This window comes from Kitasatospora sp. NPDC087271 (assembly GCF_044744605.1).
GTDB lineage: Bacteria > Actinomycetota > Actinomycetes > Streptomycetales > Streptomycetaceae > Kitasatospora.
The window spans coordinates 1-57,671 of the sequence record NZ_JBIUYQ010000027.1; the positions used below are offsets into that span (position 1 = coordinate 1).

General features: G+C 73.9%; 44 protein-coding genes (1 of these 44 running past the window's edge). 10 read left to right on the forward strand and 34 right to left on the reverse strand.

All coding sequences use genetic code 11. The annotated features are described in order from the left end of the window. Positions 1-139: 139 nt before the first annotated feature. The 6 genes from ACIO9K_RS31895 to ACIO9K_RS31920 form a co-directional block, all read right to left on the reverse strand. Positions 140-1,777, reverse strand: coding sequence for an RNA polymerase sigma factor (locus tag ACIO9K_RS31895; RefSeq protein ID WP_363623236.1), 1,638 nt, complete (start codon positions 1,775-1,777; stop codon positions 140-142). 454 nt (positions 1,778-2,231) lie between these two features. Continuing rightward, on the reverse strand, positions 2,232-3,164 hold the full coding sequence (locus tag ACIO9K_RS31900) for a FadR/GntR family transcriptional regulator (RefSeq protein ID WP_363584519.1): 933 nt from the start codon (positions 3,162-3,164) through the stop codon (positions 2,232-2,234). A 118-nt stretch (positions 3,165-3,282) separates the two neighbouring features. Next, on the reverse strand, positions 3,283-4,206 hold the full coding sequence (locus ACIO9K_RS31905; protein ID WP_400335056.1) for a hypothetical protein: 924 nt from the start codon (positions 4,204-4,206) through the stop codon (positions 3,283-3,285). 3 nt (positions 4,207-4,209) lie between these two features. Next, positions 4,210-5,691 carry an ATP-binding cassette domain-containing protein gene (locus ACIO9K_RS31910; protein ID WP_400335058.1) on the reverse strand — a complete coding sequence of 494 codons (1,482 nt, stop codon included), beginning with the start codon at positions 5,689-5,691 and terminating at the stop codon, positions 4,210-4,212. Positions 5,692-5,921: 230 nt separating this feature from the next. Continuing rightward, the gene (locus ACIO9K_RS31915) at positions 5,922-6,680 is read right to left on the reverse strand and encodes an NUDIX domain-containing protein (RefSeq protein ID WP_350880113.1); all 759 of its coding nucleotides are present in this window, start codon (positions 6,678-6,680) and stop codon (positions 5,922-5,924) included. Between the two features lie 106 nt (positions 6,681-6,786). Next, entirely contained in the window at positions 6,787-8,910 is a 2,124-nt protein-coding gene (locus ACIO9K_RS31920) for a glycogen debranching N-terminal domain-containing protein (RefSeq protein WP_400335124.1), read from the reverse strand. Between the two features lie 765 nt (positions 8,911-9,675). On the opposite strand from ACIO9K_RS31920, the gene ACIO9K_RS31925 reads away from it, so the two are divergent. Further along, on the forward strand, positions 9,676-10,989 hold the full coding sequence (locus ACIO9K_RS31925; RefSeq protein ID WP_400335060.1) for an alpha/beta fold hydrolase: 1,314 nt from the start codon (positions 9,676-9,678) through the stop codon (positions 10,987-10,989). Positions 10,990-11,050: 61 nt separating this feature from the next. Here ACIO9K_RS31925 and ACIO9K_RS31930 read toward each other — a convergent pair whose 3' ends face one another. Next, entirely contained in the window at positions 11,051-12,631 is a 1,581-nt protein-coding gene (locus tag ACIO9K_RS31930; protein WP_400335062.1) for a DUF4192 family protein, read from the reverse strand. Positions 12,632-12,859: 228 nt separating this feature from the next. Here ACIO9K_RS31930 and ACIO9K_RS31935 point away from each other — a divergent pair, with 228 nt between their 5' ends. Then, positions 12,860-15,055, forward strand: a complete 2,196-nt coding sequence (locus ACIO9K_RS31935; RefSeq protein ID WP_400335064.1) for a RecQ family ATP-dependent DNA helicase — start codon at positions 12,860-12,862, stop codon at positions 15,053-15,055. Positions 15,056-15,414: 359 nt separating this feature from the next. Beyond that, positions 15,415-16,113 (forward strand): hypothetical protein, encoded by a 699-nt coding sequence (locus ACIO9K_RS31940; RefSeq protein ID WP_363584530.1) that lies wholly within the window; start codon positions 15,415-15,417, stop codon positions 16,111-16,113. 237 nt (positions 16,114-16,350) lie between these two features. Here ACIO9K_RS31940 and ACIO9K_RS31945 read toward each other — a convergent pair whose 3' ends face one another. The 3 genes from ACIO9K_RS31945 to ACIO9K_RS31955 form a co-directional block, all read right to left on the reverse strand. Then, entirely contained in the window at positions 16,351-16,878 is a 528-nt protein-coding gene (locus ACIO9K_RS31945) for a hypothetical protein (RefSeq protein WP_363623226.1), read from the reverse strand. A 249-nt stretch (positions 16,879-17,127) separates the two neighbouring features. Then, positions 17,128-17,826, reverse strand: coding sequence for a ribonuclease HII (locus ACIO9K_RS31950; protein ID WP_363623224.1), 699 nt, complete (start codon positions 17,824-17,826; stop codon positions 17,128-17,130). A gap of 125 nt (positions 17,827-17,951) precedes the next feature. Beyond that, the gene (locus ACIO9K_RS31955) at positions 17,952-18,572 is read right to left on the reverse strand and encodes a TetR/AcrR family transcriptional regulator (RefSeq protein WP_400335067.1); all 621 of its coding nucleotides are present in this window, start codon (positions 18,570-18,572) and stop codon (positions 17,952-17,954) included. Positions 18,573-18,869: 297 nt separating this feature from the next. On the opposite strand from ACIO9K_RS31955, the gene ACIO9K_RS31960 reads away from it, so the two are divergent. After that, positions 18,870-20,417 (forward strand): MFS transporter, encoded by a 1,548-nt coding sequence (locus tag ACIO9K_RS31960; RefSeq protein WP_400335069.1) that lies wholly within the window; start codon positions 18,870-18,872, stop codon positions 20,415-20,417. 146 nt (positions 20,418-20,563) lie between these two features. Here ACIO9K_RS31960 and ACIO9K_RS31965 read toward each other — a convergent pair whose 3' ends face one another. The 10 genes from ACIO9K_RS31965 to nrdR form a co-directional block, all read right to left on the reverse strand. Further along, a complete protein-coding gene (locus ACIO9K_RS31965; RefSeq protein ID WP_400335071.1) occupies positions 20,564-22,168 on the reverse strand; it encodes a DUF4153 domain-containing protein in 1,605 nt (534 codons plus the stop codon). A gap of 256 nt (positions 22,169-22,424) precedes the next feature. Continuing rightward, entirely contained in the window at positions 22,425-23,372 is a 948-nt protein-coding gene (locus ACIO9K_RS31970; protein ID WP_350880131.1) for a carbohydrate ABC transporter permease, read from the reverse strand. After that, the gene (locus ACIO9K_RS31975; protein ID WP_363623218.1) at positions 23,369-24,391 is read right to left on the reverse strand and encodes a sugar ABC transporter permease; all 1,023 of its coding nucleotides are present in this window, start codon (positions 24,389-24,391) and stop codon (positions 23,369-23,371) included. Before ACIO9K_RS31975 ends, ACIO9K_RS31970 begins: the two co-directional genes overlap by 4 nt. Before the next feature lie 209 nt (positions 24,392-24,600). Further along, complete coding sequence (locus ACIO9K_RS31980; protein WP_400335074.1) at positions 24,601-26,004, reverse strand: ABC transporter substrate-binding protein; 1,404 nt, start codon at positions 26,002-26,004, stop codon at positions 24,601-24,603. A 253-nt stretch (positions 26,005-26,257) separates the two neighbouring features. After that, complete coding sequence (locus ACIO9K_RS31985) at positions 26,258-26,407, reverse strand: hypothetical protein (RefSeq protein WP_400335075.1); 150 nt, start codon at positions 26,405-26,407, stop codon at positions 26,258-26,260. A 16-nt stretch (positions 26,408-26,423) separates the two neighbouring features. Continuing rightward, positions 26,424-26,987, reverse strand: coding sequence for a Clp protease N-terminal domain-containing protein (locus ACIO9K_RS31990; protein WP_363584546.1), 564 nt, complete (start codon positions 26,985-26,987; stop codon positions 26,424-26,426). A gap of 3 nt (positions 26,988-26,990) precedes the next feature. Continuing rightward, a complete protein-coding gene (locus tag ACIO9K_RS31995; RefSeq protein ID WP_363584548.1) occupies positions 26,991-27,227 on the reverse strand; it encodes an RNA polymerase subunit sigma-70 in 237 nt (78 codons plus the stop codon). 48 nt (positions 27,228-27,275) lie between these two features. Then, on the reverse strand, positions 27,276-28,040 hold the full coding sequence (locus ACIO9K_RS32000) for an NAD(P)H-binding protein (protein WP_363623212.1): 765 nt from the start codon (positions 28,038-28,040) through the stop codon (positions 27,276-27,278). A 172-nt stretch (positions 28,041-28,212) separates the two neighbouring features. Then, positions 28,213-31,098, reverse strand: coding sequence for a vitamin B12-dependent ribonucleotide reductase (locus ACIO9K_RS32005; protein WP_400335077.1), 2,886 nt, complete (start codon positions 31,096-31,098; stop codon positions 28,213-28,215). Between the two features lie 203 nt (positions 31,099-31,301). Next, the gene (gene nrdR / locus ACIO9K_RS32010) at positions 31,302-31,799 is read right to left on the reverse strand and encodes a transcriptional regulator NrdR (protein ID WP_063349343.1); all 498 of its coding nucleotides are present in this window, start codon (positions 31,797-31,799) and stop codon (positions 31,302-31,304) included. Positions 31,800-32,155: 356 nt separating this feature from the next. On the opposite strand from nrdR, the gene lexA reads away from it, so the two are divergent. After that, entirely contained in the window at positions 32,156-33,037 is an 882-nt protein-coding gene (gene lexA, locus ACIO9K_RS32015; protein ID WP_380336391.1) for a transcriptional repressor LexA, read from the forward strand. A 133-nt stretch (positions 33,038-33,170) separates the two neighbouring features. Here lexA and ACIO9K_RS32020 read toward each other — a convergent pair whose 3' ends face one another. The 5 genes from ACIO9K_RS32020 to ACIO9K_RS32040 are packed head-to-tail and all read right to left on the reverse strand — an operon-like array spanning position 33,171 to position 40,964. After that, positions 33,171-35,342, reverse strand: coding sequence for an ATP-dependent DNA helicase (locus ACIO9K_RS32020; RefSeq protein ID WP_400335079.1), 2,172 nt, complete (start codon positions 35,340-35,342; stop codon positions 33,171-33,173). 12 nt (positions 35,343-35,354) lie between these two features. Then, positions 35,355-37,178 (reverse strand): IucA/IucC family protein, encoded by a 1,824-nt coding sequence (locus ACIO9K_RS32025; protein WP_400335081.1) that lies wholly within the window; start codon positions 37,176-37,178, stop codon positions 35,355-35,357. Continuing rightward, complete coding sequence (locus ACIO9K_RS32030) at positions 37,156-38,592, reverse strand: lysine N(6)-hydroxylase/L-ornithine N(5)-oxygenase family protein (protein ID WP_400335083.1); 1,437 nt, start codon at positions 38,590-38,592, stop codon at positions 37,156-37,158. Before ACIO9K_RS32030 ends, ACIO9K_RS32025 begins: the two co-directional genes overlap by 23 nt. A gap of 9 nt (positions 38,593-38,601) precedes the next feature. Beyond that, on the reverse strand, positions 38,602-39,171 hold the full coding sequence (locus tag ACIO9K_RS32035; protein ID WP_400335085.1) for a GNAT family N-acetyltransferase: 570 nt from the start codon (positions 39,169-39,171) through the stop codon (positions 38,602-38,604). Next, positions 39,168-40,964: an IucA/IucC family protein gene (locus ACIO9K_RS32040; protein WP_400335087.1), complete on the reverse strand. Its 1,797-nt coding sequence runs from the start codon at positions 40,962-40,964 to the stop codon at positions 39,168-39,170. Before ACIO9K_RS32040 ends, ACIO9K_RS32035 begins: the two co-directional genes overlap by 4 nt. Before the next feature lie 334 nt (positions 40,965-41,298). Between ACIO9K_RS32040 and ACIO9K_RS32045 the strand changes: the two genes are divergently transcribed. Together ACIO9K_RS32045 and ACIO9K_RS32050 are read left to right on the forward strand one after the other, a co-directional pair. Then, entirely contained in the window at positions 41,299-42,471 is a 1,173-nt protein-coding gene (locus ACIO9K_RS32045) for a hypothetical protein (protein WP_363630352.1), read from the forward strand. Positions 42,472-42,538: 67 nt separating this feature from the next. Beyond that, a complete protein-coding gene (locus ACIO9K_RS32050) occupies positions 42,539-43,663 on the forward strand; it encodes a trypsin-like serine peptidase (protein ID WP_400335089.1) in 1,125 nt (374 codons plus the stop codon). Between the two features lie 152 nt (positions 43,664-43,815). On the opposite strand, the gene hflX is transcribed toward ACIO9K_RS32050, so the two are convergent. The 5 genes from hflX to miaA all read right to left on the reverse strand — a co-directional run bounded on the left by hflX (position 43,816) and on the right by miaA (position 50,661). Continuing rightward, on the reverse strand, positions 43,816-45,318 hold the full coding sequence (hflX, locus tag ACIO9K_RS32055; protein ID WP_363623196.1) for a GTPase HflX: 1,503 nt from the start codon (positions 45,316-45,318) through the stop codon (positions 43,816-43,818). A gap of 104 nt (positions 45,319-45,422) precedes the next feature. Further along, entirely contained in the window at positions 45,423-47,762 is a 2,340-nt protein-coding gene (locus ACIO9K_RS32060) for an HD domain-containing protein (protein ID WP_363623194.1), read from the reverse strand. A 197-nt stretch (positions 47,763-47,959) separates the two neighbouring features. Next, the gene (gene dapF, locus ACIO9K_RS32065; RefSeq protein ID WP_363584569.1) at positions 47,960-48,871 is read right to left on the reverse strand and encodes a diaminopimelate epimerase; all 912 of its coding nucleotides are present in this window, start codon (positions 48,869-48,871) and stop codon (positions 47,960-47,962) included. 97 nt (positions 48,872-48,968) lie between these two features. Continuing rightward, a complete protein-coding gene (locus tag ACIO9K_RS32070) occupies positions 48,969-49,469 on the reverse strand; it encodes a hypothetical protein (RefSeq protein ID WP_363623192.1) in 501 nt (166 codons plus the stop codon). Between the two features lie 226 nt (positions 49,470-49,695). Next, positions 49,696-50,661: a tRNA (adenosine(37)-N6)-dimethylallyltransferase MiaA gene (gene miaA / locus ACIO9K_RS32075; RefSeq protein ID WP_400335092.1), complete on the reverse strand. Its 966-nt coding sequence runs from the start codon at positions 50,659-50,661 to the stop codon at positions 49,696-49,698. A gap of 188 nt (positions 50,662-50,849) precedes the next feature. On the opposite strand from miaA, the gene ACIO9K_RS32080 reads away from it, so the two are divergent. Beyond that, a complete protein-coding gene (locus ACIO9K_RS32080) occupies positions 50,850-51,113 on the forward strand; it encodes an antitoxin (RefSeq protein WP_363584573.1) in 264 nt (87 codons plus the stop codon). A 15-nt stretch (positions 51,114-51,128) separates the two neighbouring features. Here the strand turns inward: ACIO9K_RS32080 and ACIO9K_RS32085 are convergent, their stop codons facing one another. Both ACIO9K_RS32085 and miaB read right to left on the reverse strand, forming a co-directional pair. Beyond that, the gene (locus tag ACIO9K_RS32085) at positions 51,129-51,827 is read right to left on the reverse strand and encodes a class III extradiol dioxygenase subunit B-like domain-containing protein (RefSeq protein ID WP_063349332.1); all 699 of its coding nucleotides are present in this window, start codon (positions 51,825-51,827) and stop codon (positions 51,129-51,131) included. A 117-nt stretch (positions 51,828-51,944) separates the two neighbouring features. Then, a complete protein-coding gene (gene miaB / locus ACIO9K_RS32090; RefSeq protein ID WP_363584577.1) occupies positions 51,945-53,447 on the reverse strand; it encodes a tRNA (N6-isopentenyl adenosine(37)-C2)-methylthiotransferase MiaB in 1,503 nt (500 codons plus the stop codon). A gap of 85 nt (positions 53,448-53,532) precedes the next feature. On the opposite strand from miaB, the gene ACIO9K_RS32095 reads away from it, so the two are divergent. Next, positions 53,533-54,552 (forward strand): TAXI family TRAP transporter solute-binding subunit, encoded by a 1,020-nt coding sequence (locus ACIO9K_RS32095; protein ID WP_400335095.1) that lies wholly within the window; start codon positions 53,533-53,535, stop codon positions 54,550-54,552. Positions 54,553-54,640: 88 nt separating this feature from the next. Here the strand turns inward: ACIO9K_RS32095 and ACIO9K_RS32100 are convergent, their stop codons facing one another. Together ACIO9K_RS32100 and ACIO9K_RS32105 are read right to left on the reverse strand one after the other, a co-directional pair. After that, complete coding sequence (locus tag ACIO9K_RS32100; protein WP_363623186.1) at positions 54,641-56,074, reverse strand: HAMP domain-containing sensor histidine kinase; 1,434 nt, start codon at positions 56,072-56,074, stop codon at positions 54,641-54,643. Positions 56,075-56,080: 6 nt separating this feature from the next. After that, the gene (locus tag ACIO9K_RS32105; protein WP_350880177.1) at positions 56,081-56,836 is read right to left on the reverse strand and encodes a response regulator transcription factor; all 756 of its coding nucleotides are present in this window, start codon (positions 56,834-56,836) and stop codon (positions 56,081-56,083) included. Positions 56,837-57,207: 371 nt separating this feature from the next. Here ACIO9K_RS32105 and ACIO9K_RS32110 point away from each other — a divergent pair, with 371 nt between their 5' ends. Then, positions 57,208-57,671, forward strand: partial view of an amino acid ABC transporter ATP-binding protein gene (locus ACIO9K_RS32110; protein WP_363584583.1) — the 5' portion only. 310 nt of this gene lie beyond the right edge of the window; the window shows 464 of its 774 coding nt (coding positions 1-464); the start codon lies at positions 57,208-57,210; its stop codon lies beyond the right edge, outside the window.

Here is a 57,671-nt window from a genome sequence, read left to right on the forward strand (position 1 = left end):
GCAAGACGCTCGGCTGGGATACCCCAGCCGAGCGTCTACGTGATCTACTCACCGTCTGAAACCAAGCGGTGTTGCGACGACCCCTTGAACCTAAGGTGGGGCTCCGGGCCTTCGTCACACGCTCGCCGTACCGGCCTGATCAGTCCAGGTAGTCGCGCAGCACCTGGGAACGCGACGGGTGGCGCAGCTTCGACATGGTCTTCGACTCGATCTGGCGGATGCGCTCACGGGTGACCCCGTACACCTTGCCGATCTCGTCGAGCGTCTTCGGCTGACCGTCCGTCAGGCCGAAGCGCATCGAGACCACGCCGGCCTCGCGCTCGGAGAGGGTGTCCAGCACCGAGTGCAGCTGCTCCTGGAGCAGGGTGAAGGAGACCGCGTCGGCAGGGACGACCGCCTCGGAGTCCTCGATCAGGTCACCGAACTCGCTGTCGCCGTCCTCGCCGAGCGGGGTGTGCAGCGAGATCGGCTCACGGCCGTACTTCTGGACCTCGATGACCTTCTCGGGGGTCATGTCGAGTTCCTTGGCCAGCTCCTCCGGGGTGGGCTCGCGGCCCAGGTCCTGGAGCATCTGGCGCTGGACGCGGGCCAGCTTGTTGATGACCTCGACCATGTGCACCGGGATGCGGATGGTGCGGGCCTGGTCGGCCATGGCGCGGGTGATCGCCTGGCGGATCCACCAGGTGGCGTAGGTGGAGAACTTGTAGCCCTTGGTGTAGTCGAACTTCTCGACCGCACGGATCAGACCGAGGTTGCCCTCCTGGATCAGGTCCAGGAAGAGCATGCCGCGGCCGGTGTAGCGCTTGGCCAGCGAGACCACCAGGCGGAGGTTGGCCTCCAGCAGGTGGTTCTTGGCTCGGCGGCCGTCCTCGGCGATGATCTCCAGCTCGCGCTTGAGCTTGGGAGCGAGCTTGTCGGCGGCCGAGAGCTTGTCCTCGGCGAACAGACCGGCCTCGATGCGCTTGGCGAGCTCGACCTCCTGCTCGGCGTTGAGCAGCGGGACCTTGCCGATCTGCTTCAGGTAGTCCTTGACCGGGTCGGCGGTGGCACCGGCGACGGCGACCTGCTGGGCCGGCGCGTCGTCCTCGTCGTCGTCGGAGAGCACGAAGCCCTGCGACTCCTCCTCGGGCTCCGCCTCCTCGCCCGCCTTGTCGCCGGGCAGCGCGACGTCCTCGAGCAGCTCCTCCTCGCCGATGAGCTCCTCGTCGCCCTTGCCCGCCTTGGCGGCGGTCTTCTTGGCGGCGGTCTTCTTGGCCGGCGCGGCGGTCTTCTTGGCCGCGGCCTTCTTCGCCGGGGCGGCCTTCTTCGCCGCGACCGCCTTCAGCTCGGAGGCGACCCCGGTCGTCTCCGAGGTGATCTCGGCGGACACCGTGGGGGCGGACGCCGTGGCGGCCGCCACGGCCGGGGCCGCGACGGGCGCACCGGGCGCGATCCGCACGGGCGGCTTGGTCGGGGCCGTGGGGGCGGCCGGGCTCCGGGTGGTGACAGCCTTGGTGGCGGTGCGCTTGGTGGGGCTCTTGGCAGCAACGCTCTTGCGCTTGGCGCCGGCCGGTTCGGCCGCGCTGACCATGAGGTCCACCCCCTCCTCAATCAGCACCTGGTTGAGGCTGCGCATGACGTTCTTCCACTTGGTGACCGGGATCTGGTCCGCCTCGAACGCCTGGCGCACGTCGTCACCGGCGATCTGCCCCTGGGCCTTGCCCCGCTCGATGAGCGCCAGCAGAGCTGCGGACTCGGCGATCTCGGGGGGAAGCGAACGGGATGTGCTGGCCGACACGAACAACCTCTCGGACGATGAGTGGACTCGAACCCGTACCGGCCGCCCGAGCGGGCGGGGAAGGAAATCGCGCGTCGGGCGCGCGGTGTCGATTCCGACCGACTCGGGCTTGAGGACTGGGTTTGCAGGACGGCAGCAGCGCCGCGGACCAACACAGCATTGTGACATGTTGAAGTATTCCGGAGCTGCTCCCGCTCAGGAGACATCGCTGCTACTCGTCAAGTGTTACGCATGGCCTTCGTGTCGCGGGTCACACCACTCGGCGCCCGCGGCCACGGGGCCGGAATCCATCATCGCGCACTCGCGCCGAAACCCGTTGTCATGGACGGGGCATCAAACGTTCGGGTCGGACCGCCGGCATGCAGAAGCCCTCCGGCTGCGCCGCGCGGGTGCGGCCGGAGGGCCCTGGAGGAACGGAGGACGGACGGGGCGCCCGCTCACCGGAACGGCCCGCTCAGTGCTCCCGAGGGGCGGGGACGGACGGCTCGATCTCGGGGTGGACGGTGAGCAGCGCCCGCATCGCGGCCTCCCCCGCGGTGCCGTCGCCGGTGCCCAGCGCATCCACCAGCCGGGCGTGCAGGCTGACCGAGGACTCGGAGGCGCGCTCGCAGGAGATGGCCGGCCCGCCCGACACCTGCAGCGCGCCGGCGACGATCCCGGACAGGTGCTCCAGCATCCGGTTGCCGGCCATCTGGAGGATCAGGCCGTGCAGCTCGGCGTCGGCCCGGGCGTAGGTGGAGAGGTCGGCCTGGGCGGCGGCGTGGCCCATGATCTCGACCAGCTCGACCAGCCGCTGCTGGACGTCCTCCCGGCCGTGGCCGGCGGCGAGCCGGGCGGCCAGCGGCTCGATCGCCCAGCGGAGCTCGAACAGCTCCCGGCGCTGCTCGTCCCGCTGCGGGCCGAAGGCGCGCCACTCGATGATGTCCGGGTCCAGCAGGTTCCAGTCGGCGACCGGACGGACCCGGGTGCCGACGTTCGGCCGGGCGCTGACCAGGCCCTTGGCCTCCAGGACGCGCAGCGACTCGCGGACGACTGTGCGGGACACCTCGAACCGCTGGCCGATCTCCTCGGGCACGAGCGGACGGTCGGCGCCCAGGTCGCCGGAGACGATCATCTGGCCGAGCTGCTGGACCAGCTGGCCGTGCAGACCGCGGCCGCGACTGCTGGTGGTCTTGCGGCCGACCCGGGCGAGATCGGACTCGGCGCCCTCCCAACGGGGCGCCGGCGGAGTCGGCCGGTCGGCGTACGAGAAGCGGTCCAGATCGCCGGGGCCGTGGATGGGTCCGTCGGCGGAACGGGCGGGGGTCATGGTGGGGTGCGCAAGGGTACTCACAGCTCCTTTGTCGGCGATCGGCGGGCGCAGCTTGAGAATTCTCGTGAAAAGCACACGAAAGGGTGATCGACCGCGACTGGATAATTGACTTCTTATCAGGAAGAACCGCGCATTACGGTCACTGCTGGTCGATCTTGATGCTTCGGCGCGGCCGCCCCCTCGGCGCCCGGCGTCAGAGCGCGCGCCGCCGGACCTGCACCAGGAGCGCCGCGAGCAGCAGGACGGCCGCGGGCGCCACCACCGCCGCGAGCAGAGCCGGATCCGTCAGCGCCGCGCTCCCAGCCACCGCCTCGTGCCCCCCGCGGTAAACCCAGCCGTAGGCCCATTCGACGCCGGACTGGAACGGCAGCAGCTCGGCCGCACGGGTCGGCCACGGCCTGCCGGTCTCCCGCAGCAGCAGCGCCACACCGGACTCCAGCAGCGGCGGCAACGCGCACAACAGCAGCACCCCGACCGAGGCGCTGCGGGTCAGCGACGCCGTCAGCACCCCGGTCCAGCCCGCCACGACGGTCAGCAGGACGAAGGCCAGCAGGGCCGCCGGCGCCCCGTGGCCGGCCGCCAGCGCCACCGGGGCGAACACGCCCGGCAGGTCGGTCAGGCCCGGCAGGTCGGCCAGGCCGGACAGCCCGGTGGCGGCCAGCGCCTGCGACACCTGGTCCGACAAGGCCGAGGGCTCCGCCCAGGCGGCCACCGTCACCCCGCCCGGCAGCGCCAGCTGCACCGCCACCGCGTCGAGGAGCAGGGTCGCCAGCGCCAGCAGCCCCGCGACGGGACCGACCACCAGCAGCTTGGCCAGCAGCAGTCGCACCCGCCGCGGGTACGACACCTGGGAGGCCGGCAGCCCCGGGTGTCGCACCTCGTGCCCGTACGAGAGCGCGCCCAGCACGCCGGCCCCGAACGCGGCGAACGGCAGCGGGATCAGCGGTACGGCGGCGGTCAGCAGCCGCACCCCGGCCGGGACGGCCAGCGGGCCGGCCGGGGCCTGGCTCGCCAGGACGGCGGCCGTGACGGCGTCGCACAGCAGCACGGCGGCGAGCAGCAGCCAGGTGGAACGCAGGCCGCGCAGGCGGCGCAGCTCGTAGGCCAGGACACGCACGGTTCACTCGCTCCGGTGGTCGTCGGGGGTGGCGGGGCTGACGGGACCGCCGGGGGCCGGGGTCGCGGCCGGGACCTGGGCCCCGGCCGGGCGGCCGAGCCGGACGGTGTCGTCGGTCAGCAGGTCGGCGGCGCTCTCGCGGCGGCCCCTGGTCGGGTCGGGCGCGGGCCTCCCGTCGCCGACAACGGGGACCGGGTCGGGGTCGGGGTCGGGAGCCGGGGCGAGGGCCGACGCGGATCTGGCCAGGGCGCCGGGGCCGTCACGGAACAGCCGCTCCACGACCACGGTCGGGGTGGGCTCGGCGGGCTCGGCCTGGCGGGGGGTGGCGCCGAGAGCGGAGAGGGCGGTCGCGGCCGAGGCGGCCGGCAGGGCGCGGGTGGGCAGCGCCGCCTCGTCCCGGTGGTGGGCGGCCGCCGGACGGGCCTCCGGGCGGCGGGCGCCCCGGTGGCGCGGGACGGTGACGGCCTGGACGTCGGAGGCCGGTTCCTGAGCGGGCTCAGGGCCGGGTTCGGGGCCGGGTTCGGGGCCCGGCTCGGCAGCCGTGGGGCCCGGCTGGACACGGAGGTGGCCGGAGCGGCCCGACGCGACCGGCAGGGCGACCCGGGGCGCCGGCTGCTCGACCACCCGGTCGGCCAGCTCGTGCAGCAGGATGCCGTGGCGATAGGCGAGTTCACCGATCTCGGTACGGTCGACGCCCGCCACCGCGAGGCCCGCGCCGCCGTCCCGCCGCACCTCAGCGCCCTGACTGACCAGCAGGTCGGCCAGCCGCGCCATCTGCGGCCCGCGGACGGCCACTTCGGGGCTGAGCCTGGTCCGGCGGAACTCCGCCACCGGCTGGTCCGCCACCAGCCGGCCGCGGTCCAGCGTGATGACCCGGTCGGCGAGCTGCGCGGCCTCCTGCGGGGTGCGGGTGGTCACCAGGACCGTCCCGCCGGCGACGCCGAACGAGTGCAGGAAGGAGTGGAACCACTCGACGTTGCGCGGGGACAGGCCCTCGGTCGGCGCGTCCAGCAGCAGCGTGCCGGGGTCGCCGAGCAGGGCCGCGGCCAGGGCCAGCCGGCGGTGCATGCCCGGCGAGAAACTGCGCAGCCGCTGCCCGGCGACGGCGGCCAGCCGGGTCTGCTCCAGCAGTTCGTCGGCCCGCCGTGCGGGGGCGCCGACCGCCGCGGCCAGCATCCGCAGGTGGCCGTGCGCCTTGCGGCCCGGGTGGCCCGCCACGGCGGCCGCGCCCGGCCCGGGGCCGGGCAGCAGCACGCCGACCTCGCGCTCGGGGCGGCGCAGCCGGCGGTAGGTGCGGCCGTCGAAGAGCGTGATGCCCTGGCCGCGTTCGAGTTCGAGCATCAGCCGCAGCGCGGTGGACTTGCCCGCGCCCTCGGCGCCGAGCAGCGCGGTCACCATGCCGGGCCGGGCGTCGAAGGTCAGATCGAGCACCGCGGGCGGCGCGCCCTTGCGGTAGACCTTGGTCAGTCCGGTGATCTGGATCATCGCTGCCTGCTCCCATGCCCTCGGCCGACCTGCCCGACGCGGGGCGCCCCCTGGTGTGTTGGCGCGTGCCAGCACGGCCCCGCGCCAGCACATTAGGGGCCGGTGGCGGAGATTCCGGGCATTACGGGAGCGGCGCGGGCCCGTCGGCCACCCACCTCACCCGATCAGGGGACAATCCGATCCTGCGATTCCCGGGTCGGGGGGGGAGTCGGCGGCGGGCCGGGGCCGGGTCAGGACTCCGGGCGCAGCATGGGCGGGTTGAGGACGGTCGCGCCACCCGCGGTGAACAGCTGCGCGGGGCGGCCGCCCTGACGTGTCGTCGTGCCACCGGAGGGCAGCAGGAAGCCGGGGGTGCCGGTGACCTTGCGGTGGAAGTTCCGCGGGTCCAGGACCACGCCCCAGACCGCCTCGTAGACCCGGCGCAGCTCGCCGACGGTGAACTCGGTTGGGCAGAAGGCGGTGGCGAGGGAGGAGTACTCGATCTTGGAGCGGGCGCGTTCCACGCCGTCGGCGAGGATCAGCCCGTGGTCGAAGGCGAGCGGGACGCCGTCGACCGGGCTCCGACCGAGCAGTTCGCCGACCGGGGCCCAGCGGGCGCTGCTGGCGTCGCCGCCGGCCCGGGGGGTCGGCAGGTCGGGGGCGAGGACCAGGTAGGCGACGCTGACCACCCGCATCCGGGGGTCGCGCTGCGGGTGGCCGTAGGTGGCGAGCTGCTCCAGGTGGGCACCGGCCGCGCCGGGGCCGACCGCCTCGTGGCCGGGGGCGGAGTGTGCGCGCAGGCCGGTCTCCTCGGCCAGCTCCCGGGAGGCGGCCTCGGCCAGGCCCTCGTCCGGGCGGACGAAGCCGCCGGGCAGTGCCCAGTACCCCTGGAACGGCGGCTCGCCGCGTCTGACCAGCAGGGCGCAGAGCGCGTGGTCGCGCACCGTCAGCACCACCAGGTCAACCGTGACAGCGAACGGGGGGAAGGCTGACGGATCGTAGCGCGACATGGCGACGATCATAGTCGTCTCTCTGACGATAAGCACAGGCCCGTACACGGACCGCGCCCGGCCCGCCTGAGGTGTCGCCGGAGCCGGGCGGGCCCGGGCAGGGGTGTCAGCGGGCGACCAGTTGCAGTTCCGCGGAGGCCTCCTCGACCATCGCCACGCCGATCCGGCTCACCCGGACCGAGAAGGGCTCGCCGGCGACCCGCAGGCCGGTCAGCTCCAGCTCGCCGAGCGGAGCGGTGCTGGCCGGACGGACCAGGACCCGGCCGCCCGGCACGTCGGGGCGGACCCCGGCGAGCGCGAACACCGCGTGCGCGGCGCCGGCCGCCGAGACCGCTGCCGGGCGGCAGGCGGCCGGGTGCGGCACCGGCGGGCAGCCGGGGATGCGCTGCTCCCCCGCGTACATCTCGGGCAGCCGTCCCTCGTAGTGGGCGGCCGCGGCGAGCAGGCCCTCCAGCAGGGCGCCGGCCTCGTTCTCATGGCCGGCTTCGGCCAGCCCGGCGATCGCCAGCGCGGTCTCGTGGACCCGCACCGCGCCGCCGCGGTGGCCCAACGGGTTGAAGCGGGGGGACTTGGCGCTGAGCGTGCGCAGGCCCCAGCCGCTGTCCAGCTCCGGCGCGGCCAGGCGCTGGGCCAGCAGTCGGGTCTGTTCCCGGTCCAGCAGGCTCTCGTGCCGGCCGCCGTCGGCGGCGAGCCCGTTGTCCAGCAGGTGCACCAGGCAGGAGGCGACGGCCGGCAGCGGCTGGCCGCCGGGAGCCAGCGCGGCGGCGGGGCGGCCGCCGGAGAGGTCGTCGATCCAGAACCGCTCGCGGAAGCGCCCGCGCAGTTCGGCGGCCCAGCCGCGCCACTCCTCGGCGCCGGGGCGGCCGAAGGCCTCCAGCAGTTCGGCGCCGTGCAGGGCGGCGCGGTGGGCCTGCGCCTGGACCTCGGCCCGGGCGGCCACCGGGTGGGCGGCGCGGTCCTCCGCCGGGCGGCTGAGGTCGGTGACGAAGCCGTCGACCAGGCCCTCGCGGAGGGCGGCCAGGGCCCGCTCGGCGGCCGGGAGCAGGTCGGCGGTCTCCGCGCGAGGCAGGCCCCAGCGCCAGGCCTCGGCCAGCACGGTGACGAACAGCAGGGTGGCCTCGGTGGCGGTGCAGGTGGGCGGCAGCTCGGGGCCGCCGTGCCGGAGGGCGCCGGGCAGCAGGCCTTCGGTGCGGCCCGGGGCGGCGGCGGGCTGCTGACGGCGGGCCAGTGCCCGGAGGGTGCCGGCGGCGAGCCGGGTGCCGAGCGGCAGGGTGAGCCGGGCGGCCCAGAGCGCATCGGCCGGGGCGAGGCCGAAGCGCCAGGGCGCGCCGGAGGCCGGGTAGAGGTCGGTAGGGCGGTCCGGGTCGGCGAACAGCAGCCCGCCGAGGGCGTCCAGGGAGCGGGTGACCAGCAGGGCGGCCCGGGCGTCGTCGCTGCGGACCTCCGGTTCGGCCCAGGGCAGCGGCACGCCCGTGCCCCGCCCGCCGGGCGGCCGCGGGCCGGGGGCGGTGCTCTCCAGTTCGGCGCGCAGCTCGACCGACCAGCGGGCGCCGGGTTGCACCTCCAAGTCCCACCGGAGCACCCCGGCCCCGGCCAGCACCGCGTGCGGGGAGGGCTTGGCGCTGACCACCGCGCTGTGCGCCGGGCCGGCCCAGCGCAGCCCGGCGGACTGCACCTGGCCCGGCAGGTCGGCCGGGCGGTGCCCGGCGGCGATCTCGGCGACCGGACCGAGGTCGGTGCCGAGGGCGATCTCCATCGGCAGCCGGGCGGGCCGGCCGCCGGTGTTGCGCACGATGACGGTCTCCACTCCGTCCGCGTGGCGCAGCCGCTCGACGGTGAGCGCCGGGTCCGGGTCGAGGTCGCCGGGGAGCCGGACGGCGCCGAGGAAGCGGGCCTGCGCGGTGCTGGTCAGGGCGCCCTGGAGCGGCAGCGGCTCCATGCCGCCCAGACGCAGCTCCATCCGGGCAAGCACCCGGACGCCGTTGCGGTAGAAGCCGTGCAGGCCGTGGCCGCGTAGCTGGCCGTCCGGTCCGGAGGCGGCCATCGCGGGGGCGTTGACGCAGAGCACCGCGTGGTGGACGGCGGGGGGCTGCGGCCTTGGCGGGGCCGTGAGCCGACTCGGGCCGACGGGTGCCCCCGCCGGTCCGGCCGTCTGGACCTGGTCGGGACGGCCGACCGGTCTCGGCGCGCCGACCACGCTCTCGGCCGGCATGGCCTGTGGTGGCCTCATGGCGGTCACCGGACTCTCCTCCCCTCGGCGGTCCGGTGGCCTGGTCAGGCCGGTGGGCCGCGAGCACGCTCGATCGCGTGCTGATGGTGCCGGGCCGGCGGGGTGCCCCGTCGGCGGGTGTGCCGTGTCTGGCCGTACCCGGTGCCGGGCCGTGCCATGCGGTGCGCGGTACCGGGCCGGTACCGGCGCGCCGCACATTCGCGTCGGGCCCGCCTCGGTGCCCGGCGCGTCGTCAGGTCCGGTGGCCCGGACCGCCGGTGGCGCCCGACCCGTGGGCCGCGGCGGCGGCCGAGCCAGGTGACCCGAGCGGGCCCCGCACGCTCCGGTGCCCCGGCGCCGTGGCCGCCCCGCTCGGCGGGCGATCCGCCCGGAACCTGCCGCCGGACGGCCGTCGGCCGGTCGCCGGGCCCCCGGGGTGAACGCCGCGCACCGCCTCCAGGTCACGCCCGGCGACGGGTGCGGCCCGTCGAGCCCGGCCCGCCGGGCGGTCGTGCCGCAGCCGTCGAGCCGTCACGGTCGGGCCGTCACCGGGCTGCCACCAGGGCGGCGCGGTCTCGCCACCGGGTGGCGGCGGCTGCGTCCCGGCCCGCTGCCTGCCGTGCAACCCGCCCCGGCCCGGCATCGTATGCCTGGCCGAGTGGGCGGTGACCGTCGAACCGGTGCCCGACCGCGGTCAGGATACGGTGCGGGGGTCGCGGCGCCCGCACCCGGTGACCCCGTGAGCCGCGACCTGACCGCTGTGACCAGCAGAGACCGAGGAGTTGCATGTCCACCGTCAGCCGTCTGCCCGGGATTGTTACGACCGACCACGTCTTCCAGGCCCCCCTCGACCACGCCGACCCGCAGGGCGAGCAGATCGAGGTGTACGCCCGCGAGGTGGTGGCCGCCGGCCGCGAGCAGGCCGACCTGCCCTGGCTGGTCTTCCTCCAGGGCGGTCCCGGCGGCAAGGCCGCCCGCCCGCTCGGCCGCGACGCCTGGCTGGAACGCGCCCTCGACGACTACCGGGTGCTCCTGCTCGACCAGCGCGGCACCGGTCGCTCCACGCCCGCGACCCGGCAGACCCTCGCCCGGCGCGGCGGTGCCCAGGAGCAGGCGGACTACCTGGCGCACTTCCGCGCGGACTCGATCGTGCGGGACGCCGAGCTGATCCGCCACCAGCTGCTCGGCGCGGACCGGCGCTGGAGCGTGCTCGGCCAGAGCTTCGGCGGCTTCTGCACCCTCACCTACCTCTCCTTCGCCCCCGAGGGCCTGGCCGAGGCCTTCATCACCGGCGGTCTGTCCGGCCTCGGCAGTTCGGCGGACGACGTCTACCGCGCCGCCTACCCGCGGGTGGTCCACAAGAACGAGGACCACTACGCCAGGTTCCCGCAGGACGTCGAGGCGGTACGGCGGATCGCCGCGCACCTCGCCGCCGCCCCCGCGACGCTGCCCGACGGCGGACTGCTGACCGTCGAGGCGTTCCAGGCCCTCGGGCTGATGCTCGGCGGCGGCAGCGGCTCCGGCACCCTGCACTACCTGCTGGAGGAGGCCTGGGTGGACGGCGCGGCCGGCCCCGAGCTGTCCGACACCTTCCTGGCCGGTGTCCAGGCCAAGCTCTCCTTCGCGGAGGGCCCGCTGTACGCCGTGCTGCACGAGTCGATCTACGGCCAGCGCTCGGTGGACCAGGGCGGCACCGCCTGGTCTGCCGATCGGGTCCGCAAGGAGTTCCCGCAGTTCGACGCCCGGGCGGCGCTGGACTCCGGCGCACCGGTGCTGTTCACCGGGGAGATGATCTACCCCTGGATGTTCGACACCGACCCGGCGCTGCGCCCGCTGAAGGAGACCGCGGACCTGCTGGCCGCCCGCACCGACTGGCCCGACCTGTACGACCCGGCGCGGCTGGCCGCCAACACCGTCCCCGTCGTGGCGGCGGTCTACCACGACGACATGTACGTGGACACCGCCGACTCGCTGGCGACCGCCCGCGCGGTGCGCGGTCTGCGGACCTGGATCACCAACGAGTGGGAGCACGACGGCCTTCGGGCGAGCGGCGGCAAGGTGCTCGACCGCCTGATCAAGCTGGCGCACGGCGAGGCCTAGCGAAGCCCGCCCGGGCCGGGCGGCGAGGCTCCGGACGGCCCCTGACGGACGCCCGGCGAGGTCAGCGCGCATGGTGGGCTCCCCTCGCCGCCCGACGGACGCCCCGGCACCGGTGGCGCCCGGCGGCCGACGGTGCGGCGGCGGCGGCCCGGGACACCACTGTCCGGCCGAGCCGCAGACCCCGGGCGGACCGCTGCCGGGGCACCGGAGCGCACCCGGGCACCGGTAGCAGGGCGAGCGGGCCCGGACCGTCCGAACGCGGCGTCGGCTCGGCGGGGCCGGCCGGGCCGACGGGGCCGTGCTCGGCCGGCCCCGCTGTGGCCTGAGCCGCCTTCGAGGCCTTCCGGCGGGCAGGCCGGCGGCGGCGTGAGGCCCCCGCCGGCCCGGGCAGCCCCGACGGCCCACCGCGGCCAGCCTGGTTACCACCCGGGCCCTCGGCGGGCGCCGGCCCCGGTTCGCCGCCGGGCGCCGGCACGGGCCCACCCGCCTCGCGCCGCCGACGCTGCGCCTCGACCGCCGCGAGCAGCGCGTCGGGCGTCATGCCGTCGTTCAACGACTCGTACAGCAGCTCGGCCAGCAGGTAGGACGGGTCGAGCCGGAGGACGTGGCCCAGCACGACGCGGGCCGTCGCGGTGTCCCCCGCCACCCAGGAGGCCCAGGCCAGCAGGGTGAGCGGGGCCACCGCACAGCCCTCGTAGGGCGGCACGGCGCGCCGGGCGAGGAAGCGCCAGAGCCGCTCGGCGGGCGCGAGCTCGGCGGGTCGGGTGTACTCGACTCCGCGATCCCGGGTGAGGCGGTCCCGCAGGGCGACCAGCAGCCGGGCCGCCCGCTCCTCGTCGAGCTCCCGGGCCCCGGCCGCGAACTCGGCGAAGGCCTGGTCGAGCAGGTCGGCGCCCTGCTCCTGGACGGACGCGCCCCCGGAGCCCCCAGCGCCGTCAGCACCGTTGGCGGCCTCAGCGGCCTCGGCCCGGGCGAGCGCCGCGCGCTGGGCCTCCGCCCCCGGCGGGCCGATCGGGGCCAGCCCGCCGATGATCGCCTTCCGGCTGCCACGCGGCGCGAGGCCGGCGAACGCCGCGGCGGCGGCCGCCGGGCCCGGGCCGGGGGCACGGCGGATCGGGTTGCCCGCCGGATCGCAGCACCCGGCGCGGCGGCAGAGGAAGGACCACCAGCGGCCGTCCGAGACGCAGAGCGACTCTTTGACGGCCACCCCCCTGCGCCCGAAGGCCGCGCGGAGGTCGCCCGCCAGCGGCCGCAGGCCGTCCACCACCGGAGGGGCGTGCGCCGTGGTCGGATCCTGGCAGAGGTAGAGGAGCACTTGGACCGGCCGCTCGCCGTGCCGCTCGGAGAGCGCGACCAGCAGGGCGGCCGTCTCCTCCGCCGCAGCCGGCCACTGCTCGGGCGACTCCGGGACGTCCGCCCGGATCACTCCGCCCTGGTGCAGGTCGGGGCCCTGGAGGCCGACCGCGACGATGCTGTCGTCGGGGTAGAACCCCAGGAGGTAGGGCAGCAGCTCGGCCATGTCGGCCGGGCCGCGCATGGTGACCGGCCGGTGGCCGGAGGACGGGCCGAGGGACAGGGTGACGCGCTCGTTGTTCATGACGCTCCCGTTGTTCATGACGCTCCGGTTGTTCGCGGCGTTCATGACCGGAAGCGTGACGCAATCCGAGAGACGCACCGGATTTTTCTCTTTTCCTGTGGATAACCCCGCCCTCGTTTTCCGCTTCCCTCATTCGGCGCACACCGCGCCCACTCCCCCGGGTGATTAGTCGGCGGCCGTTCAGCTGATGAGCTGATGAAATACATCCGGCCTCCACCTCTCCGCAGCCCCGGCATTCGCCCCATGTCGGCGGCTCGGGGTTACATGGACGCCATGCAGCAGTCCGAGAACCACACCACCGCCACCGCCGACCGCGCCGAGGTCCGGGCGCGGGCCGAGGCCGTCCTGCGCGAGCTCGCCGGACCCGGTGCCGCCCTGCGCGAGGACCAGTGGACGGCCATCGAGGCCCTCGTGGTCGACCACCGCCGCGCCCTGGTCGTGCAGCGCACCGGCTGGGGGAAGTCCGCGGTCTACTTCATCTCCACCGCCCTGCTCCGGGCCCGGGGCGCCGGGCCGACGGTGATCGTCTCCCCGCTGCTCGCCCTGATGCGCAACCAGGTCGAGTCGGCGGCCCGGGCCGGCATCCACGCCCGGACCATCAACTCGGCCAACACCGACGAGTGGGACGAGATCCAGGCCGAGGTCTCCGCCGGGAAGGTCGACGTCCTGCTGGTCAGCCCCGAGCGGCTGAACAACCCCGACTTCCGCGACCAGGTGCTGCCCAAGCTCGCCGCCTCCACCGGCCTGCTCGTGGTCGACGAGGCCCACTGCATCTCGGACTGGGGCCACGACTTCCGCCCCGACTACCGCCGGCTGCGCACGATGCTCGCCGAGCTCCCGCTCGGCGTCCCGGTGCTGGCCACCACCGCCACCGCCAACGCCCGGGTCACCGCGGACGTCGCCGAGCAGCTCGGCACCGGCAGCACCGACGAGCACGCCCTGGTGCTGCGCGGGCCCCTCGACCGGGAGAGCCTCACCCTGGGCGTGCTGCCCCTGCCCGACCCGGCGCACCGGCTGGCCTGGCTCGCCGACCACCTCGACCGGCTGCCGGGCTCGGGCATCGTCTACACCCTGACGGTGGCCGCCACCGAGGAGGTGACGGCCTTCCTCCGCGAGCGGGGCTTCCCGGTGGCCTCCTACTCCGGCCGCACCGAGGACGCCGAGCGCCGCACCGCCGAGGCCGACCTGCTGGCCAACCGGGTCAAGGCGCTGGTCGCCACCTCCGCGCTGGGCATGGGCTTCGACAAGCCCGACCTGGGCTTCGTGGTGCACCTGGGCTCGCCCAGCTCGCCGATCGCCTACTACCAGCAGGTCGGCCGGGCCGGGCGCGGCGTCGACCGGGCCGAGGTGCTGCTGCTGCCCGGGCGCGAGGACGAGGCGATCTGGCGCTACTTCGCCTCGCTGGCCTTCCCGCCGGAGGAACAGGTGCGCCGCACCATCGACGCACTGGCCGAGGCCGGCCGCCCGCTGTCCACCGCCGCGCTGGAGCCCCGGGTGGACCTGCGCCGCACCCGGCTGGAGACCATGCTCAAGGTGCTCGACGTGGACGGCGCCGTCCGCCGGGTCAAGGGCGGCTGGACGGCCACCGGGCAGAGCTGGGCGTACGACACCGCCCGGTACGCCAAGGTCGCGGCCTCCCGCGAGGCCGAACAGCGGGCGATGCGCGAGTACGCGGCGACCACCGGCTGCCGGATGGAGTTCCTGCGCCGCCAGCTGGACGACGAGCAGGCCCGTCCATGCGGCCGGTGCGACAACTGCGCGGGGCCGCTGCACACCGCCGAGGTCTCCGCCGAGGCGCTGGACGCGGCCCGGGCCGCCCTCGGCCGCCCGGGCATCAGCTTCGAGCCGCGCCGGCTCTGGCCCACCGGGATGGACTCCCTCGGCGTGCCCCTCAAGGGCCGGATCCCGGCGGGCGAGCAGGCCGAGAACGGGCGGGCGCTCGGCCGGCTGTCCGACATCGGCTGGGGCAACCGGCTGCGCACCCTGCTGGCCGACCAGGCCCCGGACGTACCGGTCCCCGGAGAGGCCGTGGACGCCCTGGTCGCGGTGCTCGCCGACTGGGCCCGCGGCCCCGGCGGCTGGGCCGGGCCCGCGACGGCGGACGGCGCCCGGCTGGAGCGGCCGGTCGGCGTGGTGGTCATGGCCTCCTCGACCCGCCCCCAGCTGGTGGGCAGTCTCGGTGCGCGGATCGCCGAGATCGGCCGGCTGCCGCTGCTCGGCCGGATCGAGTACGCCGACGGTCGGCCCCCGCACGGCGCGCGCAGCAACAGCGCCCAGCGACTGCACTCGCTGGCCGGCGCGCTGACGCTGCCGCCGGAGGTGGCGCAGGCGGTGGCCGAGGCCGGCGGGCCGGTGCTGCTGGTGGACGACCTCGTCGACTCGGGCTGGACGGTCACCGTGGCCGCCAGGCTGCTGCGCCGTGCCGGGGCGAGCGCGGTGTTGCCCCTGGTGCTGGCCGTGCAGGGGTGACCGGGCGGCAGCGGGCCGCCACTCCACCCATCACTCGAATGGCCTAACGAAGGGAGAAAGCAGCCCACTCGCGAACACGCGGGACGCCGGAGCGGGGAAAGGAGTGGTCACCGTGCCGACAGCGGTTCACCGGACCCCGCACACGGTCTGGATCAAGGTCCAACGCCGCCCGAACGACGCTCGGAACACGGTGGAACATATCCGGCGGAACGTGGGCTTTCGGGTGGCGTTCATCGTTTCATCGTTGCCGCTCCACCCCGGATACCGCGAGAATTGGCGCGTACCCGAAACCCTGTCCGCTGGACCCGGCCTTCGGCGTACCCACGTACCCGCGTGCCAGTGGGTCAGGAAGGAGGATCGTGATCAACGGTATCGGCCGAGGTCAGCATCCCCTCGCCCGGAGTTCGGCGCCCAGACGGCTGCTGGACCTGGAGACCTGGACCGCCTCGGGGATCCCGTTGCTGCGCGACCCGCGCGAGTTCGTGGTGGAACTGCACCAGCGCCACCTGCCCCAGCCGGGCACGGTCGTGATCGCCGTCCTCAACGCGCTGCACCACGTGTCCGCCTCGGCCTCGTTCACGCCCTGGCCACACGACACCGACGGCTGGCAGCACCGCAACGCCGTGCTCACGCACCTGCGCCAGATCACCCCGCACGACCTGCGGCTGGCCGAACCGACCCGCACGGCCGTGCTGTTGCGCTGCCGCGAGGGCGCACCCGGCTGGACCGAACAGGACGGCGCCTGGATGTGGGCGCTGCGGGACGCGGCCGTCCTGCACGGCCTGCGCTGCGGCTCGTACATCGGGCTCACCCCGGCGGGCTGGCACGTCCTCGGGGACGGCCGGAGCGGACGCGATCCGCACGCGGGCTCGTGGGCGGACGGGGTGGTGCACACCGTCACGGAACTGCCGCCGCGCTCGGCGCTGGACGCCCCGCGCGGCCAGCGCGCCCGGCACCAGGCGGCCGAACGGGCCCAGCACGCCCGGCAGTCCGAGCACCCGTGGCCCCCGGCGCGGGTCGCCGCCGTCCAGCCAGCCCGGCGCACCGGCACCTGCTGACCCCACTGGTCCCGCCGACACCCACGGGCCGTGGCCACGGGCGACGCCACGATCGCAGACGATGCCACGGCCGGAGCCGACCCCAAGGCCCGACAGCCGACACCAGGACCAGGCACGGGCGCGAGACCAGCCACGGGTCGGCCCGCGCCCCGGACCGTACGCCCTCGCCGCCACCGGGGCACGACGGACCCGGGCCCGGCACCGTACGGCGCCGGGCCCGGGGTGGCTCCGTCGTGGTCAGGCGCCGATCGAACGGCCGGGCGCGGTTCCGGCCGCCCCGGTGGCGACCGGGCCGGCGTCACCGCAGACCACGAGCAGCGCGGTCGTGTGGCCGAGCGCCTTGGCGTGGGCCTCGGCGGCCCGGACGGCCGTTCCCCCGTTGACCACCAGGACGACCACCTCCCGGCGCACCGGACGGGTCAGCGCGACGTCCGCGTAGAACACGTCCCCGCCCTCGGCGAGCTGCGCCCAGTAGCGCTCCTCACCGAAGGAGAGTTCGTGCTGCTGCCACGGGTGCGCCTCGCCGACCGTCAGCACCAGGATGGCGCCCGGGTCGCGGCCGGCGTCCAGCAGTCGGTCGACCGCGGCGTCCGCGCGTTCCAGCGCCCGCGCCGGGGTGGCGGCGACGCGCTGGATCTCGACCTGCGGTTCGGCGCCGCCCGAACGGCGCTGCGCCGGAGAGGGCTTGGGGATCAGTCGCGGCGGACCGGAGCGGTCGGCGCGCGGGGGTGCCGGGCGCGGCGGTGCCGGACGGGGGCCGGGCACCGGAACGGCGGCGACGGTGGTGGGTGCGGTGGAAGAAGCGCCGCCGTTGGCAGGCGCGCGGAGGGCTTGTGCGTCCGACTCTCGGGGGAAGGGAACGCCGGGGCCCGGGAGGCTCTCGTGAATCTCCGACTCCTCGGGGAAGACAGGCATACCCGGATATCTATCAAATGCCGCTCGAACACGCACGCGCACCCCACCCATCGGGCACCGCACACCCACCGCCCCACCCAGGCAATTCCAGACGGACCGTCAGAAACCGAGCGTCAACTGTTCGTCGGCGGAGCCTTCGACCGCACCCGCGACGTCCCGGACGCGCTTCAGGTGCCGCCACTTCGGCAGCGCGTCCAGGTATGCCCAGGAGAGCCGGTGATGCCCGGTGGGGCCGAACTCCTCCAGCGCGGCGCGGTGCACCGGGGACGGGTAGCCGGCGTTGTCCGCGAAGCCGTATTCCGGGCATTCCTCGCCGAGTTCGGCCATCAGCCCGTCGCGGTGGACCTTGGCGAGCACCGAGGCGGCGGAGACGCAGATGCAGGACTGGTCACCCTTGATCACCGTACGCACCCGCCAGGGGCCGCCCAGGTAGTCGTGCTTGCCGTCCAGGATCACCGCGTCGGGCTCGACCGGCAGCGCCTCCAGCGCGCGGACGGCGGCCAGCCGCAGCGCCGCCGTCATGCCGAGTTCGTCGCACTCCTGCGGCGAGGCATGGCCGAGCGCGTAGGCGGTGACCCAGTCGGCGAGGACCGGGGCGAGCGCGCGGCGGCGCAGTTCGGTGAGCAGCTTGGAGTCGGTCAGCCCCTCCGGGGCCCTGCGCAGGCCGGTGACGGCCGCGCCCACGGTGACCGGGCCGGCCCAGGCGCCGCGCCCGACCTCGTCCAGGCCGACGACGATCTTGGCGCCGGCCCGGCGGAGCGAGCGCTCGACGGAGTGCGTCGGCGGGACGATGGGCATCGCGAGTTCCGTTCGGCGGAGGGGCAGCCCGTTCAGCTGGGCAGCATCCAGCCTAAGCCCCGCCGCTCAGCCGCCCGGGCCGGCCGCCGGCAGCCCCGCCCGCGGAGCCGCAGCAGCGGCCGCACTCAGGCGCGGATCAGCGGGTACAGCACCTCGTCCAGCAGCCGGGCCCCGAAGTCCGGCCCCGTGTTCTCCCGGCCGCAGATCTTCACCTGGTAGAGCAGCATCGCCGGGACGACGTCCGCGACCAGCGCGGTGGCCGCGCCGGGCCGGACGTCGCCGCGGTCGGCGCCGCGGCGCAGGATCGCCAGGATGGTCTCCTTGGTCGGCTCGATCACCCGCTGGCCGATGAAGTCCTTGAACACCTCGGCCCGTTCATGGTCGATCTCACCCATCAGCGTCTGGATCGCGGCGCCCGTCGGGGAGTTCATCGCGCCCATGAACACCTCGATGAGCTGCCGCAATTCGAGATCCGCGGACCCGAGGTCGGGGGTGTCGTAGGGGCGTGGGAGAGTGGCGTCCAGGGCGTCGATGACCAGTTCGTCCTTGGACGCCCAGCGCCGGTAGAGCGCGGCCTTCCCGGTCCGCGCCGCGCCGGCGACGCCTTCCATCGTCAGCCGCGCGTATCCGCCGGAGGTGAGCTGGTCGATCGTGGCCTCGAAGATCGCGTTCTCCAACTCCTTCCCGCGGCGCCGCACCGGCCGTGTGAGGGCCTCGCGGGCGATCCGCACCGGGCAGTGAGCCACCGGCTCGGGCGTCGCCCCCGGTCCCGCCACGGGTGACGGGGGCGCGTCCGCCGCCTCAAGCGGTCGGGCGCCCGCCCGACCGGTCGCCCGGTCCGCCGTCAGGCGCCGCACCAACCGATCCATCGCCACCATCCTTAGGGAACGCTTGCGTTCACAATCAGGCCCAGGATATCGTCCGCATTAGTGAACGATCCCGTTCCTCCCTAGCCCGCGCCAGACCGTGGGCTCACGCCGGACCAGTCGGTCCGCGGCGTACGAAGCACGCAGCCAGGCACATAGCCAGCAGGGGGCACAATCGTGGCTATCTCCGACACGATCAGCAAGAACTCACCACCAAAGAGCAGTCAGGGCCGGGGCAAGGGCATCACCCTGACCGTCATCGCGGCCACGCAGTTGATGGTGGTGCTCGACGCCACCATCGTGAACATCGCGTTGCCGCAGATCAGGGACGCACTGAACTTCTCGACCACCAACCTGTCGTGGGTCATCAACGCCTACACGCTGACCTTCGGCGGGCTGCTGCTGCTCGGCGGGCGCGCGGGCGACATCCTCGGCCGCCGCCGGGTGTTCATCTTCGGGACCCTGCTGTTCGGCTTCGCCTCCCTGCTGGGCGGATTCGCCCAGGACGGGGGGATGCTGCTGGCCGCCCGCGCGCTCCAGGGCATCGGCGGCGCGATCTGCTCACCGACGGCATTCGCCCTGATCGCCACCAACTTCGAGGAAGGGCCGGAACGCAACAAGGCGTTCGGCGTCTTCTCGGCGGTGGCCGGGTCCGGTGCCGCGATCGGCCTGCTGGCCGGCGGTCTGCTCACCGAGTACCTGGACTGGCGCTGGGTCTTCTTCGTCAACGTGCCGATCGCCGCGCTGATCGCGCTCGCCGCACCGCGCTACATCGCCGAGTCCGAGCGCCACGCGGGCCGCTTCGACCTGCCGGGCGCACTCACCTCGACGCTCGGCCTGGTCGGCCTGGTCTACGGGTTCATCCGGGCCGCCTCGGACGGCTGGTCGGACAGCATCACGCTCGGTTCCTTCGCGGGCGGTGTGCTGCTGCTCGCCGCGTTCGTCGTGATCGAGAACCGCACCGACCAGCCGATCACCCCGCTGCACCTGCTCGCCAACCGCAACCGCACCGGCGGCCTGGTGATGATGCTCTGCCTGGCCGCGGCCATGTTCGGCATCTTCTTCTACATCACGCTCTTCGTGCAGGGCCCGCTCGGCTACAGCCCGCTGAAGGCCGGCGTGTCCTTCCTCCCGATCAGCGTGTCGATCATCATCGCCGCGCAGCTCGCCTCCAGCCTCCAGGCCAAGTACGGCCCGAAGCCGTTCATGGCGGGCGGCGCCCTGCTGGTCACCGTCGGCCTCACCTGGCTGACCCAGATGAGCAAGGACAGCGGCTACCTGGACGGGGTGCTCGGCCCCACGGTCATCTTCGGCTTCGGCATGGGCCTGATCTTCGTCCCGGTGATGCTGCTCGCGGTCGCGGGCGTCCCCGGCCAGGAGACCGGTGCCGCATCCGGCCTGCTGAACTCCATGCAGCAGATCGGCGGTTCGCTCGGCCTGTCGATCCTGACCACGGTCTTCGCGCACTACGCCACCGCCGAGGGCAAGCTCCAGCAGCCGAAGTTCCTCCAGTCGGCCACTCCGGACCAGCTGGCCTACCTCCAGCAGCACCACGAGTTCCCGAAGGGCACCGACGCCGCCAACTCGGTCCTCACCCAGGGGATTTCGCACGGCTTCATCGTGGGCGCCGTGCTCGCCGGGCTGGCGCTGGTGGTCTCGGTCTTCGTGATCAAGGCCAAGGCCAGCGACCTGCCGAGCGGGGCCTCCGGCGTCGCGATGCACTGAGCCCGACCAGGGAGGGCACACCGCACCACACCGGGCCGGCCGGGAGCAGCACGCTCCCGGCCGGCCCGGCCGCGTTTCCCAGCCGCGTTTCCCCTCCTCACACCAGCCCCGCCCCAAACGCACGCCCCCCGAGACAGGCGCAGGCGTCAGGGCCAGAGGTCCTGGTACCTCATCCCGGCCCGCTCGCAGGAGGTGCGCCCCTCCTCCAACTGGTCCACCAGCGGCCGTTGCGCCAGGATCTCCCGGGCCCGGGCGGCGGAGGCGCTGGTCGCGTACCAGGGCTGCCCGGGGCGGTTCTCCAGCCCGGCGCGGATCAGCTGCAGCGCGCAGGTCCGCTGGGCGGCGGGGAGCCGGTCCAGGGCGGGGGCGGCGTCCGGCGAGAGGTCGCGGACGTTGCGCAGGTCGATCCGGGAGGTCCGCTCGAAGCGGGCGACGTTCTGCTCGGCGATGATCGCGTCCGGGCCCATCAGCCCGTACACCGCCGCCGTGAGCATGCCGCTGAGGACGACGACGCGGGGCAGCCAGCCCGCCGAGCGGGTCAGCCCGGCGGTGATCAGCAGCAGCAGGACGACGCCGAGCCAGCCCTCGACCACCAGCACCCAGAGCCGCAGCCTGGTCAGCCCGGAGGCGTCGACGTAGAACCACATCCGGCCGAGCGCCGAGGCGACCACGACCAGGGCGAGCACGCAGAGCGCGCCGAGCAGGATCCGCGCCACCCGGCGGTCGGCGGGCGTGCTGCGCGGGGCCCAGCGCTTGGCGACCGCCACCACGACCAGGGTGAGTGCGGTGATCACGCTCAGCTGCCAGAAGCCCTGCCGGGCGTACTCGGAGCGGCTCATCCCGGTGTTGCGCAGGACGGCGTCGGCGCCACCGAGCACCACCAGGGCCTGGATCACCGCGAAGGCGCCGAACATCAGGTTGAGCGCGACCAGCGGCAGCGCCCACTCCAGCCGGCGGCGGGCCCGGCCCGGCCGGACGACCGTACGGTCCCAGCGGCGCGGCCCGGCCGCGATGTGGGCGAAGCCCAGGGCGGTGAACGCCCCCAGTGCGAACAGCACCGCGCGCAGCGGGAGCCCGCCGAGGTCGAGGCTGGGGCTGAGGCTGCCCAGCAGGTCCGCCATGGCGGCGTCCGCACCGGCGAACAGCAGGCCGAAGACGGTCAGCAGGACGGCGGCGACCGCGAGCGCCTTGAGCACCGGGACGATCCGGCCCCGGTGGGGCAGGCTCCGGCCGCGCAGCCCGTCCCTCAGCCAGAGCGCGCCGGGCGGCAGCTGCCAGAGGACGGCGGGCAGGGGGAGCAGGACGCCCGCCCAGCGGCGGCCGCCGTGCAGCGCGAGCGAGGCCAGGCCGAGCGCGCACCCGATGGACAGCGTCACCGGCCAGCCCGCCTCCCAGAGCGCCGGGACGGCGAGCAGGGCGACGGCGAGCAGGCTCCACACCACCGTCCAGGGCCGGATCCGGCGGCCCGCCGACCGGGCGGCGAGACCGGCCGCGGCAGCGGTGGCCCCGGCGCAGATCAGCAGGTTGACGCCCACGCCGTCGAACAGCAGCCAGGCCGTCAGCAGGCCGGTGAGCAGCGCCAGGAGGAGGACCCGGGGCGTGGCGGCCGCCCTGCGTTCGGGGTCGCTCGGGCGCAGCCACCCGTGGTGCGGCGGCACGGTCACGCCGGACCCCCAATGGGGGCCGGGCGGCGTCGCGGGTCCGGGCTCGGGCCGCAGGTCGGCCGGGGCGGGCGTGGACGGGCCGGACATGAGTCCCCCTCGGTGGTCGGCGGGCATGCGGAAGCCGCCCTTGGGGCAGTCCGCCGTCGGGCGCGCTCGGCGCCGCGGCTGCAGCCGACTGTAGACCATTCTGAACAGGTTCAAAACTTAGTTCTGAACAAGTTCAGAACTCTCGGCCCGCCTTCCCGCCACCGCCCCCCAGCCCTCCCCCAGCCCTCCCGCGCCTCTCCCGCAGCCTCCCCCCGCCTTCCCGCACCCCCCCGGTGGCCCATCCACCACCCCTCCGCTACCCCTTCACCGACCCGGCCAGCAAGCCCCGGACGAAGTACCGCTGCAAGCTGAAGAAGACGATCAGCGGGACGATGATCGACAGGAACGCCCCGGCCGTCAGCAGCTCCCACCGCCCGCCGAAGGACCCGGACAGCTGCGCCAGCCGGACCGTCATCGGCGCCACCTCCGGCGTGCCGCCCGCGAAGGTCAGCGCGACCAGCAGGTCGTTCCAGACCCACAGGAACTGGAAGATCGCGAACGAGGCCAGCGCCGGGGTGCACAGCGGCAGCACGATCGAACGGAAGATCTTGAAGTGCGAGGCCCCGTCCACCACCGCCGCCTCCATCAGGTCCCGCGGCAGCTGGGCGATGAAGTTGTGCAGCAGGAACACCGCCAGCGGCAGCGCGAACATGGTGTGCGCCAGCCACACCGGCGCGTAGCTGCCCTTCAGGTCCACCGCCGGGATCAACGTCAGCGACCCCAGGTGCGCGCCGCCGGAGAAGAGCCGCAGCAGCGGGATCAGCGCCATCTGGATCGGCACCACCTGGAGCGCGAACACCCCGAAGAACACCGTGTCGCTCCCCCGGAACCGCACCCAGGCCAGCCCGTACGCCGCCATCGCCGCCAGCACCAGCGGGAACAGGGTGGCCGGGACGCTGATCGCCAGCGAGTTCACCAGGAACGGCATCAGCCCGGTGGAGACGCCGGAGCCGCCCTCGAACAGCACCGTGTGGTAGTTGCCCAGGCCCAGGTCCGGGTGGAGGAAGGCGTTCCACCAGCCGTTCGCCGTCACGTCCTGCTTGGGGCGCAGCGAGGTCACCAGCAGGCCCACCGTCGGGATCGTCCACAGGACGGTCACCGCGATCACGAAGACCGAGGCCAGCGGGCTGCTGAAGGCCTTCCGGACCGGGCTGCCGTGCGGCGCGCTCATCGCGCGGGCCGGCCTGTCGTGCGGTGCGCTCATCGGACCCCACGCTCCTTCCGCAGCTGGACGATGTTGTAGGCCACCAACGGCAGCACCGCGAGGAAGAGGATCACCGCGAGGGCACTGCCCCGCCCGGTGTCGAACTGCACGAAGGACTGCGAGTACATCTCGTTGGCCAGCACCTGGGTGCCGAAGTTGCCGCCGGTCATGGTGCGGACGATGTCGAAGGCCTTCAGCGTGATGATCATGATGGTGGTCAGCACCACCACCACCGTGGTGCGGATCATCGGCACCGTGACGTACCAGAACAGCCGCACCCCCTGCGCGCCGTCCAGCCGGGCCGCCTCGGTGACCTCGTCGGGGATCGCCTTGATCGCCGCCGACAGCACCACCAGCGCGAAGCCCGTCTGCACCCAGACCATCACCGCCATCAGCAGGAAGGTGTTCAGCGGCTGCGAGAGCATCCAGTTCGGCGGGTCGTCCCAGCCCACCGCGATGGCGAGTTGGCTCAGCAGGCCGATCTGCGACTGGCCCGGCCCGCGCGACTCGTAGACGAACTTGAAGATGATCGAGGCGCCGACCAGCGAGATCGCCATCGGCATGAAGATCAGCGACTTGTACACCGCCTGGCCGCGCATCCGGTCCACCAGCAGCGCCAGCACCAGGCCCAGGCCGGTCGCCGCCAACGGCGCGACCACCAGCCAGAGCAGCGTGTTGACCAGCACCTTCTGCACCGAGTCGGTGGTGAACGCCCAGCCGAAGTTCTCGCCGCCGACGAACCCGCTGCCGTCGGCGTTCTGCAGGCTCAGATAGACCGTGCGGATCAGCGGCACGACCAGGCCCACCAGCAGCAGCACCGCGGCCGGGCCGAGGAACACCACCACCGACAGCGGGCGGGAGAGTCGGCCGCGGGCCCGGCCCGCGGCGAAGAAGACCAGCAGCAGGATGCCGAGGAAGCCCGCGACGGCGCCGAGGCTGTTGCCGAACTTGACCGCCGCGTCGCCCCAGGAGCCGGTGGCGAGCGCGGTGACCGGTGAAGGGGTTCCGGGTACGGACATGACGGTGCGTCCCTCCTGTTCTGGTGGGAAGGGGCGGGCGGTGCGGGTGGGTGGCCCCGCACCGCCCTCGACAGGTGGTCCTGAACGGCGCCCGGCCGGGGCCGGCACGAGTCCGGCTCGGCGCCCACCACGGCCAGGCGCCCACTGCGGCCGAGTACCCACCACGGCCAGGCGCCCACTGGGGGCGTGCGCCTCGTACGGGCGGGCGGCTACTGCGGCCAGGCGGCGTCGATGTCGGCGGCGGTCTTCTGGATCGACTGCCCCTCGGCGAACCAGGCGGTCAGCGACTTCCACTCCTGCCCGGAACCGATGGCGGCCGGCATCAGGTCGGAGCCGTCGAAGCGGAAGGTCGCCGCCGGGTCGGTCAGCGCGTCCGCCGACAGCCGGTCGATCGGGTCGGTGTACAGGCTCTTGTCCACGCCCTGGTTGGCCGAGACCCAGCCCGTCGCGGTCTTCACCCGGCTGCTCGCCCAGTCCGAGCTGGACAGGTAGTTCTGCACCGCCTGCACCTCGGGCCGGCCGGAGAAGGCGGCCAGGAACTCGCCGCCGCCCTCGACCGGGTTGGGGATCGCCGGGTTCACCGCGGGCAGGTGGAAGGCGAACACGTCGCCGTCCGGGCCGACCTTGGTGCCCTTGGGCCACTGCGCCTCGTAGAACGACGCCTGCTGGAGCATGGCGCACTTGCCGGTGAGGACCGGCGCGCCCGCGTCCTGGAAGGTGGTGGTGGCGATCGACTTGACGTCGCCGTAACCGCCGTTGACCCAGGCCGGGTTCTGCATCCAGCCGGCGACGGTCTTCATCGCCGTGGTGATCTTCTCGTCGGAGAACTTCACCTGGTGGCCGACCCACTGGTCGTACACGTCACCGCCGTACGTGCCGAGCACCACCTCCTCCAGCCAGTCGGTGGCCGGCCAGCCGGTGGCCGTGCCCGAGGCGATGCCGCCGCACCAGGGCTTGGCGCCACCGGACTTGGCGATCCGGTCGCTGAGCGCCATCAGGTCCGCCCAGGTCTTCGGCACCTCGTAGCCGCCCGCCTTGAAGGCCTTCGGCGAGTACCAGACCAGCGACTTCATGTTGGCGCTCATCGGTGCCGCGTAGAAGGTGCCGTTGACCGAGCCGTAGGTCTTCCAGATCGGACTCCACCGGTCCTCGTTGGTGACCGTCTGGGCGGGCGGCTTGACCACCTTGCCGCTCTTCACCATCTGCGCCAGCAGGCCCGGCTGCGGGATGATCGCGAAGTCCGGGGCGTTGCCGCCGGCCACCCGGACCGGCAGCTGGGACTCGAAGTCGTTCGAGCCCTCGTAACTGATCCTGATGCCGGTGCACTTGGCGAACTCGGCCCAGGACTTCTCCAGGTTGTCCGACTCCGGGCTGAGGATCGAGGCGAACATCGTCACCGTGGTTCCCGAATGCCCGGCGTACGGCTGGTACTTGGCACAGTCGCCGGACAGCGACGGGACCGCCGCGTCACCCCCGCCGCCCGAACCGCCTGAGCTGTTGGAACAGGCCGCGGTCAGGGCCAGCGCCGCGAGCAGGGCGGGTACGACGGCCAAGCGGCGGCCGGAACCGCGATGACCGGAACTCCTGGACGGCGCGGTCGGGTTGAGGGTCAATGCGGTCCTCCTCGCCAGGGCGTGCTGCCGACGGTGGGCTGAACAACATCGCGCTGTACCGGAGACGGGCGTGCAGAGATCGCGAGCAGGCGACGGACGAACCGATCCGATGACGTTAACGCAGCCGCCAGCCGCCGCCAAGGTCCACGTCGACCTTCATCCGTCGACACCCCGGCCGGGAGCTCCGCCCCCGCCCGACAGCACGACGGCCCCGCCCGGAAACCCGGACGGGGCCACGCGTCTTGACCGACTGTCAGTGCGGCCGGACCGGCAGCACCTCGATCGCCGCAGTGGCGATCACCTCGGCGGCCTCCTGGGCCGGGAAGGGGCAGCCGTGCTCGCCGTACGGGTAGCTCAGGCGCGCCCGGTCGCCCCCGGCCGGGCGGCCGTCCGGCCGGCGCACCGCCGAACCCGCCGGTTCACGCCAGCACCCCCTCGACAGCCCGCCGGACGGCCTGCGGATCCAGTCCGTGATCGACGATCACCCGGGCGCCGAACCCGTCCCCCTCCCGGAGGACCCCCAGCAGCAGGTGCCCGACCGCGATCTGACCGGACTTGAGCCGCAGCGATTCGCGCAGCGACAGCTCCAGCGCCTTCTTCGCCCGGGCACTGAACGGACTCCGGCCCGCCCTCGAATCCAACCTGAACCAGCCCCGCCGCTTCGGCTCCTCCTCGGCCGGCGCGTCCAGCGCGCCCTCACCGAACGCCGATTCGACCGCGGCCCGGACGGCGTCCAGGTCCACTCCGATCGAGGCCAGCGCCTGCGTGTCGTCCCCCGGCCCGAGCAGCCGGACCACTGCCCGCCGGGCGGCCCCGTGGTCCAGCCCCAGCCCGATCAGGACGCCGGCGGCCGGGTCGTCCGGCCGGGCCAGGATCGCCAGCAGCAGGTGCTCCGTCCCGATGCGGTCGTGCCGCAGCTCCCCGGCCTCCTGCTGGGCCGCAGCCACCACCTGCCGCGCCGGGTCGGTGAAACGCTCGAACATCGTTCAGCCTCCGTCCTGGTCCTTGCCGGGCCCGCGCCGGGCGTACTTCTTGTGCACCGCCTGCCTGGTGACCCCGAGGCAAACCGCGATGTCCTGCCAGGACCAGCCCCGCGACCGGGCGTTGCCCACCTGCAGGCCTTCCAGGCGGTCCGCCAGGTCGCGCAGTGCGCGGACCGCCCGGAGCCCGACCGCGGGGTCACGGCTGCTCGCCGCGGCCGCGAGTTCTCCGCTCTCACTCATGCTGTCAACTGTGGTTGACAGTTGCGGCGATGTCAACCCTGGTTGACATCAGCGGTCGCCGAACCGCCCCGCCAGCACCTCCTCGAAGGTCCCCCGGCCCACCTTCCGCTCCGGGGTGAGGTTCCCGCCCGCCCGCAGCGCCCGCCCCGAGGCCCCCGGCACCCTCACCGGCAGCAGCACCCGACGCCGACCCGACGCCCGCAGGTAGGCCTCGGCCAGCTCCCGGTACGGCCGCACCCGCGGCCCGCCGACCTCCGGCGCGTACCCGGTCGGCCCCTCCCCCACCAGCTCCGCCACCCGCGCGGCCACCTCCCGCACGTCCACCGGCTGGACCCACGCCCCGCCCGGCACCGGGAACACCGGCAGCCGCGCCGACACGTCGAAGATCCTCAGCAGCAGGTCGTGGAACTGCGTCGCCCGCAGCACCGTCCACCCCAGCCCCGACTCCCGCACCACCCGCTCACAGGCGAGCTTCGCCCGGTAGTACGGGATCGGCACCCGGTCGACCCCGACGATCGACACGTACAGCAGGTGCCGCGTCCCCGCCCTCCCGGCCTCCGCCACCAGCGTCCGGACCGCGGCCACGTCCTTCCGCCCCACCGTGGTCGCGCAGTCCACCACCACCTCGACCCCCGCCACCGCCCCGGCGACCCCCTCCCCGGTCACCAGGTCCCCGACCACCCACTCGACCCCCGCGCCCCCGCTCCGCACCCGCCGGCTCAACCCCCGCACCGCCACCCCGCGCGCGACCAGCAGCCGCACCACCTCCCGTCCCAGAACCCCCGTCGCCCCGGTCACCAGCACCGTCGCCATCACCACACCACTCCTCCCGCCGAACGCCGTCACCCCTACCGACCGCCCACCGCCCCCATCCGTGACATCGGCGTCCGCGAAGTGCCCGGACAACGAGAAGAGGCGGGGCGAGGACGTGAAGTCCTCGCCCCGCCTCAGCGGTGGCTCACCCGCGCGGGGTCAGTACCGGCGGTCAGCTGCAGCCGCTGGTGGAGCCGCAGCCCTCGCAGAGGTAGCAGCTGCCGGCGCGGCGCATCTTGGTGCCGCAGGAGAAGCAGAGCGGGGCGTCGGCGTTGAGGCCGAGCTGGATCTCGATCAGCTCCGTGGAGTTGTGGGCCTGCGCCGGGGAGGCCTTGGGGGCCTTGGGCGCCTCGACGGCGGGGGCCGGCGTGGCGACCACCGGCGCCGACTGGGCGAGCGACTCGGTGTCGAGCTCCTCGGCCTCCAGCGGCTCGTAGGAGCCCGTGTCCAGGTGGCGCTGGCGCTCCTCGACGGAGTGGATGCCGAGCGCCGAACGGGTCTCGAACGGCAGGAAGTCGAGCGCCAGGCGGCGGAAGATGTAGTCGACGATCGACTGCGCCATCCGCACGTCCGGGTCGTCGGTCAGACCGGCCGGCTCGAAGCGCATGTTGGTGAACTTCGAGACGTAGGTCTCCAGCGGCACGCCGTACTGCAGGCCGACCGAGACGGCGATGGAGAAGGCGTCCATCATGCCCGCGAGGGTCGAGCCCTGCTTGGACATCTTGAGGAAGACCTCGCCGAGGCCGTCGTCCGGGTAGGAGTTGGCGGTCATGTAGCCCTCGGCGCCACCGACCGTGAAGGAGGTGGTGATGCCCGGGCGGCCCTTGGGCAGGCGCTTGCGGACCGGGCGGTACTCGACGACCTTCTCGACCGCGGCGGCCGGGGCGGCCACCTCGAGCTTGGGCTCGGAGTCCTTCTTCTTCGCCGAGAGCGGCTGGCCGACCTTGCAGTTGTCGCGGTAGATGGCGAGCGCCTTGACGCCCATCTTCCACGCCTCGAAGTAGATCTCCTCGATCTCCTCGACGGTGGCGGACTCGGGCATGTTCACGGTCTTGGAGATCGCGCCGGAGATCCACGGCTGGATCGCGGCCATCATCCGGACGTGGCCCATGGCCGAGATGACCCGCTCGCCCATCGCGCAGTCGAAGACCTCGTAGTGCTCGGTCTTGAGGCCCGGGGCGTCCACCACGTTGCCGTGCTCGGCGATGTGGGCGACGACCGCCTCGATCTGCTCGTCCTGGTAGCCGAGGCGCTTGAGGGCGCGCGGCACGGTGCCGTTGACGATCTGCATCGAGCCGCCGCCGACGAGCTTCTTGAACTTGACGAGCGCCAGGTCCGGCTCGACGCCGGTGGTGTCGCAGTCCATCATCAGGCCGATGGTGCCGGTGGGGGCGAGCACCGAGGCCTGGGCGTTGCGGAAACCGTTCTGCGCGCCGATCCGCAGGACGTCCTGCCAGGTGTCGTTGGCCACGGCCCAGACCGGGGCGTCCAGGTCGTCGAGCGAGACGGCGGCGAGCGAGGCGTCCGCGTGCTGCTTCATGACCAGCTGGTGCGGGGCGGCGTTGCGGGCGTAGCCGTCGTACGGGCCGACGACGCCGGCGAGTTCGGCGCCGCGGCGGTAGGCGGTGCCGGTCATCAGCGAGGTGATGGCGCCGGCCAGGGCGCGGCCGCCCTCGCTGTCGTAGGCGTGGCCGGTGGCCATCAGCAGGGCGCCGAGGTTGGCGTAACCGATGCCGAGCTGGCGGTAGGCGCGGGTGGTCTCGCCGATCTTCTCGGTGGGGAAGTCGGCGAAGCAGATGGAGATGTCCATCGCGGTGATGACCAGCTCGACGACCTTGGCGAAGGTCTCCGCGTCGAAGGAGTCGTCATCGCGCAGGAACTTCATCAGGTTCAGCGAGGCGAGGTTGCAGCTGGAGTTGTCCAGGTGCATGTACTCGGAGCAGGGGTTGGACGCGTTGATGCGGCCGGACTCCGGGCAGGTGTGCCAGTGGTTGATGGTGGAGTCGTACTGGATTCCGGGGTCGGCGCAGGCCCAGGCGGCCTCGGCCATCTTGCGGAACAGCTTCTTGGCGTCGACGGTCTCGATGACCTCGCCGGTCATCCGGGCGCGCAGGCCGAATTCGGTGCCGTTCTCGACGGCGGTCATGAATTCGTCGGAGACGCGGACGGAGTTGTTGGCGTTCTGGTACTGGACGGAGGTGATGTCGTCGCCGCCGAGGTCCATGTCGAAGCCGGCGTCGCGCAGGGCGCGGATCTTCTCCTCCTCCTTCACCTTGGTCTCGATGAAGGCCTCGACGTCGGGGTGGTCGACGTCGAGCACGACCATCTTCGCCGCGCGGCGGGTGGCGCCACCGGACTTGATGGTGCCGGCGGAGGCGTCGGCGCCGCGCATGAAGGAGACCGGGCCGGAGGCGTTGCCGCCGGAGGACAGCAGTTCCTTCGAGGAGCGGATGCGGGAGAGGTTGAGGCCGGCGCCGGAGCCGCCCTTGAAGATCATGCCCTCTTCCTTGTACCAGTCGAGGATCGACTCCATGGAGTCGTCGACGGACAGGATGAAGCAGGCGCTGACCTGCTGGGGCTGCTTGGTGCCGACGTTGAACCAGACCGGCGAGTTGAAGCTGAACACCTGGTGGAGGAGGGCGTGCGTCAGCTCGTGCTCGAAGATCTCGGCGTCGTCCTTGGTGGCGAAGTAGCCGTGCTTCTCGCCGGCGGCGCGGTAGGTGAGCACCACGCGGTCGATGATCTGCTTGAGGCTCCACTCGCGCTGGGGAGTGCCGACGGCGCCGCGGAAGTACTTGGACGTGACGATGTTGACGGCGTTGACCGACCAGAAGTCGGGGAACTCGACGCCGCGCTGCTCGAAGTTGACGGACCCGTCGCGCCAGTTGGTCATGACGACGTCGCGGCGCTCCCAGCGCACCTCGTCGTACGGGTGCACGCCAGGAGTGGTGTAGATGCGCCCGATCCGCAGACCGCCCTTGGGGGCCTTGCCGCCGCCCTTGGCCGTGGTCTTGTCGGACTTCGACCCGCGTGCGGAACCGCTCGTGGTGTCTGTCACTTCTTCCTCCTCCTGGGCAAACGCCCGAGGTGCCCCGAAAAGTCCGGGCACCGCTGGTTCGTTCTTCCGGTGTGCGGGCAGGCGGAGACCTCGCCTGCTTGCGCACGGTTTGTTGTGTTCTGTGCCCTTTTTCCGGGCATGCGTGGGCCCCGTGGGACCCGTGGTGCAGCAAGGCCCGCCAGGGGGCCGGGTGCCGGCGCCTCCTAGGGCGCGGCGGCGGCGACGGGCACGCAGGTGCCGTCCGCCTCGGGGACGGGCCGTTCGGCGCGGAGTTCCGCGATGGCGGCCTCGAAGTCTTCCAGTCCGTCGTACGCCTGGTACACGCTGGCGAAGCGCAGGAAGGCGACCACGTCGAGTTCCTTGAGCGGGCCGAGTATGGCCAGCCCGACGTCGTGGGTGGTCAGCTCGGCGTTGCCGGTGGCGCGCACGCACTCCTCGACCCGCTGGCCGAGCTGGGCGAGGGCGTCCTCGGTGACCGGGCGGCCCTGACAGGCCTTGCGGACGCCGGTGATGACCTTCTCCCGGGAGAAGGGCTCGGTGACCCCGCTGCGCTTGATGACCATCAGCGCGGCCGTCTCCACGGTGGTGAAGCGGCGGCCGCAGTCCGGGCACTGCCGACGACGGCGGATCGAGCTGCCGTCCTCATTGGTCCGGCTGTCGACAACACGGCTGTCGGAGTGCCGGCAGAAGGGGCAGTGCACCTGAGGATCCCTCCCTGGCAGGACGTGCGGACCTGTTGAGTCTATGCGATGCGACCCCGGCCTCGGCAAGCTGATCATGCGCCGTAACCACTAGTACTGGGCACGGAGAGGACTGTAGCCACTAGATGTAGGTCTCCGGGGGAAGCGACACCCCTGGCGTGTCGGCACCGATTAGACTGCCGAAGTCGAGATCCGATCGAACATTTACTCGATGCACGGTCTCGATGTACAGCAAAGCCTTGATCGAGTCAGCCAACTCTCGAATAATTCACTCGAACGTGTGTTTGGCGCAACCTTTCGATAGGAGGGGCGTTGGGCTGGAAAAGGGGAGAGGACAGCCGTCGAGAGGGGCCGCCGTGAACACCATCGAAAGCAACACCATCCCGGTGCAGGAACACTCCCAGTTCAAGGTGGGGCAGCGCACCACGAATCAGCAGAGCGTGGACATCAGCATGGACCGTAGCGAAGACCAGCGCCTCTCCGGCCCGGCCCTTTCCAGCACGGGCCGCGTTCCCGACCAGCCGATCGAACACTCCCCCGCGATCGACGACGCCCACCAGGCGCCCACCCGCGCGCTGCCCGGCCGCCCCCCCGGCATCCGCACCGACGAGGCCGGTCTCACCGAGCGCCAGCGCCGCGTGATCGAGGTCATCCGGGACTCCGTCCAGCGCCGCGGCTACCCGCCGTCCATGCGCGAGATCGGCCAGGCCGTCGGCCTGTCCAGCACCTCCTCGGTCGCCCACCAGCTGATGGCCCTGGAACGCAAGGGCTTCCTGCGCCGCGACCCGCACCGCCCGCGCGCCTACGAGGTCCGCGGCGTCGAGGTGGCCCGCCCGAACACCGCCGAGACGGCCGGCCGGCCGTCCACCTCGTACGTGCCGCTGGTCGGCCGGATCGCCGCCGGCGGCCCGATCCTGGCCGAGCAGACGGTCGAGGACGTCTTCCCGCTGCCCCGCCAGCTGGTCGGCGAGGGCGAGCTGTTCGCGCTCACCGTGCGCGGCGACTCGATGATCGAGGCGGCCATCTGCGACGGCGACTGGGTCACCGTGCGCCGGCAGCCGGTCGCCGAGAACGGCGACATCGTGGCCGCGATGATCGACGGCGAGGCCACGGTCAAGCGGCTCAAGCGCGAGGACGGCCGGATCTGGCTGATGCCGCACAACCCGGCGTACGAGCCGATCAACGGCGACAACGCCACCATCCTGGGCAAGGTCGTCGCGGTCCTGCGCCGCCTCTGACGCCTCGCGCGCACCCAGCGGGAAGGGGCTCCACCGCGCGGTCGCGGGGAGCCCCTCCGGCGTCTCCGGGGGCTTCCGGGCCCCGCCTCGGCCCCGGGGGCGGGCTGGACGGAACCCCGGATCACCGCACCGCTCAGCCCCGCTTCACCACCGGCTTGACCGGCGGCGCCGAGGCGTCGATCGCCGCCAGCGAGCGGCGCACCTGGTTGCGGTCCGTGGTGTACCAGAACTCCGGCATCGAGGAGCGGAAGAAGCTCCCGTACCGCTTGGTCTCCACCCGCGGGTCGAGCACCGCGACCACGCCCCGGTCCTCGGCCGCGCGCACCAGCCGGCCGGCGCCCTGCGCCATCAGCAGCGCCGCGTGCGTCGCCGCGACGGCCATGAAGCCGTTCCCGCCACGCTGTTCGACGTCCTTCTGGCGGGCGCTCATCAGCGGGTCGTCCGGCCGGGGGAACGGGATGCGGTCCATCACGACCAGCTGGCAGGCCGAGCCGGGCACGTCCACGCCCTGCCAGAGCGAGAGCGTGCCGAACAGGCAGGTGGACGCGTCCGAGGCGAACTCCCGGATCAACTCGCCCAGGGTGTCCTCCCCCTGGAGCAGGATCCGGTTGTCCAGCCGCTCCCGCAGCGCCTCGGCGGCCGTCTGGGCGCCGCGCATCGAGGAGAACAGCCCCAGCGTGCGCCCGCCGGCCGCGCCGATCAGCTCCGCCAACTCGTCCAGCATGTCCGGCCGTTCGGGATCGCGGCCGGGATCTGCGAGGTGCCGGGCGACGTACAGGATGCCCTGCTTGGGGTACTTGAACGGCGAGCCGACGTCGATGCCGCGCCAGTGCGGCACCGCGTCCTCGCCGAACCCGGAACCGGAACCGGAACCGGAACCGGAACCGGAACCGGCCGAAGGATTGTCCCCGGGGGTGCGCTGGTCCGGCAGCCGGGAGTCCGAGGGCAGGCCGACGGAGGCGGCGACGCCGTTGAAGTCCCCGCCGAGCTTGAGGGTGGCCGAGGTGAGCACCACCGAGCGCTCCTTGTAGAGGCCCTCGCGCAGCAGCCCGGAGACGCTGAGCGGCGCGACCCGCAGCGAGCCGGTGCCCATGCCGAAGCGGTCGCTGCGCTCGATCCAGACCACGTCGTACTCGGAGTCCTCCAGCAGCCGCTCGGCGGTCTCGTGCAGCGACTCGGCCGAGGCCATCGCCTGCTTGCGGACGGCGTCCTCGTCGCTGAGCCCCTTGTCGCGGGTCTCGCCGAGCGAGCTGATCACCTGGCGGGCGGCGTCCCGGATCGAGGTGACCGCGTACGCCAGGTACTCGGGCAGTTCCTCGACCCGGCCGGGCTGGGCGGTCTCCATCAGGCCGTGGTAGTTCTCGGCGGCGGCCTGCAAGGCGTCCACGGCCTTCTCGTTGGCGAGCCGGGCGGCGCGCTTGACCGCCCGGTTGACCGCACCGACGGTCAGTTCGGCGGTGGCCGCGCCGGTGACCCGGTTGACCAGCTCGTGCGCCTCGTCGACGATCAGCAGCCCGTGCTCGGGCAGCACCGGCGCGCCCTCGATCGCGTCGATCGCGAGCATCGCGTGGTTGGTGACCACGACGTCGGCCAGCTTGGCCCGCTCCCGGGCCTTCTCGGCGAAGCACTCCTGCCCGTACGCGCAGCGGGTGGCGCCCAGGCACTCCTTGGAGGTGACCGCCAGCTGGGCCCAGGCCTTGTCGGAGACGCCGGGGCTGAGGTCGTCCCGGTCCCCGGTGTCGGTCTCGTCGGCCCACTCGCGCAGCCGCAGCACGTCCTGCCCGAGCTTGCTGGCGGGCCCGCCGAGCGCCTCGGCCGCGTCGAACAGGCCCTCGCCCTCGTCGCTCGGGGTGCCCTCGTTGGCCCGGTGCAGGCACAGGTAGTTGGAGCGGCCCTTGAGCATCGCGAACAGCGGGCGGCGGCGCAGCACCGGGTGCAGCGCCTCGACCGTGCGCGGCAAGTCCCGTTCGACGAGCTGGCGTTGCAGCGCCAGGGTGGCGGTGGCGACCACCACGCGGTCCCCGTGGGCGAGCGCGGGCACCAGGTAGGCGAGGGACTTCCCGGTGCCGGTGCCGGCCTGGACGAGCAGGTGCTCGGCGTTGTCGACGGCGTCGGCGACGGCCTCGGCCATCCGGACCTGACCGGGGCGCTCGACGCCGCCGACGGCCGCCACCGCGGCGTGCAGCAGGTCGGGGATGCGGGAGCGCGGAACGGCGACGGCTTCCTCGACGTCGGCGGCGGCGCCGCCGTCCTCGCCAGGGAGCTCGGTCTCGCCGGGGAGCTGGGTTTCGGAGTCGTTCGTCATGACCCTCCCAGCCTACGGGGCGGGGGTGACAATCCGGCTCCGTCGCCCGGGAAGATCCGCCTCCAGGGTCACCAGGGCGTTGGGGACGGTCCCGTACCGGGCGGCGTGCGGGCGGTGCGGGCGGTCCTGGTATCCGTCGAGCAGCAGCCGGTTGCGGTTGAGGCAGAGCCGGTCGATCCGCGGCCGGAACAGGTCGAACAGCTCGAAGCGCTCGCCCAGGCCGGGGAAGCGGTCCTGGTAGCGGCGGATCTCGGCCCGCAGCAGGGCCCAGAACTCGGCCTCGGGCAGCCCGGTCTGCGCCTCCAGCAGCGGGGCGAGGTAGCGCAGGACGCCGATGAACAGCCCGGAGTGGAGGAACTGGCAGAGCCCCTGCGGGCCGTCCCGCAGCAGGACGTCGTCGACCTCGGCGGGCAGGTCGCGCAGTTCGGGCAGGTCCTGGTCGCTGAGGTTGACGTCGTCGACGAAGTCCTTGACCGCGAGCCGGGTCGGCGCGTCGTGCTCGTCGAAGACGACGATGGCGTTCTCGCCGTGCGGGGAGAAGACCAGCCCGTACCGGTAGAGGAAGTGCAGCAGCGGCGGCAGCACCGCGCCGAACAGCCGGCCGGTCCAGGCGGCGGGGGTGAGCCCGGAGCGGGCGATCAGTTCGGCGGCGAGCGCCCGGCCGTCGGAGCCGGTCTGCAGCAGGGCGGCCAGGGTGCGGGCGCGTTCGCCGCCGGCCAGGAAGGGGCCGAGGGGTTCGCGCCAGATCGCGCCGAGGAGTTCCTTGTACTGGTAGGGCGCCTCGGGCAGCTCGCGGTAGAGCGGGTGGTCGACGGTGACGGAGGCGATCTCGCCGAGCAGGATCACCCGGCACTCGTCGCGCAGGTACGGGTCGGCGTCGCGCAGGCCGTGGATCCAGGCGGTGACGGCGGGCGCGGCGAGGGTGCGTTCGGTGGGCAGGCCGCGCCAGACCAGGGTGTTGAGGACGGACAGCGGCAGTTTGACGGTGCAGCGCTCGGGGTGGGCGGTGTTGAAGAAGGAGCGGATGGACTGCTGGGGCAGCCGTGGGTCGCCGTCGGAGGGCAGCGGGACGATCTCGCCGGAGGCGATCCAGGGCGCGAACAACGGGACGATCGTCTCGTCCCACTGCCAGGGGTGGACGGGCAGCAGCAGGTAGTCGTCGGCGGCCGGGCCGAGGGCGGCGCGCAGCGCGTCCGGGTCGTCGAGTTCGCGGGCGTACAGCTGCTCGGGCCGCTCCAGGCCGGGCACGCCGCGGTACTCGGCGAGCCGGCGGTGGACGGCGATCCAGGGCAGCGGGCGCGGGGTGCGGGCCTCCGGGGCCCAGCGGGCGGCGTCGGTGGCGGAGAAGCCGATCCGGCCCTTGTTGGGGACGATCCAGGGGTGGCCGTCCTGGCGGCCCTCCAGGGCGGGGTGGTCGAGGTCGGCGAGTTCGGCGGCGGTGAGCGCGGTGGCGAGCTGGTGCGCGTCGGCGGTCAGGGTGGCGGTGAGTTCGCGGATCAGGTGGCCGGTGGTCTCGCCGCGCAGGCCGAGGGCGTGCCGGGCGTGCGGGAGGAAGCGCAGCGGGTCGAGGCCGTCCGGGTCGGAGCAGCGGACCGACTCCGGGTCGACCCGCCAGCTTCCGTACGCGCCGCGGCGGGCGGTGAAGCGGTACTCGGCCTCGGGCAGCCAGAGCAGATACTCGCCGTCGGCGGCGGCGCGGACGGGCGTGAGCAGTTCCTCGTAGGCGAACTCGCCGAGCATCTTGGCCAGCAGGGCGCGCCCGGCCCGCCGCCAGTGCCCGGCGGTCAGGTGCGGGGGCAGGTACAACGGCGGTTCAGCGGCCGACGGTTGCGGCACGGGTCAGCTCCTGGGGACGGGGGACGGTGGGGGTGCTCTCGGTGGGGGTGCCCTCGGCGGCAGCGGCGACAGCGGCGGTGCCCGCGGCGGGGACGGTCCCGGGCGGCGCGAAGCCGGTCCAGGCGGTGCGGGCGGGCAGCCGGTGGACGGTCCGGCCGGTGACGGCGTTGAGGATCACGGCGGCCCGGTGGGCGCCGAGTCCCAGGTCGGGGACGCCGACGCCGTGGGTGTGCAGTTCGGCGTTCTGGACGTAGAGGCCGCCGGTGAGTTCGGGCCGGGTGGCGACCCGGTGGTCGAGGTCGACCCGGTAGCGCCCGCCCCGGTCCCAGTCGATCAGCCGGGCGAGCGGTTCGAGCGCGGCCGGCCGGGCGGCCCGGTAGCCGGTGGCGAGCACCACGGCGTCGGTGCGCAGGACGTGTTCGGCGCCGGAGTCGCCGTGCCGGCAGTGCAGTTCGAGGCCGCCGCAGGGGCCGGGGCGGGCTTCGGTGACGGCGGTGCCGGGGGTGATGTCGACCGGGGCGGTGTCGATCGGGCGGCCGATGGTGCGTTCGTAGAGGTGGTCGTGGATCTCGGCGAGGGTTTCGGCGCTGGCGGCCTTGTGGAGTTGCCACTGGGCGGCGACCAGGGTGTCCCGGACGGGTTCGGGCAGGCTGTGGAAGTAGCGGGTGTAGTCGGGGGTGAAGTGCTCCAGGCCGAGCTTGGAGTACTCCATCGGCGCGAGCGCCCTGGTCCGGGTGAGCCAGCGCAGCCGGACGCCGTCGCCGTCGTGGCGGCGGAGCAGGTCGAGGAAGACCTCGGCGCCGGACTGCCCGCTGCCGACCACGGTGATGTCCCGGGCGCCGGCGAGGTCGCCGCGGCGGTCCAGGTAGTCGGCGGAGTGGAAGGCGCGCGGGTGACCGTCGAGGGCGGTGAAGGCCTCGGGCAGGACGGGCCGGGTGCCGACGCCGAGGGCGAGGTTGCGGGCGTGCACCTCGGTCCGCCGCCCGGTCGCGGTGTCGGTCAGCTCGGCCCGGAAGTGCGGGGCTTCCCAGTGCAGGGCGGTGACCTCGGTGCCGAAGCGGCAGTTGGCGAGCCGTTCGGCGGCCCACCGGCAGTAGTGGTCGTACTCGCGGCGGGGCAGTTGGAAGCGCTCGGCGAAGTAGAACGGGAAGAGCCGGTCCTGGTCGCGCAGGTAGTTGAGGAAGGACCACGGGTTGGTCGGGTCGACGAGGGAGACCAGGTCGGCGAGGAACGGCACCTGCATCCGGGCCCCGTCCACCAGCATGCCGGGGTGCCAGCGGAACTCCGGGCGCTGGTCGCAGAAGAGCGTGCGCAGGCCGGGGACGGGCGCGGCGAGCGCGGCGAGCGAGAGGTTGAAGGGGCCGATGCCGACGCCGAGCAGGTCGTACGGCGGCTGGGGTGCTGGGGTGTCCACGGGGGTGTCCTAGGCGACGAAGGGGACGCGGGCACGGACCATCAGGGCGGCGCGCTTGTCGGGCAGGTCGAGTTCGGTGTCCAGCCGGAATCCGGCCCGTTCGAAGGCCCGGACGGAGCGTCGGTTGCGGACGTCCGGTTCGGCGACGACCCGTTCGCAGCGGGGCCGTTGCCGCAGGATCCGCTCGGCGAGGGCGGCCAGCAGGACGGCGCCGAGGCCCCGGCCGCGGCTCTCGGCGGGGCCGAGCAGGAGGTGGACGCCGGTGTCGTGCGGCCGGGCCGGGTAGTGCCGGGCGAGCGGGTCGAGGTCGGCGCGGTAGACCTCCCAGTAGCTCGTCGGGGCCCCGTCGAGCAGGCCGAGGCAGGGCACGCTGCGGCCGTCGCCGTCGAGTTGGGCCCGGAGGTGCCGTTCGGTGGCGTCGGGCGACCCGGCGAGCTGCCAGAACGCGGCGATCTCGGGGTCGTTCATCCACCCGGCGAGCAGGTCCAGGTCGGCGGGCAGCCGGACCGGGCTGAGCCGGAACTCGCCGGCCGGGGTGGGGATCGCGCCCCATCCCGGCGGGTCGTCGAGCAGGCTCATGCGCCCGCCAGCGGGTTGGGGATGTCCACGTAGACGGACTGGGTGGCGACCGGGCCGACCAGTTCGTCCAGGCCGTTGATCCGGGTGAGCAGGTTGGCCTTGCACGGCAGGGTGGGCGCGTCGAGCAGCAGCCCGGGCAGCGCCGAGCCGGTGGCGGCGGCCCGCGGGCCGGCCAGGAAGCGGCGCAGCCCGGCCAGCAGCACGGTCTCGTCGGCGAGCCCCTGGCTGCCGAAGGCGCCGACCAGGCCGAGGACGTGGTTGATGCCGAGGTAGTAGGCGAAGTGGTGGTCGATCACCTCGTCGGGCAGGAAGGTGTCGCTGTGCTCGCCGAGCCCGGGCAGCCGCGCGGTGAGCCGGTCGGCGGCGCTCTCCCGGTAGTAGTAGCCCTGGTTGTCGCGGTAGCGGCCGCCGCTGGGCCAGCCGTCGGCGTCGAGCAGGACGAGGCTGTTCTGCTGGTGCGCCTCCAGGGCGATGCCGGCCGTGCCGTCCAGCCAGAGGACGGGCAGCACGACGGCGTCCAGGTAGCGCAGGAACCATTCGGCGGCGACGGTCCGCAGCGGACGGCCGCAGCGGACGGCGAGCGCCCGCAGGGTGTCGCCGAGCCGGGACGGCACGGTGTCGCCGGTGCCGAGCGGCTGTTCGGCGACCAGCCCGGCGACGCACAGCGCGCGGTCGGCGGGGGCGAAGGGCTGGGCGCGCAGCACGGTGTCCAGGCCGCCCGGGTCACCGAGGGCGGGGTGGTCGACGCCGATCCAGGCCGGGTCGCGGACGATGTCGAAGCCGGGGTGGGCGCGGTGCCATTCGGCGGCCAGGCCGCTCTCCAGCAGCCGGTGCACCTCCAGGCCGCGGTGGAGTTCCTTGCGCAGGTTCTCCCGGCGGGAGTTGGTGATCCGCAGGCCGAGCGAGAGCTTGAGCATCCAGGGGGTGCCGGGGCGGTAGACGGTGCGCACCGAGGAGGTGGGGTGCCAGGGTTCGCCGGCCGGGCCGAGGTCGTGCAGCAGCCCGTCGGCGAGCAGGGCGGCGACGGCCGGGCGGTGGGCGAGTTCGCGGGCCTGCCAGGGGTGCAGCGGCAGGGCGGCGGTGCCGGGCGGCAGGGCGGCATGGTCCCCGAGCAGGTCCGCGGTGATCCGGTCGGCGCTCTCGGCGAGGGCGGAGCCGGCGGCGAGCAGGTCGCGGTGGACCGCGTACCAGTGGAGTTGGAAGGAGCCGTGCAGTTCGGGCGAGTAGGCGGCGCTCTGGGCCGGGCCGAGGCCGTCGCGGCTCTTCGGGGTGGGGTGCAGCGGGTGGCCGAGCAGCAGGGACTGTTCGGCGGCGAGGAAGTGCGAGCGTTCCGGGCCGCCGGCGGGGGCGGTGGTGCGGCGGTGGGCGAGGATGTCGGCGGTGCGGACGACCGAGTCGGCGACCCGGGCGGCGAGGTCGGCGACCTGCCCGGGGTCGGGGCGGTCGGCGGCCGCGGCGGCGAGCAGCGCGGCGGTGGTGACGGCGTCCACGGGGGCGTCGGCGGTGCCCTCCCCGGCGGAGAGGACGGCGGGGCCGAACCGGTGCCAGCCGCCGGGCGACCAGTAGCGGACGGGGGCGGAGAGCCGGGCGGCGCCGCCGAGGACGGCGATCCGCAGCCGGCCGTCGGGGCCGGGGCGGGCGCCGGTCTCGCGCGTCCAGCAGCGCAGCAGGGCTTCCAGTGCGGCCTGTTCGGCGGCGACGGCGGGGTCCGGGTGCAGCAGCGGATCGGGCTCGGCCGGCCGGTCCGCGGGCAGCAGCGGGGCGGGCGGGGCTCCGGTGAGGGCGGTGCTCAAGGCTGCTCCTTGGGGCGCGTGGGGGTGCGGACGCACGGGTGGTGGAGAGGATCGGCGGGCGCTCGCACCGTCGCGTCAGGTAAGGGTTACCTATCCCTGACGGGTGATCACAAGGTTGACTCACTCGTCCGGGTGAAGATCGGGGATTGTCCGCGTCCGGCGCGCGGGGCCCTGCTGGGCCGACGGACCGTCGGCGGCCACGTCACGGATCGGTGACCTCCGGTCGGGGCCGCAACCCGGGGGGTGGCCGCCGCCGTCCTGGTGACCGGTGGAAGACTCCACAGCGGCGAGTCGCCGCACGACAGCCCGATCGAGCACAGGGGGAAGCGCACACATGCCATCGATCCACCGGTCAGCCATGGCCGTCGCCCTCGTCACGGGGACGCTGCTCGCGGCGAGCGCCTGCGGGCCGGACGGCCCGGCGGGCGACGGGGGCGGCAGCGCCGCGCCGCCGCCCGCGTCCAGCACCGCTGCCCCGGGGGGCGGCGTGATCGGCGGGATCACCCTCCCGTCGGGCATCCCGACCAGTCTGCTGGAGGGCCTGCCGAAGTCCTGGGACGACCTGAAGAAATGGAAGTTCGAGGACTGGGACTCGTGGGCGTCCAAGCACGTCTTCAACAACCCGGTGGTGAAGGACTTCTGGAACCCGGACAAGATGGGCGACTCCAAGCCCGCCGATCCGGCCCCGCCCACCGCCAAGCCGGCCGCCGACAACGGCGTGACGGACCCGGACCCGCCGGTGGTCAAGGCCGTGCCGGTGCCCCGCCCGTACACCAAGCAGCCGTCCGGGAAGGTGTTCTTCAGTGCCCAGGGCGGCCGGGGCAACTGCTCGGCGACGGTGATCACCGACCCGCAGCACCCGGGCAGGAGCAATCTGGTCTGGACGGCCGGCCACTGCGTGCACGCGGGCAAGGGCGGCGACTTCTTCAAGGACCTGGTCTTCGTGCCCGCCTACAACAACTCGGGCGCCTCCAGCGGCGGCAAGAAGGCCCCGCTGTCCGAACTGGCCCCGCTGGGCACCTGGTGGGCCGACCTGGTCACCACCTCGCCGCAGTGGATGGTCGAGGGCGGCGGCACCGGTGACGCCGCGAACCAGTACGACTTCGCCGTCATGCGGGTGCACAACCAGAACGACTCCGGCAAGTCGCTGGAGGAGACGGTCGGTTCGGCCGTCCCGGTCTGGTTCGACGCCCCGCGCGACAAGGTGTCCGTCGCGGCGGTCGGCTACCCGCTCTACAAGCCGTTCGACGGCCAGGAGCTGTACAGGTGCGACGGCGGCAAGCCGACCCGGCTGTCGTTCGACGCCAAGCGCCCGTCGATGCTCACCATCGGCTGCAACATGACCCAGGGCTCCAGCGGCGGCGGCTGGTTCGCCACCATGCCGGACGGGAAGACCGCCCTGGTCAGCAACACGTCCATCGGCACCGAGGACCACACCTCGCTGAGCGGCCCGTACCTGGAGACGGTCGCCAAGCAGGCGCTGGACTGGATCTCCAAGAAGCCGTAAGCCCTTTCCGGCCGGACCGGACCAAGCCGTACGGGCGGCGGAGGCCGCCCCCGGGGGACGATGCAGCATGCCGAAGCACACCGGCCGCGGACCGCGGCGCCGATCCGGACCGACCGGCGCCGCGGTGCTCGCCGTGCTCGCGCTCGCCGCGACCGCCTGCGGGCCGGACGACTCCGGCGCCGCGGCGGCCGCGCCGCCGCCCGCCCTCCCCACCTCGGCGCCCACCAGCCTGGGCGACCTGACGGGCTGGAAGGTGGAGGACTGGGCCCGGTTCGTCTCCGGCAGCGGCTTCGCCAACGAGGTGGCCCCGGGCTTCTGGTCGACCACCCGGATGGCCGCCGCCAAGGGCCGGCCCACCCCGGAGTACCCGCTCACCGCCGCACCGGACGGCGGCCGGCCGGACGCCCCGCCCGCGGCCGTCGCGGCCACGCCGCAGCCGCACCCGTACGGCCCGGCCACCGCCGTGGTCGGCCGGCTCTTCGTCACCACGCCCCAGGGCGACGCGGCCTGCTCCGCGACGGTGGTCTCCGACCCGGCCAACCCGGGCCGCAGCAACCTCGTCTACACCGCCGCGCACTGCCTGCACGACGGCAAGGGCGGCGGCTGGCTGCGGAACATCACCTTCGTGCCCGGTTTCAACCGGGACGGCCGGGCGGCCCGCGGCAAACCGCTCACCGAGCAGCAGGCCGCGCCGTACGGCCGGTGGGTGGCGGTGCGCGCGCTGGTGTCGCCGACCTGGCTCGGGGAGGACGGCGTCGGCGCCCACCACCAGTACGACTACGGGATCATCCGGGTGCGCGGCGAGGACGGCTCCGGCGCGTCGCTGGAGGAGGCGGTCGGCGGCTCGGTCCCGGTCTGGTTCAACGCCCCGCGCGAGCAGATCGGCTCGGCGGCCGCGTACGGCTACCCGACCGATCGGCCGTCCGACGGCCTGGAACTCTCCCGCTGCGAGTCCCCGGTCCCGCCGGCCAGGCTCTCCCCCGACCGGAGCCGCCCGCCGATGTACGTCACCGGCTGCACCGTGACCGGCGGCTCCAGCGGCGGCGGCTGGTTCATCACCAAGGACGGCAAGCCCAACCTGATCAGCGTCACCGCGATCGGCAGCCGCAACCCGCCCGGGTACCTGGCCGGCCCCTCGCTCCAGGACCAGGCGAAGCAGGCCTTCGACTACTTCGCCAAGAACGTGAAGTAGCCCGCACGCCCGCACGCCCGCACGCCCGGACAAGCCCCCGCACGCTCGCGCACGGCCCCCGCACGCTCGCGCACGCGAAGGGCCCCCGCACGCTCGCGCGATGCCCAACGGCATCACGCTCGCGTCCGGGGGCCCTTCGTCGGCCCGTCGCCTCAGACCTGCAGCGCCACCGCGTAGCGCTCCAGCTCGGCGGCCAGCTCGGCCGGCACCTTGGCGTGCAGCAGCGTGCCCTCGCCGGTGTGCTCGGTGCCGAGCAGCTCGCCCTCCGCGTGCACCCGGGAGACCAGCCCGCCCTGGGTGTAGGGCACCAGGGCCCGCACCTCGATCGCCGGGCGCGGCAGCTCGTCGTCGATGAGCTTCAGCAGCTCCTCGATGCCCTCGCCGCTGCGGGCCGACACCACGATGGCGTGCGGCTCGCGGCGCAGCAGGCGCTGCAGCACGTGCGGGTCGGCGGCGTCCGCCTTGTTGATCACCACGATCTCCGGCACGTTCTGCGCGTCGACCGAGACGATGACCTCGCGGACGGCGGCCAGCTGCGTCTCCGGCTCGGGGTGCGAGCCGTCGACCACGTGCAGGATGAGGTCCGCGTCGGCGACCTCCTCCATGGTCGAGCGGAAGGCCTCGACCAGGTGGTGCGGCAGGTGCCGGACGAAGCCGACGGTGTCGGCCAGGGTGTAGAGCCGCCCGCTCGGGGTCTGGGCCCGGCGCACGGTCGGGTCCAGGGTGGCGAACAGGGAGTTCTCCACCAGGACGCCCGCCCCGGTGAGCCGGTTGAGCAGGGACGACTTGCCGGCGTTGGTGTACCCGGCGATGGCCACCGACGGCACCTGGTGGCGCTTGCGCTCCTGGCGCTTGGTGTCGCGGCCCTTCTTCATCTCGGCGATCTCGCGGCGGAGCTTCGCCATCTTCTCGCGGATCCGGCGCCGGTCGGTCTCGATCTTGGTCTCACCGGGACCACGGGTCGCCATGCCGCCGCCGGACGAGCCGGAGCCGCCACCACCCATCTGCCGGGACAGCGACTGACCCCAGCCGCGCAGGCGCGGCAGCATGTACTGCATCTGCGCGAGCGAGACCTGCGCCTTGCCCTCCCGGGACTTGGCGTGCTGGGCGAAGATGTCCAGGATCAGGGCCGTCCGGTCGACGACCTTGACCTTGACCACGTCCTCCAGGTGGATCAGCTGGCCGGGGGTGAGCTCACCGTCGCAGACCACGGTGTCGGCGCCGGTGGCCGCCACGATGTCGCGCAGTTCCTTCGCCTTGCCGGAGCCGATGTAGGTGGCCGCGTCGGGCTTGTCGCGGCGCTGGATCACGCCGTCCAGCACCTGGGAGCCGGCCGTCTCGGCGAGGGCGGCGAGCTCGGCCATCGAGTTCTCCGCCTCCTCCAGGGTGCCGTCCGTCCAGACGCCGACGAGCACCACGCGCTCCAGGCGGAGCTGGCGGTACTCGACCTCGGTGACGTCTTCGAGTTCGGTGGAGAGGCCGGCGACGCGGCGCAGGGCGGCACGCTCGCTGCGGTCGTACTGGTCGCCGTCGTAGTGGTGGCCGCGGTCCTCGTCGATGGCCGCGAGGTCCTCGTCCATGAGGGCTTCCGCCCGCAGACCGTTCAGGCGGCGCGGGGCGTCGGCGTGGTCGCGGGTGTCGGACGTGGAGGTCATTCTGTCCTTTGGTCGCTGGTGCGGATGGCCTGTGGGGACCGCCCTGTGCGGTCCCACCCGGAGTCTGCCCAGCTGCCGCCCCGGTTACCGCCGGGCGAGGTGAGCTACCCCTCAGGTCCTCGGGTGCCATCGGGGCTCCTGTGCCCTGAGAACGCCGTGGACCGGCCGTGAATTCCCCATGATGGTCCCACGCCCGGCGCGGACCGGTCATCCCCATTTTCCCCGGGGTGGCGGGCCCCGCCGGTGTCCGGGGCCTGCGGCCGGCTGACGTCGTACACCCCGGAGACCTTGAGCATCGCCCGCATCAGCGCGGGCAGCGCGGCCGGCTCGGGCAGTTCGACGGTGTAGGTGTGCCGGACCCGCAGCTCCTGCGGCGGTTCGACCTCGGCCGAGACGATGCCGACGTCCTCGGCGGAGATGGCCGCGGTGAGGTCGGCGAGCAGCCGGGGCCGGTTGAGCGCCTCGGCCCGCAGGGTGGCCCGGTGGCCGGCCGCCGGGGTGCCCTCCGGCCGCCAGCGGACCTCCAGCTCGGCGCGCCCGGCCGCGCGCATCCGCTCCCCGGCCGGGCAGCCGGTGCGGTGCACGGCGACGGCTCCGCCGCGGATCGGGTAGCCGGCCACCTCGTCCGGCGGCACGGGCGTGCAGCAGCGGGCCAGCCGGACCGGCGCCCCGGGCCGGCCGGCCACCGCGACCGGGGCCGGCCGGCGCTCGGTGGTGCGGTGCGCGGGCGGGGCGGGCTGGCCGCTGGAGGGGCCGGTGCGCACCGCCGGGAGCCGGGCCGGGTGGTCGGCGAGCCAGCGTTCGATGGCCAGCCGGGCGGCCGGGGTCCGGGCGTGCGCGAGCCACTCGGGCGCGGGCCCGGAGGGTTCGGCGGGGCGCGGCCCGTCCTCGGTGAGCACGGTTCCGGTGGGCACGGCCTCGGTGAGCACGGCGAGCAGGTCGCCGTCCTGCAGGACGGTGGAGAGCGCGGTGAGCCGGCCGTTGACCCGGGCTCCGATGCACCGGTGGCCGGTCTCCTCGCCGAGCAGGTAGGCGGCGTCCACGCAGGTGGCGCCGGCCCTCAGCTGAAGCGTTTCGCCGCTCTCCGTCACGACGGTGATCTCGCGGTCGCCGGCCAGGTCGGCGGTGAGCGCGGACCAGAAGGCGTCCGGGTCGGGCGTCTCCTGCTGCCACTCCAGCAACCGGCTGAGCCAGCCGGGCCGGGCCGGGTCGGTGCGGTCGAGTTCGTCGGCGTCCTGGACGGCGCCGGCCGGCTCCGGGTCGCCGAGCGCGACCACCCCGGTCTCGGCGACCTCGTGCATCCGCCGGGTGCGCACCAGCACCTCGACGACCGTGCCGCCGCTGAGCGCCACGGCGGTGTGCAGCGACTGGTAGAGGTTGAACTTGGGGGCGGCGACGAAGTCCTTGAACTCGCCGGGCAGCGGCGTCCAGCAGGTGTGCAGCTCGCCGAGCACGGCGTAGCAGTCGGCGTTCTCCTCGACGACCACCAGCAGCCGCCCGAAGTCGGCGGGCTGCGGCCCCTGCGGCCGCCCGTCCGGGCCGGGCGCGGCGGCCCGCTTGAGCAGCACCCGGTGCAGCGACACGCAGTGCCGGGGCCGGACGGTGACCTCGGCGGCCACCCCGGTCTCGGACAGCTGGCGGGCCAGCAGCCGGGCGAAGGGGGCCAGCAGGGTGTCCGGCTCGCCCTCGTGACCGGCCATCAGGGCCCGGGTGCGGGCGTGCTCCTCGGGGTGCAGGGTGGCGAAGACGATGTCCTCCAGCTCCGCCTTGAGCACCTGGATGCCGAGCCGTTCGGCCAGCGGGATCAGCACGTCCCGGGTGACCTTGGCGATCCGCACCTGGCTGGCCGGTTTCATGTGCCGGATGGTGCGCATGTTGTGCAGCCGGTCGGCGAGCTTGATCACCATCACCCGGACGTCGTCGCCGGTGGCGACCAGCATCTTGCGGAAGGTCTCGGCCTCGGCGGCGGCGCCGAAGTCGACCTTCTCCAGTTTCGTCACCCCGTCGACCAGGTAGGCGACTTCGGGCCCGAAGCCGGCGCTCACCTGATCGAGCGTCAATTCGGTGTCCTCGACGGTGTCGTGGAGCAGCGAGGCGACCAAGGTGGTTGTCCCGGCGCCGAGTTGGGCCAGGATCATGGTGACGGCGAGCGGGTGGGTGATGTACGGCCCGCCGCTCTTGCGCTTCTGGCCCCGGTGGCTGGCCTCGGCGAGCCGGTAGGCCCGGGCGAGCAGGCCGAGGTCGGCCTGCGGATGGTGCTCGCGGTGGACTCGGACGAGCGGTTCGAGGGCGTCCGGGACGGGCGGCCGGCCGGTGGCCAGCAGGGCGGCCCGCCCGGCCCGGCCGAGCGCGGCCCGGCCGAGCTCCCCCAGGGGCCGCCTGGCCCCGGCTTGCCGTGCGGACGTCGGCTGCCCCGTCAGGGACTGCCCGGCTTCGATGGTCATCGGCGCACCTCCGGCAGCGATCACCGGCCGCCACCCCGCCGAGGGGCGCCTTCCCGGTGGTCCATGCTACCGAGCAGAGCACGTTCCGCGATGCCTTGCTTCCCGTCCGCGACACGCGTCACTCGAACGGGCGGATTCACCACCGCGCGAAATGGGCAAACCGGGCCGTCAGCTGTCCGAGCCGCGCCCCAGGCGTGTCAGACCCGCCCCAGTTCGGCCCACCAGCGGGCGTCGATCTCGCCGGCGGCCACGATGACCGCCGGGCCGGTCTTCTCGATCCGGCCGTCCGGGTGCTCGGTGATGACCAGTCGGCCGCCCGGCACGTCCACGGTGTAGGTGGCCGGCTCGCCGGTGACCGCCGGGTCGACGCCGTCCCGGCGGATGGCGGCCACCGCGACGGCGCAGGTGCCGGTCCCGCAGGAGCGGGTCTCGCCGGAGCCGCGCTCGTACACCCGCATGGCGACGTGCCGCGGCCCGCGGTCCACCACGAACTCGACGTTCACGCCCTCCGGGTAGGCCCCTTCGGGGCTGGTCAGCGGCGCGGACAGCAGGTCCCCGGCGTGGTCGAGGCTGTCCACGAAGGCCACCGCGTGCGGATTGCCCATGTTGACGTTCAGCGCGGGCCAGCGCCGCGCGCCGACCGCGACCTCGACGCCGTCCGGCCCGGGCAGCCGGGCCCGGCCCATGTCGACGGTGACCTCGCCGGGCGTCCCGTCCCCGGCGTCCTCGGCGACCCGCACCGTCCGCACCCCGGCGCGGGTGGCGACCGCGAACTCGCCGGGCTCGGCCAGGCCGGCCTCGACCAGGTAGCGGGCGAAGACCCGCACGCCGTTGCCGCACATCTCGGCGATGCTGCCGTCGGAGTTGCGGTAGTCCATGAACCACTCGGCCCGGTCGGCCTGGTCCGCGGCGGCCGGCTCGGCGGCGGAGCGCACCACGCGCAGCAGCCCGTCCCCGCCGATGCCGGCCCTCCGGTCGCACAGCGCGGCGACGGCCGCGGGGCCGATCTCCAGCGCGCCGTCCGGGTCCGGGACGATGACGAAGTCGTTCTGGGTGCCGTGCCCCTTGAAGAAGGGGACGCCGACCGGCTGCGGGGAGGATGCGCTCACCCTCCCGATGGTACTGAACGGGCGCACCGGCCACCCGGGCGGTCCAGCCGGTGGATCGGCGCGGACAGCAGGGGGGCCGACACCGGCAGCCGACGGATCAGCGCAGGTAGGCGACCCGCCAGACGGCCAGCGCACAGGCCACCAGCGCGATCAGGGTGTAGAGCGCGATCGCCTTCCAGCCGGCCCGCTGCCCGGAGCCGCGGCGCGGCAGGCCCGGCCACTTGTACCCGGCGTGCCGGGCGGCCATCGCCCCCCAGCCGACCGAGGCGGCGGTGAGCAGCAGCCCGAGCATGCCGACCATGGTGGCGCGCGCGCCGGCCGAGCCGAAGGCGAGCGGGAAGGCGAACATCAGCGAGCCGAGGATGCCCAGCAGGGCGATCGGCAGGGTCTGCCACCAGCGGAGCCGGCGCAGCGGTCGGATCTCCCGCTCGTGCACCGCGCCGGCCGGGGTGCGGGTGTCCAGGGCCGGCAGTGCGACCGCGTAGGAGGTGGGCGCCTCCAGGCCGGTCAGCACGGGGAGGTCACCCATCGTCGACTCGTCGACCGGTGCGGTGACGCTCCCGCTCTGGCCGGGTTCGGGGCCGGTACCCGTCGACACGCGGCCTCCCCTGACAGTTCGACACGAGCGGACTCGCGGTCGGGCACGGTCGGCCCGCGCGGCCGACCCCTACGCCTTCGATGATGGCATGTCCAGACGGGCGTTCCGGGCCTGACCGGCGTCGACGGGTGATCCGTGGCCATCACGTGATCGGGCCGTGACCGCCGGTTCGTCCTGCACGGCCACCTGCGCGCGCAGGTGCACCGCCGGATTGGCCGGAACCCGCCTACCCGGCCGGACGCTCCTGACGGTCGATCAGCTCCAGGGAGCGTTCCAGCAGCTCGACGGGGTCGGTGCCGGCCGGCCGGGACAGCCAGTGGATCCGGCCGTCGCGGCGGAACCAGGACTCCTGACGGCGGGCGAAGCGCTTGGTGGCCCGGACGGTCTCGGCCCGTGCCTCGTCCTCGGTGCACTCGCCGGCGAAGTGGTCCAGCACCTGCTGGTAGCCGAGCGCCCGGGAGGCCGTCCGCCCCTCCCGCAGCCCGACCCGCTCCAGCGCGCGCACCTCGTCCAGCAGTCCGGCCCGCCACATCAGGTCGACCCGCAGCGTGATCCGCTCGTCCAGTTCGGGGCGCGGCACCGCGACCCCGATCTGCACCGCGTCGTAGACGGCGGTGTTGCCGGGCAGGTTCGCGGTGAACGGCTGCCCGGTGATCTCGATGACCTCCAGCGCGCGGACGATCCGCCGCCCGTTGCCGGTCAGGATCGCCTCCGCGGCCGCCGGGTCCAGCTCGGCCAGCCGCCGGTGCAGCGCGAGCGGGCCGGCCTCCTCCAGCTCGGCCTCCAACCGGGCCCGGACCGCCGGATCGGTGCCGGGGAACTCCATCTCGTCGATCGCCGCCCGGACGTACAGCCCGGAGCCGCCGACCAGGACGGGCGTGCGCCCGGCCGCGAGCAGCCGGTCGATCTCGGCGCGGGCCAGCCGCTGGTACTCGGCGACGCTGGCGGCCTCGGTGACGTCCCAGACGTCCAGCAGGTGGTGCGGCACGCCGCCGCGCTCGGCGGGGGTGAGCTTGGCGGTGCCGATGTCCATGCCCCGGTACAGCTGCATCGAGTCGGTGTTGATCACCTCGCCGCCGAGGCTGCGGGCGATGGCGACGGCCAGGTCGGACTTGCCGGCGGCGGTCGCGCCGGCGATGCAGACCACTCGGGGCTGGGCGGCGCGGGACTGGTCGGTACGGGAGCTGCTCACCGCTCCAGTCTCGCAAAACCGCCGCCGCACCCGTGACCGGGCTGCCCGTCGACCCCGACTGCGCGACGATGTGACTGTGTCCAGCCGTCTCCGGCCATCTCCGCCGTTTCCGCAGTTGAGCCGGTTTGCGAACGGTTCGGCGGTGACGGACGTTGGGCAGGAGACAGGGACGAAAGGGTGAGATCGCCATGGGTCTGATGGACAACCTCAAGGGCAAGGCCGAAGAGCTCAAGGGCAAGGCCAGTGAGCTCGCCGGCAAGCACAGCGAGCAGATCGAGCACGCGGTGGACAAGGCCGGCGGCGCGATCGACAAGGCGACCAAGGGCAAGTACAGCGAGAAGATCGAGCACGGCGCCAGCAAGGCCAAGGGCGCGGTGGACGACTTCGCCCACAAGCCGAAGCCGGGCGAGGAGGGGCCGGCCGGCGGCAACGGCCAGGCGCCGCGGGCCTGACGCCCCGCGCTCCGATCAGCTCCAGGACGCCACGACGTAGCCGACCCCGTACGGGGCGTCCTGGTAGCCGAGCCGCGCGGTGAGGCCGGCGCCCTCCGCGGCGCCGGCCAGCACCTGCCAGGGCGCCCGGCCCTCGGCCTTGAGCTCGGCGGCCAGCCCGGCGTCCAAAGCGGCGAGCGCGGGCAGGTCGGCTGAGCCCAGCGCGGCGGCCAGGGCGGCGTCGAAGCCCTCGGCGCGCTCGTCCAGGTAGCCGGGCGCCTTCACCGAGCGGCAGGCGCTGCCGTCGCCCACCACCAGCAGACCGACCCGGTCGGCCAGCTGGGCCAGGCCCTGGCCGAGCCCGAGCATCCGGTCGGCGGGCGCGTCGGCGGGCACCGCGCAGGCGTGCGTCGGCAGCGTCACCCCGGCACGCTCCAGCAGCCAGGCGCCGACCGTCAGCGAGGGCGCCAGCTCCGGCCCCTCGACCCGGCCGCCGGGCAGCTTGGCGACCAGCGGCACCCCGTAGCGGTGGAAGGACCCGGCCCCGCCCTCGGTCCACACCTCGGCCTCCGGGCCGGCACCGACCACCACGACCAGCTGCGGTCCGGCCGCGACCAGCGCCGCGAGGGCCTCGTCGCAGGCGGCCCGCAGCGGGTCCAGTTCGGCGGCCGCCCCGGCGGCGACCTCGGGGACGAGCAGCGGCGGACAGGGGCACACGGCGGCGGCTACCAGCATGCGGATCACTCTAGCCAAACGGCGACGGCGGCCCGGCCGGACTCGAAGTCCCGCCGGGCCGCCGGTGGAGGAGCGGGCCGCCGTTCGAGCAGCGGGCCCCGTTCGAGCAGCGGGCCGTCAGTCGCCGCAGCAGGCCCCGCCCGCCGGAGCGGCCAGGGGCAGCGCGGCCGGGGCACCGATGCCCGGCAGGCCGAGCATCACCCCGGCCGGCTTGGCCGCGGGCTTGGCCTGGCGCTTCTCCCAGGCGTCACCGGCCCGGGTGCGGCGCACCGCGAGCGACGGGCCCTCGGCGAGCAGGTGGTGCGGGGCGGCGTAGGTGATCTCGACGGTCACCAGGTCGCCCGGGCGCACCGGCTCCGTCGGCCTGGTGAAGTGCACCAGCCGGTTGTCGGGGGCGCGGCCGGAGAGCCGGTCGGTCTTGTCGTCCTTCTTGCCCTCGCCCTCGGCGACCAGGATCTCCAGGGTGCGGCCGACCTGCTTCTTGTTCTCCTCCCAGGAGATCTCCTCCTGGAGGGCGATCAGCCGGTCGTAGCGGGCCTGCACGACGGCCTTCGGCACCTGGTCCGCCATCTCGGCGGCCGGGGTGCCGGGGCGCTTGGAGTACTGGAAGGTGAAGGCGTTGGTGAAGCGGGCCTCGCGGACGGTGTGCATCGTCTGCTCGAAGTCCTCCTCGGTCTCGCCGGGGAAGCCCACGATGATGTCGGTGGAGATGGCCGCGTCCGGCATCGCCTCGCGGACCTTCCGGATGATCCCGAGGAAGCGCTCCTGGCGGTAGGAGCGGCGCATCGCCTTGAGGACGGTGTCGGAGCCGGACTGCAGCGGCATGTGCAGCTGGTGCATCACGTTCGGCGTCTCGGCCATCGCGGCGATCACGTCGTCGGTGAAGTCGCGCGGGTGCGGCGAGGTGAAGCGGATCCGCTCCAGGCCCTCGATCTGGCCGGCGGCGCGCAGCAGCTTGGAGAAGGCCTCGCGGTCGCCCAGGTCGGAGCCGTAGGCGTTGACGTTCTGGCCGAGCAGGGTCACCTCGATGACGCCCTCGTCCACCAGCGCCTCGATCTCGGCGAGGACGTCGCCGGGGCGGCGGTCCTCCTCCTTGCCGCGCAGCGCGGGGACGATGCAGAAGGTGCAGGTGTTGTTGCAGCCGACGGAGATGGCGACCCACGCGGCGTACGCGGACTCGCGGCGGGTCGGCAGGGTGGAGGGGAAGGTCTCCAGCGACTCCAGGATCTCGACCTGGGCCTTGCGCTCGACCGCGGCCCGCTCCAGCAGCGCCGGCAGGTGGCCGATGTTGTGGGTGCCGAACACCACGTCGACCCAGGGGGCCTTGCGGACGATGGTGTCGCGGTCCTTCTGGGCGAGGCAGCCGCCGACGGCGATCTGCATGCCCTTGTGGCGGCTCTTGACCGGCGCCAGCTGCCCGAGGTTGCCGTACAGCTTGTTGTCGGCGTTCTCCCGCACCGCGCAGGTGTTGAACACCACCAGGTCCGGGTCGCCGTCCTGCCCCGCCTTGACGTAACCCGCGTCCTCCAGCAGGCCGGACAGCCGCTCGGAGTCGTGGACGTTCATCTGGCAGCCGTACGTGACGACCTTGTAGCTCTTCAATCCGCTCTCACCGCTCACCAGACCAGGGTACGGGCAGCCGCGAAGCGCTTTTCCCCCACCGTTTCCCCTCCCGTTCCGGCGGAGCGCCTGGCAGTATCCCTGCATGACCCCCACCACCCCGTCCCGTCTCGGCGCCGCCGTCCGCACCGCGGCCCGCAGCCCGCTGTGGCGGACGGTGCTGGTGCTGGTGCTGCTGGTCGCGGGGCTGGGCGGCTGGTGGCTGTCGGCGGGCCGCTCGCCCGGCTACCCGCGCGGCGAGACGCGCTTCGCGACCGGCGTGCAGCGCGGTGTCTACGACCGGTACGGGCAGCTGCTGGAGGCCCACGTCGCCAAGGCCATGCCGGGGGTGCGGCTGGCCCTGGACAACACCGAGGGCTCGATCGACAACCTGGCCCGGGTGACCAGCGGCCAGGACGACTTCGCGATCGCCACCGCCGACGCCGTCGCCGACTACCAGGGCCCGGGCAAGGACCGGCTGCGGGCGATCGCACGGCTGTACGACGACTACCTCCAGCTGATCGTCCCGTCCTCCTCGACGGTGCACCGCACGGCCGACCTCAAGGGGCTGCGGGTCGGCGTGGGCCTGCCGCAGTCCGGGGTGAACCTGGTGACCAGGCGGCTGCTGGCCGCGGCCGGCCTGGACCCGGACCACGACATCGTCCCGGTGTCGGCGGGCGTCGGCGACGCCGCCGACCAGCTGCGGGAGAACAAGCTCGACGCCTTCTTCTGGTCCGGCGGGCTGCCGACCAGCGCCCTCACCGACCTGTCCGACCACATGCGGATGCGGGTCGTGCCGCTGGGGGAACTCGCCGGGGCCATCCACAAGATGGAAGGCGGCGGCACCGACGCCTACCGGGCGGCCACCATGCCCAAGGGCACCTACCCGAACGCCGACCCCAAGGACGCCGTCGCCACCGTGGCCGTGCCCAACCTGCTGATCACCCGGGACGACGTGGACCCGGGCCTGGTCGAGGGCATGACCCGGGCGGTGATCGACAGCCGCGACCAGATCGGCGCTCAGGTGCACGCCGCCCAGCTGGTCGACCTGCGCACCGCCGTCTACACCGACCCGCTCCCGCTGCACGAGGGCGCGGCCCGCTACTACCGCTCGGTGAAGCCCTGAAGGTGGACCCCTGAAAGTGGAGCCCTGAAGGTGAGGTCCTGAAGCCCGGAAGCCCTGACACCGCACGGGCGCCGTGGGCCCGTACGGGCTACCGCTTCTCCGGCCGCGGCACCGCCAGCGTCACCGCGAGCCCGGTCGGCTGGACCGGGGCGAAGGCGAGCGAACCGCCGCCCGCCGCCAGCAGGGTGCGGGCGATCGACAGGCCGAGCCCGGAGCCGTCCACGTTCTGGTGCCGCGGGCTGCGCCAGAAGCGGTCCCCGGCGCGGGGCAGCTCGTCCTCGGCGAGGCCGGGCCCGGCGTCCGTGACGGTCACCGCGACCTCGTCCCGGCGCACCGAGACCTTCAGCCGCACCCCGCTGCCGACCGGGCCGAACTTGAGCGCGTTGTCCAGCACGGCGTCCAGGGCGGAGCCGAAGCCGATCGGGTCCGCCATGCCGACGGCGAGCGCCGGGCCCTCCCAGCGCAGCTCGATCCCGCGCTGCTCGGCGACCGGCCGCCAGGCGTCGACCCGGGCCAGGGTGAGCGCGGCGAGATCGGTCTGCTCGGGTTCGGGGCGGGCGTGCTCGGCGGTGGCCAGGCCCAGCAGGTCGTCCAGCACCCGGGCCAGCCGGACGCCCTCCTCCCGGACGCCGCCGAGCTCCTCCTCGTGCCCCTCGGGCAGTTCCAGGCCGAGCACCTCGACCCGCAGCAGCAGGGCCGCCAGCGGGTTGCGCAGCTGGTGCGAGGCGTCCGCGACGAAGGCCTTCTGCTGGTCCATGGCGAGCACCACGTGGTCGGCCATCTCGTTGAACGAGCGGGCCAGCCGCTGCAGCTCGGGCGGGCCGCCGCCGGGCGCGACCCGGGCGGCCATCCGGCCGGTGGCGATGTCGTGGGTGGCCCGGTCGAGGGTGCGGACCGGGCGCAGCACCCACTCGGTGAGCCGACCGGCCAGCAGCACCGCGACGATCATCGCGGCGGCCTCGCCGGTGCCGATCACCAGCCAGCTGTGCAGGATCCGGGTGCGCAGCGCCCCGGTGGGGGACTCGCTGAGCACCACCGCGACCACGTCGCCGTCGCGCACCACCGGGGTGGCGACGGTCAGGGTGCGGTCGTCGGTCCACGGCCAGACCTGGGGCGGGTTGTGGCTGCGCCGCCCGTCCAGCGCCTCCTGGAAGGCCTGCGCGCCCCAGCCGCCGGGGGGCACCCGCCAGTCGGCGGGGGCGGCGGCGATCGGCACGCCGTCGCGCTGGAAGATGCCCAGCCGCACGCCGTACAGGTCGTGGTAGCGGCGGACCTCGGCGTCGATCGCGTGCCGGCGGCTGACGTCGCCGGGGGCGGGCTCCGGGTCGCCCTTGAGCGCGGACTCCACCGCCGAGGGGCCGGAGGTGGGCAGGTCCTGGGCGAAGCGGGCGGCGTCGTCGAGCCGGTCGACGACCACCTTGCTCTGCTCGGCCGCCGCGACCGCCGCCGCGAGCGGCAGCCCCAGGGCGGCCAGGACGCAGAGCATGAGGGCGATCAGGATGCCGAGCAGGCGGGTGCGCACGTGCGGTCAGCGCTCCGCGGGGGCGGGCGGGGCCGGGTCCGCGGCGGGCGCCGGGGACTCCGGGATCAGGCGGTAGCCGACGCCGCGGACGGCCTCGACCAGGCCGGGCAGCGCGAGCTTGTTGCGCAGCGAGCCGATGTGCACCTCCAGGGTGCGCCCGTTGCCCTCCCAGCCGCTGCGCCAGACCTCGCTGAAGATCTGCTCGCGCCGGTAGACCACGCCGGGGCTCTGGGCGAGCAGGGCGAGCAGGTCGAACTCCTTGCGGGTGAGCGGCACGTCCCGGCCGTCCACGCTGACCCGGCGGCGCTCCCGGTCGATCCGGATGCCGCGGGACTCCAGCGGGCCGCGCTGCTGCGGGACGGCGTCGGGCGCGGGCACCGCCACCGAGGCGGGGGCGGCGCCGCGGCGGGCCACCGCGTGGATGCGGGCGAGCAGCTCGCCCATGTCGTAGGGCTTGGTGACGTAGTCGTCGGCGCCCAGGTTGAGGCCGTGGATCCGGGAGCGGATGTCGGCGCGGGCGGTGACCATGATCACCGGAACGCCGCTGCCGGCCCTGATCCGGCTGCACACCTCGAAGCCGTCGCGGTCGGGCAGCCCGAGGTCGAGCAGCACCACCCGGTACGGGTCGTTCCCGTCCGGCACCAGGGCGTCCAGCGCCTCGTGCCCGCTGCGGGCGTGCCGGACCTGGAAGCCGTGCCGGCCCAGTACCGCGACCAGCGCGGCGGCCACGCGTTCGTCGTCCTCGACGAGCAGCAGTCGCATCCTGTTCTCCTCCTTCCCCCACCTGATCACCGGGACCGCCCGGTCGGGCCCCGGTCCTGCGCAGTATGAGCCAGTGGGCGGCCCGGCGCCAGGCTCGGTCGCCCGACGGCTGCCGCGGGGCGGGGCACGCCGGCGCGGACGCCCGCTCTCACATGCCCCGTTGGCGACCCGGCGAACGGCCCGCGAGCAGCGTGTGGCCGTTTCGTGATCCTCAAGTTCCGCTCAGATCGGCTGACGGCACGTCGTCATCACTCCTATGGTCGGCCCACCGGGGGCTGCGGCTCCGCCGGTCGCGGCTCCCGGATTTCGTACCACCATTGCCGCCCAAGGGAGTTCAGACTTTCACGGGCCGACACGAGGGAGCAGGCGCGATGGCCGAGAATCCGGTCGAGGACTCCACCCCTGCAGCCGCCCCCCTGGTCGTGCTGAGCAGCGTGAACAAGCACTACGGAGCGCTGCACGTCCTCCAGGACATCGACCTGAAGATCGTCCAGGGCGAGGTCGTGGTCCTGATCGGGCCGTCCGGCTCCGGCAAGTCGACGCTCTGCCGGACGATCAACCGGCTGGAGACCATCGACTCCGGCACGATCACCATCGACGGCCGCCCGCTGCCCGCCGAGGGCAAGGAGCTGGCCCGGCTGCGCGCCGAGGTCGGCATGGTGTTCCAGAGCTTCAACCTGTTCGCGCACAAGACGGTGCTGGAGAACGTCGTCATCGGCCAGGTCAAGGTGCGCGGGATCGCCCGGGCGCAGGCCGAGAAGACCGCCCGCGAACTGCTGGAGCGGGTCGGCGTCGGCGCGCAGGCGGACAAGTTCCCCGCCCAGCTCTCCGGCGG

Bases quoted from the DNA above. Each gene is read 5' to 3' on its own strand.
- ACIO9K_RS31965 (WP_400335071.1), bottom strand. From the start codon at position 22,168: ATGTCCGGCCCGTCCACGCCCGCCCCGGCCGACCTGCGGCCCGAGCCC.
- hflX (WP_363623196.1), bottom strand. From the start codon at position 45,318: ATGACCTCCACGTCCGACACCCGCGACCACGCCGACGCCCCGCGCCGC.
- ACIO9K_RS32095 (WP_400335095.1), top strand. From the start codon at position 53,533: ATGACCCCCACCACCCCGTCCCGTCTCGGCGCCGCCGTCCGCACCGCG.
- ACIO9K_RS32080 (WP_363584573.1), top strand. From the start codon at position 50,850: ATGGGTCTGATGGACAACCTCAAGGGCAAGGCCGAAGAGCTCAAGGGC.
- ACIO9K_RS32000 (WP_363623212.1), bottom strand. From the start codon at position 28,040: ATGGCGACGGTGCTGGTGACCGGGGCGACGGGGGTTCTGGGACGGGAG.
- ACIO9K_RS31920 (WP_400335124.1), bottom strand. From the start codon at position 8,910: ATGAGGCCACCACAGGCCATGCCGGCCGAGAGCGTGGTCGGCGCGCCG.
- ACIO9K_RS31975 (WP_363623218.1), bottom strand. From the start codon at position 24,391: ATGTCCGTACCCGGAACCCCTTCACCGGTCACCGCGCTCGCCACCGGC.
- ACIO9K_RS32035 (WP_400335085.1), bottom strand. From the start codon at position 39,171: ATGAGCCTGCTCGACGACCCGCCGGGATGGGGCGCGATCCCCACCCCG.
- ACIO9K_RS32045 (WP_363630352.1), top strand. From the start codon at position 41,299: ATGCCATCGATCCACCGGTCAGCCATGGCCGTCGCCCTCGTCACGGGG.
- ACIO9K_RS31925 (WP_400335060.1), top strand. From the start codon at position 9,676: ATGTCCACCGTCAGCCGTCTGCCCGGGATTGTTACGACCGACCACGTC.
- ACIO9K_RS31990 (WP_363584546.1), bottom strand. From the start codon at position 26,987: ATGTTCGAGCGTTTCACCGACCCGGCGCGGCAGGTGGTGGCTGCGGCC.
- ACIO9K_RS32050 (WP_400335089.1), top strand. From the start codon at position 42,539: ATGCCGAAGCACACCGGCCGCGGACCGCGGCGCCGATCCGGACCGACC.
- ACIO9K_RS31970 (WP_350880131.1), bottom strand. From the start codon at position 23,372: ATGAGCGCACCGCACGACAGGCCGGCCCGCGCGATGAGCGCGCCGCAC.
- ACIO9K_RS31995 (WP_363584548.1), bottom strand. From the start codon at position 27,227: ATGAGTGAGAGCGGAGAACTCGCGGCCGCGGCGAGCAGCCGTGACCCC.
- ACIO9K_RS31915 (WP_350880113.1), bottom strand. From the start codon at position 6,680: ATGTCGCGCTACGATCCGTCAGCCTTCCCCCCGTTCGCTGTCACGGTT.
- ACIO9K_RS31935 (WP_400335064.1), top strand. From the start codon at position 12,860: ATGCAGCAGTCCGAGAACCACACCACCGCCACCGCCGACCGCGCCGAG.
- ACIO9K_RS32105 (WP_350880177.1), bottom strand. From the start codon at position 56,836: ATGCGACTGCTGCTCGTCGAGGACGACGAACGCGTGGCCGCCGCGCTG.
- ACIO9K_RS31950 (WP_363623224.1), bottom strand. From the start codon at position 17,826: ATGCCCATCGTCCCGCCGACGCACTCCGTCGAGCGCTCGCTCCGCCGG.
- ACIO9K_RS32085 (WP_063349332.1), bottom strand. From the start codon at position 51,827: ATGCTGGTAGCCGCCGCCGTGTGCCCCTGTCCGCCGCTGCTCGTCCCC.
- ACIO9K_RS32060 (WP_363623194.1), bottom strand. From the start codon at position 47,762: ATGACCATCGAAGCCGGGCAGTCCCTGACGGGGCAGCCGACGTCCGCA.
- ACIO9K_RS32020 (WP_400335079.1), bottom strand. From the start codon at position 35,342: ATGACGAACGACTCCGAAACCCAGCTCCCCGGCGAGACCGAGCTCCCT.
- ACIO9K_RS31930 (WP_400335062.1), bottom strand. From the start codon at position 12,631: ATGAACGCCGCGAACAACCGGAGCGTCATGAACAACGGGAGCGTCATG.
- ACIO9K_RS31910 (WP_400335058.1), bottom strand. From the start codon at position 5,691: ATGATCCAGATCACCGGACTGACCAAGGTCTACCGCAAGGGCGCGCCG.